This is a genomic window from Arenibacter flavimaris, from assembly GCF_030291335.1.
In the GTDB taxonomy this organism is placed as follows: domain Bacteria; phylum Bacteroidota; class Bacteroidia; order Flavobacteriales; family Flavobacteriaceae; genus Arenibacter.
The window spans coordinates 1-57671 of record NZ_JASWIM010000011.1; the positions used below are offsets into that span (position 1 = coordinate 1).

29 protein-coding genes (1 of these 29 running past the window's edge) are annotated in these 57671 nt (G+C 40.2%); 13 read left to right on the plus strand and 16 right to left on the minus strand.

Translation table 11 applies throughout. The features are described from left to right. Nucleotides 1–216 precede the first annotated feature (216 nt). Nucleotides 217–390 (minus strand): hypothetical protein, encoded by a 174-nt coding sequence (locus tag QSE00_RS10450; RefSeq protein WP_286105904.1) that lies wholly within the window; start codon nucleotides 388–390, stop codon nucleotides 217–219. Between the two features lie 82 nt (nucleotides 391–472). On the opposite strand from QSE00_RS10450, the gene QSE00_RS10455 reads away from it, so the two are divergent. From QSE00_RS10455 to QSE00_RS10465, 3 genes are all read left to right on the plus strand, one after another. Further along, nucleotides 473–772, plus strand: coding sequence for a hypothetical protein (locus tag QSE00_RS10455; RefSeq protein WP_110355461.1), 300 nt, complete (start codon nucleotides 473–475; stop codon nucleotides 770–772). Nucleotides 773–1177: 405 nt separating this feature from the next. After that, nucleotides 1178–1585 carry a response regulator gene (locus tag QSE00_RS10460; protein ID WP_286105905.1) on the plus strand — a complete coding sequence of 136 codons (408 nt, stop codon included), beginning with the start codon at nucleotides 1178–1180 and terminating at the stop codon, nucleotides 1583–1585. Nucleotides 1586–1770: 185 nt separating this feature from the next. Continuing rightward, nucleotides 1771–5961 (plus strand): PAS domain S-box protein, encoded by a 4191-nt coding sequence (locus QSE00_RS10465; protein WP_286105906.1) that lies wholly within the window; start codon nucleotides 1771–1773, stop codon nucleotides 5959–5961. 124 nt (nucleotides 5962–6085) lie between these two features. Here the strand turns inward: QSE00_RS10465 and QSE00_RS10470 are convergent, their stop codons facing one another. Beyond that, nucleotides 6086–6415, minus strand: a complete 330-nt coding sequence (locus tag QSE00_RS10470) for a YegP family protein (protein WP_110355464.1) — start codon at nucleotides 6413–6415, stop codon at nucleotides 6086–6088. Nucleotides 6416–6570: 155 nt separating this feature from the next. Next, a complete protein-coding gene (gene metE / locus QSE00_RS10475) occupies nucleotides 6571–8883 on the minus strand; it encodes a 5-methyltetrahydropteroyltriglutamate--homocysteine S-methyltransferase (protein WP_286105907.1) in 2313 nt (770 codons plus the stop codon). 156 nt (nucleotides 8884–9039) lie between these two features. On the opposite strand from metE, the gene QSE00_RS10480 reads away from it, so the two are divergent. Continuing rightward, on the plus strand, nucleotides 9040–9501 hold the full coding sequence (locus QSE00_RS10480; protein WP_110355466.1) for an Lrp/AsnC family transcriptional regulator: 462 nt from the start codon (nucleotides 9040–9042) through the stop codon (nucleotides 9499–9501). Nucleotides 9502–9807: 306 nt separating this feature from the next. On the opposite strand, the gene QSE00_RS10485 is transcribed toward QSE00_RS10480, so the two are convergent. Beyond that, the gene (locus QSE00_RS10485) at nucleotides 9808–11298 is read right to left on the minus strand and encodes a S10 family peptidase (protein ID WP_110355467.1); all 1491 of its coding nucleotides are present in this window, start codon (nucleotides 11296–11298) and stop codon (nucleotides 9808–9810) included. 448 nt (nucleotides 11299–11746) lie between these two features. Between QSE00_RS10485 and QSE00_RS10490 the strand changes: the two genes are divergently transcribed. Then, complete coding sequence (locus tag QSE00_RS10490) at nucleotides 11747–12439, plus strand: LytR/AlgR family response regulator transcription factor (RefSeq protein ID WP_286105908.1); 693 nt, start codon at nucleotides 11747–11749, stop codon at nucleotides 12437–12439. Between the two features lie 866 nt (nucleotides 12440–13305). Next, on the plus strand, nucleotides 13306–25659 hold the full coding sequence (locus QSE00_RS10495; RefSeq protein ID WP_286105909.1) for a T9SS type B sorting domain-containing protein: 12354 nt from the start codon (nucleotides 13306–13308) through the stop codon (nucleotides 25657–25659). A gap of 155 nt (nucleotides 25660–25814) precedes the next feature. Here QSE00_RS10495 and QSE00_RS10500 read toward each other — a convergent pair whose 3' ends face one another. Continuing rightward, on the minus strand, nucleotides 25815–26771 hold the full coding sequence (locus QSE00_RS10500; protein ID WP_286105963.1) for a helix-turn-helix transcriptional regulator: 957 nt from the start codon (nucleotides 26769–26771) through the stop codon (nucleotides 25815–25817). Between the two features lie 322 nt (nucleotides 26772–27093). Between QSE00_RS10500 and QSE00_RS10505 the strand changes: the two genes are divergently transcribed. Beyond that, nucleotides 27094–27582, plus strand: a complete 489-nt coding sequence (locus QSE00_RS10505) for a DinB family protein (protein ID WP_110355513.1) — start codon at nucleotides 27094–27096, stop codon at nucleotides 27580–27582. A gap of 11 nt (nucleotides 27583–27593) precedes the next feature. Beyond that, nucleotides 27594–27812, plus strand: a complete 219-nt coding sequence (locus QSE00_RS10510) for a hypothetical protein (RefSeq protein WP_110355469.1) — start codon at nucleotides 27594–27596, stop codon at nucleotides 27810–27812. Nucleotides 27813–27929: 117 nt separating this feature from the next. Here the strand turns inward: QSE00_RS10510 and QSE00_RS10515 are convergent, their stop codons facing one another. The 8 genes from QSE00_RS10515 to cobA form a co-directional block, all read right to left on the minus strand. Continuing rightward, nucleotides 27930–28928: a PorP/SprF family type IX secretion system membrane protein gene (locus QSE00_RS10515; protein WP_110355470.1), complete on the minus strand. Its 999-nt coding sequence runs from the start codon at nucleotides 28926–28928 to the stop codon at nucleotides 27930–27932. 2 nt (nucleotides 28929–28930) lie between these two features. Then, nucleotides 28931–36457, minus strand: a complete 7527-nt coding sequence (locus tag QSE00_RS10520) for a T9SS type B sorting domain-containing protein (protein ID WP_286105910.1) — start codon at nucleotides 36455–36457, stop codon at nucleotides 28931–28933. Between the two features lie 519 nt (nucleotides 36458–36976). Next, the gene (locus tag QSE00_RS10525) at nucleotides 36977–38413 is read right to left on the minus strand and encodes a rubredoxin (protein ID WP_286105911.1); all 1437 of its coding nucleotides are present in this window, start codon (nucleotides 38411–38413) and stop codon (nucleotides 36977–36979) included. 11 nt (nucleotides 38414–38424) lie between these two features. Further along, on the minus strand, nucleotides 38425–41958 hold the full coding sequence (locus QSE00_RS10530) for a nitrate reductase (RefSeq protein WP_286105912.1): 3534 nt from the start codon (nucleotides 41956–41958) through the stop codon (nucleotides 38425–38427). A 207-nt stretch (nucleotides 41959–42165) separates the two neighbouring features. Continuing rightward, nucleotides 42166–42837, minus strand: a complete 672-nt coding sequence (locus tag QSE00_RS10535) for a response regulator transcription factor (RefSeq protein ID WP_110355474.1) — start codon at nucleotides 42835–42837, stop codon at nucleotides 42166–42168. Nucleotides 42838–43110: 273 nt separating this feature from the next. Further along, entirely contained in the window at nucleotides 43111–44394 is a 1284-nt protein-coding gene (locus QSE00_RS10540) for an alginate export family protein (protein ID WP_110355475.1), read from the minus strand. A 217-nt stretch (nucleotides 44395–44611) separates the two neighbouring features. Further along, nucleotides 44612–46030, minus strand: coding sequence for an MFS transporter (locus tag QSE00_RS10545; RefSeq protein ID WP_110355476.1), 1419 nt, complete (start codon nucleotides 46028–46030; stop codon nucleotides 44612–44614). A gap of 196 nt (nucleotides 46031–46226) precedes the next feature. Further along, nucleotides 46227–46994, minus strand: a complete 768-nt coding sequence (cobA, locus tag QSE00_RS10550) for a uroporphyrinogen-III C-methyltransferase (RefSeq protein ID WP_286105913.1) — start codon at nucleotides 46992–46994, stop codon at nucleotides 46227–46229. 126 nt (nucleotides 46995–47120) lie between these two features. Between cobA and nirB the strand changes: the two genes are divergently transcribed. From nirB to QSE00_RS10575, 5 genes are all read left to right on the plus strand, one after another. Continuing rightward, a complete protein-coding gene (gene nirB, locus QSE00_RS10555) occupies nucleotides 47121–49637 on the plus strand; it encodes a nitrite reductase large subunit NirB (RefSeq protein WP_286105914.1) in 2517 nt (838 codons plus the stop codon). A gap of 91 nt (nucleotides 49638–49728) precedes the next feature. After that, the gene (gene nirD, locus QSE00_RS10560) at nucleotides 49729–50106 is read left to right on the plus strand and encodes a nitrite reductase small subunit NirD (protein WP_110355479.1); all 378 of its coding nucleotides are present in this window, start codon (nucleotides 49729–49731) and stop codon (nucleotides 50104–50106) included. Between the two features lie 24 nt (nucleotides 50107–50130). Then, on the plus strand, nucleotides 50131–50718 hold the full coding sequence (locus QSE00_RS10565; RefSeq protein WP_110355480.1) for a DUF4202 domain-containing protein: 588 nt from the start codon (nucleotides 50131–50133) through the stop codon (nucleotides 50716–50718). 30 nt (nucleotides 50719–50748) lie between these two features. Beyond that, nucleotides 50749–52596 carry a sensor histidine kinase gene (locus QSE00_RS10570; RefSeq protein WP_286105915.1) on the plus strand — a complete coding sequence of 616 codons (1848 nt, stop codon included), beginning with the start codon at nucleotides 50749–50751 and terminating at the stop codon, nucleotides 52594–52596. 104 nt (nucleotides 52597–52700) lie between these two features. Further along, nucleotides 52701–53075, plus strand: coding sequence for a DUF7009 family protein (locus tag QSE00_RS10575; protein ID WP_286105916.1), 375 nt, complete (start codon nucleotides 52701–52703; stop codon nucleotides 53073–53075). Between the two features lie 129 nt (nucleotides 53076–53204). On the opposite strand, the gene QSE00_RS10580 is transcribed toward QSE00_RS10575, so the two are convergent. From QSE00_RS10580 to QSE00_RS10590, 3 genes are all read right to left on the minus strand, one after another. Continuing rightward, nucleotides 53205–54323 carry an adenylate/guanylate cyclase domain-containing protein gene (locus tag QSE00_RS10580; RefSeq protein ID WP_286105917.1) on the minus strand — a complete coding sequence of 373 codons (1119 nt, stop codon included), beginning with the start codon at nucleotides 54321–54323 and terminating at the stop codon, nucleotides 53205–53207. Between the two features lie 483 nt (nucleotides 54324–54806). Next, complete coding sequence (locus QSE00_RS10585; RefSeq protein ID WP_286105918.1) at nucleotides 54807–56357, minus strand: Ig-like domain-containing protein; 1551 nt, start codon at nucleotides 56355–56357, stop codon at nucleotides 54807–54809. A 36-nt stretch (nucleotides 56358–56393) separates the two neighbouring features. Continuing rightward, nucleotides 56394–57671 carry the 3' portion of a SusD/RagB family nutrient-binding outer membrane lipoprotein gene (locus QSE00_RS10590; protein ID WP_286105919.1) on the minus strand. It continues 243 nt past the right edge of the window, so the window shows 1278 of its 1521 coding nt (coding positions 244–1521); its start codon lies beyond the right edge, outside the window — the gene reads right to left on this strand; the stop codon is at nucleotides 56394–56396.

Consider the following 57671-nt stretch of genomic DNA (forward strand, 5'->3'; position numbering starts at 1 on the left):
GAATCGCTTTGCCCCATTAAGCTAACCTCTAAAATTACCTGATCAACAAAGCAAGTTCAAAATAATATCAGAAAAACCGAAAAATAAAAGGTCGCCTAATTAGTTTTTAGACGACCTCTTTTTTTTACTGGATAATATTATTTTCAATATTGAATATACAGGTTGAATAAAAATTATACTTAATGAAATTGAAGTCCAAGGTTTAACACGACGCCATTATGTTTCACTTGTAAATGAATTATAACAGGGCCAATTATTTTTGGTGTTGGTGGATATAATCTTTAATTCATCATTAAATAAGATATCAATAGACAGTTGTTTTATGATGGTGATCCAATTCTGCCCCAATATGACCTTGGTATTGTAATTGGTCTTTTTAAAATGAAACATATCGAAAAAGTATTGATATCTAATGAATTAAGGCATTATTTGAATTTGCTTACTTAATATATCAATAGTAAATCATTTAATTGTGGAAAAAGAAAATTCCGGTTTTTTTGAATATACCAAACACTACAAAGCAATTTCTTTTAACGTAAAATATTACTTTAGGACCAATGATTTCCGGGAATTATTTTTTACGGCCCAACCCTTGGACAGAATGGAATCTACCGGAGATTTCCTGTATGGGAAGATCGATAGGGATTTTAAATTACAGATAGGGATAAAGGAATTCCAAATTATAATGTCCAAGGAATTGCATGAACGGATGGGGACGCTTTACGAGGAAATCCGAAATGAATATGTCCGATTTATCAATAAAAACCTATGAATTACTTGGATTATAACTAGCATAATCCAATAATGGATAGTCTTAATATAACCAATGTTTTCTTTTGGCATATGGCCATGACCGGGCTTCCACTGTATTTTTTTATCGAGCCTTTTTTACTTCCCTTTTGTTATTATGTTTGGATGCCCAATAACAAATGTCCACTTTAGCGTAGCATTCCCTTAAAAACTATGAGAATATGGGCTATAGAGCGGTGATTTCCAATATCTCAATTTTACTCCTTATTTGAAACTAACATACACACTTCCAGTGATTTGATGGTGCTATGCCATAAAGAATTAAAAATTTAACAGAATTTAACCTAAACTATTTCGAGTATTATAGAATAAAAAGGCGATTTCGTTGTTAAAGAATAATACCCAAATCCAATAGAATTTTAACCTTATGAAAATAAAAAATGTGCTGTTGATTGAAAACTGTGATATGGATGCCATTTTAATCAAAGAATCCCTACAGGAAAATGGTGAAATTTGTAACATTCACACATTGGAAGACGGATTTGAAGCTGTGCTCCAAATCCAAAGCCTTTTAGAACATAATAGTATTGAAGTACCCGATTTGATTATTGCCAATGAAGATCTGGTAATGATCAATGGGGAAAATATAATTTCCAAAATGAAGGGCTTGAGTAATTTTTATATCCCCGTAATTATTTTGACTTCCGGGGGCGATAATGACCCTCCCCAATTTAATGGACAAACTTGTTGCTTTATAAATAAACCCTTGGAGGTTCAAAAGTTTATAGGCACTTTCAGGGACATCAAAAATAATTGGTTGACCGTTATCAATTAGATCAATGTTGTTTAAACGAACCAACTAATTTCAGGCAAAGGATTTCTAATCCATTGCAATTCATTTAATTTTCTTATGCACCAGCTATTTAAAGCTTCGTTGAGTTCTGGGTTTATTGGGATTAAACCCAAAAAACAGAAAGAGGCTTAATTTAAAGTTGACTTGGAAATATATAGTATAGATTGATGTATTGTACCAGTGTTGAATTTCTTCCATCATATCCAAGCTTGGAACTAGGGGATAATATTTCCGAGGATATCTGCCATTTGGCTACCTTTATTTTCGATTCCCCTACGGCAAGTACAGCATTACTGAAATTACCCGACAACCTATCCGCCCATTCCAATTTAGATAGTGATGCCTGCAAAGTTGAAATACTAATTTGGGAACACATCCAATCTAGGTCCAATGAATTGCTCGTCTTGGATGATATTCCAAATGATCTGCATATTCGGACTGAAATTGAAACAATATCCCCAGAATTTCCGTCTATTTTGATCGTGGTCCCCATTCATGACAGGAATGGAGGTCTATTGGGTATCTTGTGTATTTATGATAACCATAATAAGGAATTAAGCAAGAAACAAAAAGCTGGACTCAAGGTGCTGGGCAAACAGGCAGGATTACTTGGTACAGCCTTAAACCCTTTGGTTAAAATTAAAAATCAAGGGACCTTTGTAGACAATAAAGATATTTCCATTGGAAACTTTTTGGAGACCAATGGCTCCGTTCTATGGAGGTTTAACAATATTACAGGCAATCTATGGTTTGGTAATGTTTTCTTCGATATTCTAGGATATAGCGAGGACGAAATCCATCTTGACACCCTTGCAAATTGGCTTGATATGGTGTATTTTTTTGATCAAGATAAAGTATATAGGAAATTCCAATCCTGGATTGAAAATGATTTGATGGATGACGAATTGGAATGTAGACTTGTCCATAAGTCCGGGGATATTGTTTTTATTAATATTAAAGTGCTTACTGTCAAATATGGGAAAACCGGTTCTGTTTGTGAATTGGAAGGTGATATACAGAACATAACATCACAAAAAAAAGTTTGGGAGCAAATAGAACTAATACACCCAAAATACACATCCGTAATCCAAGCGGGTTATGATTGGCTTTCCATCGTTGATTTGAATGGCGACTATACCTATTCAAATTCCTCTTGGGAATTTGGGCTGGGATATACATCGGACGAGTTGATCGGGAAGAATATATTTGGTAATGTACACGATTCCGATAAGAAAAAGGTAAAATATTATTTTTCCAAGTTTATCAAAAATGAACCCTTTGTTTCCAGGCCATTTCGGTTTCAACATAAAAGTGGTAGCTGGAAATGGTTGGAAATATTGATGGTCAATTTGAATGATGACCCAATGATTCAAGGTGTCGTCATCAACGCGAGGGACATTACGGATAGAGTGTTGATCAACAAGGAAATAAAGGCTTCCGAGGAAAAGCACCGTTTACTTTTCAATAGTAGTCCCTATCCCAAATATATTCTTGAACAGGAGAGCTGTAAAATTGTAGATGTAAACGATGCCATGGTGGAATTTTATGGATATTCCAGGGCCGAATTACTTCAAATGAACGCTAAGGATTTAAGGCCCAAGGAAGAAATCGGGGCATTAATGAAGGGGCTGGATGAGTTTCAATTGCAAAGGGGAAACCGCAACTACGGAATCTTTATCCACAAAAAGCGAAATGGGGAATTGGCAAAAATGGAAGTTGTAGGACAGCATATAAGTATAGACGGGGTACAGTGCATCCTGGCCACTTGTACGGACGTGACAGAGAAGGAAGAGTATTTAAATAGGCTAAGACATTCCGAACATAAGCTTAAGAAGGCCACGGCCATAGCCAAATTGGGTTATTGGTCAATCGATTTGGAGACTATGTCATTAAACTGTTCCGAAGAAGTTTATAGGATTTGGGAAAGAAAACCGGAATCCTTTAAGCTGAACCACAAATCCATTATGGAAACCATCCACCCAAATGATAGGGAACTATTTGCCAAGGCAAACGAAAAGGCCTTCACCCAACATAAAAAGTATGACCATGTTTATAGAATAATACTTCCCGATAATTCTATAAAGTGGGTTCGTCAATTGGGACAACCCGATTTGAAAATGGATGGGAAGCCATCCAAATTCGAGGGTACGATCCAAGACATTACACAACAAAAAAAGGAAGAGCATCAGTTAAGATTATTGGAGTCGGTAGTAACAAATACCAAGGATGCGGTTTTGATCACAGAAGCGGAGCCATTGGATGAGTCGGTTCCTAGGATATTGTATGTGAATGAAGCGTTTACAAAAATGACCGGATATTCGGCCGAAGAGATGATCGGTATTTCCCCGGAAATTCTAAGGGGCCCAAAAACCGATAAAAAGGAATTAAAAAAGTTAAGCACAGCCATACAGCGATGGGAGTCTTGTGAAGTAACTATCATCAACTATAAAAAAAGTGGAGAGGAATTTTGGGTCAACTTTTCAATAAGTCCGGTTGCGGACGAAAAAGGGCGGTTTACACATTGGATATCCATTGAACGGGATGTTACGGTTGAAAAAAATCAGGAAATATTAAATAACTTGATGATCGATATAAGCCTCATCTTCGGTCATGAAAAGTATTTAATGCAGAGTATAAAAAGTGTTCTGGATTATTTGGTTGATTTTGGAGCCTTCACGCTTGCAGAAATATGGTTGCCCAACTCCGAGAATAATCAATTAAAACCTTCCGGCGAATACAATATTGTTAGGGCCGATAAACAATTCCAAGACCCTTTTGGACATGAAGGGGCATTGGAATCCTTAGAAGAATTGGCCGATATTATTGGGGAGAATCAACGTATTGAAGTATGGGATTTAAAGAAACTGAAGGGTTCGGACAGGCAAAAAGCCATGTCTATTCCCGGAACGGAATGTGTTTTCGGAATCCCTTTGATTCACAATGAAAATTTTATAGGGGTACTTCTCTTGGGTACAGGACATGAATTGGATTCCCATTTGTATTGCAGTGAACCGTTTAAGGAAGTTGCCAGACATTTGGCAGCTGAGATTAAACGTAAGCACATTGAAACAGAATTGGAACATGTTTTTAATTTTGCCCCGGATATTCTATGTAAAGCCGGAAAGGATGGATACTTTAAAAAAATCAATCCGGCGGCCTCCAAGCTTTTGGGCTATTCTGAAGAGGAGTTGCTATCCAAAAAAATAATGGAATTTGTACACCCTGAGGATCGGAATAAAACCAGGGACAAACAATTGTTTTTATATGAAGGAAAATCCTATAAACATTTTGAGAATCGCTACATCAGTAAAAATGGGGAAACAAAATATTTAAGTTGGACAGCTAGGTCCAGTGAAGAGGAAGGGGCCGTGTTTGCCGTGGCAAAAGATATTACGGAGTTCAGGGAGCTTAAGAATATTTTGAAAGAGGTAACCGATTTGGCCCATATAGGCCCATGGGAATTGAATTTTAACAATTCAACTATTTACTGGTCCGATATGATTAAGAAAATTCACGAAGTGGATCGAAATTATACCCCTACCATAGATAGTATACTCGGATTTTGTAGAGATGGGGAAACAAGGGAGAGAATTTTACAGGATATCAATAACGCAATATATCACGGTAAACCATGGGATTTTGAATTTCCAATTATAACGGCCAAAGGAAACGAGCGCTGGGTAAGAATGATCGGGAAACCAGAATTTGCCTTTGACAAATGTTCTAGGATAATAGGAAGTATTCAAGATATAAATGACTTGAAAACTACCGAATTAAAAATGGAACAGGCCAACAGCGATAAAAATGACATCCTGGAAAGTATTGGGGATGCATTTATTTCATTGGACCACGAATGGACGGTTACCTACTGGAACGAAAAAGCAAAAGAGGTATTGGGAGTTGATAAAGGAAGTATTATAGGGAAAAATTTTTGGGACTGCAATTTAAAGAATATCAATCCTCGGGAATATATTAAATATTACAGAACCATTAGGGCGGGAAACACGGTATATTTCGAGGATTACATTTCTGGCCTGGATAAATGGCTTGAAGTTAGTGCCTATCCTTCTGAAAATACAATATCGTTATATATAAGGGATATTACGGAAAAAAGACAGATTCAAGGCGCCATTGAAAGGCAAAATGAAAAATTAAGGGAAATTGCCTGGACACAATCACACGTGGTGAGGGCCCCTTTATCTAGAATGATGGGGATTATTGATTTGTTCAATGAAAACCTGTTGGAAGAAAAGGAGAAGACACATATGCTGGGTCATATTTATTCCTCGGCCATTGAACTGGATACCATTATTAGGGAAATCGTATCGAAATCCCAATCGGTAATTTCACGTCAGTAAGGGTAAAAGGTTCACTTTTTATAGGGATGGTTCCCTGTACCTAAATGACAACGGACAGCCAAAATTAGGCTGCCCGCCGTTCAAGGTTCCGTTATTATAGGATATACAATACGAAATTTTACACTTAACTTAGATCTTCAATGGAGGCCTCAGTTGCATTGTTCTTTACAGATGCAATTCCATTCTCCATAGCCGAAGTACTGGAATACATTTCACTGGAGCCGATAACCTGACCATTTGTTGCCTTTAAGTTAAAGTAGGGATTGCCATTCTTGGCAGTCTTTCTTTCATATTTATTGTCGTCCGTGGAATTTGCCTTAACGGACGCTATCCCATTTTCGCATGAGGCTTTGGTCTTGTAGGCCTCACTGCTTAAAATTACCTGACCATTGGAGGCTTTTAAGTTAAATCTAAATTGGTCCGACTTATCTTTTTTAATTTCAAATTTACCCATTGTAAATGTTTGTTAAATTGAACTTTACTTAATTATCCAACAATTTAAATAATTTTTTTAACAAGGCTTCCAGAGATCGGCAAAAAAAACTCATTTTTTACTATCGCGGTATTTTAATCCCGGTCAAAAGGCGTTCAAAATAGTGGATGTTTTATTTAGGTATGGTATGCTGCCCGTATTTTTTTTGCCACTGCCACCATATTGGCCAAGGCCAATTCGGTCTCGGGCCATTCCCTTGTCTTTAAACCGCAGTCCGGATTTACCCATAAATTTTCTATCGGAAAAAGTTGGGTTGCTTTGAGCAGTAATTCTTCCATTTCCATTTTGTTGGGTACTCTGGAAGAATGGATATCGTATACCCCGGGTCCAATTTCGTTGGGATATTTGAATTGGACAAAGGCGTCCAATAATTCCATTTCCGATCTTGAGGTTTCTATGGTAATGACATCGGCATCCATATCCGAAATGTTTCGGATAATATCGTTAAATTCTGAATAGCACATATGGGTATGGATCTGTGTCCTGTCCTCTACTCCACTTGAAGCTACGCGAAAACATTGCACGGCCCAATTTAAGTAGGTGTTCCAATATTCTTGCCTTAGGGGAAGCCCTTCCCTTATGGCCGGTTCATCAATTTGAATAATTTTAATTCCAGCTTTTTCCAGATCCATGACTTCATCACTGATGGCCAAAGCAATTTGTTTACAGGTCATTGACCTAGGTTGGTCGTCCCTTACGAAGGACCATTGTAAAATGGTAACTGGCCCCGTGAGCATACCCTTTACCGGTCTCTTGGTTAAGGATTGTGCATAAGATGTCCATTTTACAGTCATCGGCGTATCCCTATGGACATCCCCGTAAATTATAGGGGGCTTTACACAGCGACTTCCGTAACTTTGTACCCATCCGTTACAGGAAAAAGCAAATCCATTAAGCCTCTCCCCGAAATACTCCACCATATCATTCCTCTCAAATTCGCCATGAACCAGGACGTCCAATCCAATATTTTCCTGAAATCGGATCGTGTTTTGAGTTTCTAGTTTGATAAATTCATCATACTCCTGTTGGGTAATCTCTTTTCTTTTGAGTTTGCTTCTCCAACCTCTTATCTCTTGTGTCTGGGGAAATGACCCAATAGTGGTTGTTGGAAATAATGGAAGGTTCAATTCTTGTTTTTGCTTCTTTTTGCGAGTATTAAAGTTGTTTTTACGTTGGCTGGCCCCATCGGTCAATGAACGGACCCTTTGTTTGGTATTTGTATGATGAATTAATTCCGAGGTCCTTTTTTCTATAAAAAGTCGCCTATTATTAACTAGTTCAATGGCAGCTTCTTCTGTGGGAACCTCTGATGCCAATTGCCTTAAGACCACTAGTTCCTTAAGCTTTTGTTTGGAGAATGCCATCCACTGTTTAATTGATGAAGGAAGGCTCTCCTCCTGATCCTCTAAGTCCAGATCGTAGGGAGTATGCAAAAAGGAGCAGGAACTGGCAACCCAAATCTTGTCCTTTCCAACACCTTGTTGGGCCTTTTCAATCAGGTTGAGGGAAGCATCAAAGTTGTTTCGCCAAATATTCCTGCCGTCCACGACCCCTAAGGAGAGTATCTGTTGCCCGGTGTACAATGCTGACTCCAAGATATCATCCAACTGCAGCGGACATCTAACTAAATCCAAGTGAAGTGCATGTACAGGAAGTTGCAATGCAGTTTCCAAATTGTCTCCAAGACAGTCAAAGTAATTGGTAAGAATTATTTTTAATTGAGGAAATTTTAATGCTATGCTATTATAAAGTTCCTTCACCTTCTTTCGATCATTGTCTGTAAGGTTTAAAGCCAAACAAGGTTCATCCATTTGAATGTACTCAGCTCCTGCCGAAGATAATTGCCCCAACAATTCATAAAATACGGGCAATAAAGATTCCAATAGGTCCAGCCTGTGGAATCCTTCTTCTTTTTCTTTCCCGAGATATAGAAAGGTAAAGGGTGATATAAGTACGGGTTTGGTCCTTATTCCGAGGGACATGGCCTCCTTGTATTCGTCTACCGCCTTTATGGAATTTAGTTGGAAGGATTGATTCTTAGTGAATTCCGGAACTATGTAATGATAATTGGTGTCGAACCACTTGGTCATTTCCATGGCCGTTACGTCGTAACCATCCTTTTGAAGACCTTTGGCCATCGCAAAATAAAGATCTATTTCCGATGTGTCCTTTTTAATTTCTGAATATCTCTCGGGAATGCAACCATAGGTAATGGAGGCATCCAATACTTGGTCGTAAAAGGAGAAATCATTGGAAGGAATAAAATCTATGCCGGACAATTGCTGTATTTCCCAGTTTTCCTGACGTATTTTCCTAGCGGTCAGTTTAAGTTCTTCTACATGGATTTTGCCATGCCAGTATTTTTCCAAGGACTTTTTTAATTCTCTGTTGGCTCCAATTCTGGGGAAACCCAAAAGGTTTGTCTTCATGTTTTTTAATTTTCACAATTCTCTGCAAAGTTTATAATTTTGTTTTAATATTCTATATTTGTATCTATAATTGAAATTTTACACTAATATATATTATTATAGTAGAAAATTATTCTGTAATAACAGTGGGTGTATTAATTAAAAGAAAAATATTCTATGACCGATTTGGATAAGATAGATATTCAGATTCTGAAATTATTACAGAACAATTCCAACCTTACCACTAAGGATTTGGCCAACAAGGTAAATTTGTCCACTACCCCAGTTTTTGAAAGGATCAAACGTTTGGAGAAAAATGGTTATATAAAAAAGTATGTAGCGGTTCTTGATGCCGAGCAATTGGACAAAGGTCTTACCGTATTTTGTAATATTACCCTGAAGCAGCACACGCGGGAAATCGGCAACAAGTTTGTTAAGGATATAATCGCTATCAAAGAGGTTACGGAATGCTATAATGTATCAGGGGATTATGATTTCTTACTCAAGGTAATGGTCAAGGATATGAAACATTATCAGGATTTTGTGTTGAACCAACTAGGGGGAATAAAAAATATTGGCAGTGCCCACAGTACATTTGTTATGGGGGAAATAAAAAATACCCATTCCGTCCCAATTTAATGAGGGCATATGATTATGGCGATATCAAATCCAAGTCCTTGGAAGGTACTTTAAAAATATATTAAAGGTATTTGATTCATTGGGTGTTAGGGCTTTCTAAATTTGTAAGTAATGGATAGTGAGGTCCCTAAACCTAAGTAACAGTTTCTCTTCCCCACATAGGGAAACCCATGGCAAGCACGGCCTGTTAAGGTTTCCATGCTTGCCCAGGGTTACATTGGTGGGATGAAATTGTTCTTGAACAGACCAAGCGTTCATGTTGTTAGGACCAATTCCTGCCTCCTATAATATATTTAAAAAAAGAAATTAGTATTTAGCCGATTTCCCATTTGGTAGACTTGCTTTGATAAACTCCCTTATGTCATCATTGGCAGTTTTTAGATCGGCCTTACGCAAATACATCATATGGCCACTTCTATATCCTTTAAAACTCAAACGATCTTTCATTTTACCACTTGGATCCAGTTGCCACATGGTATATTTAGAAGTGAAATAGGTGGTAGCACCGTCATAATAACCTGTCTGGAACATCACATTAAGATATGGGTTTACGGCCATGGCTTTTCTTAGGTTTTCTCTGGTATTATTGTTTTTATCATTCCAGGGGTGTACCGCTCCAAACATATTGTATTTAATATCCGTTTTAAATTTTAAGTGCTCCCGAATGTAAAAATTGATGGCAGGTGTAAAGGAGTGCAACCATGAGGTAAGTTCCGCATTGTAATCGGGCTGTGTCCCCGCCTCTACCCTATCCAGCCCTAAATAGCGTGAGTCCAGTCTACCGACGGTATTGCCGGTTTTATCCCGTAACAATTCTTTCCAGAAAAAATTTGTTGGGACATCAAGATTATGCTGCATTATGGATTTTTCCGATAAACTTGAGTAGTAGGCCATTTTTGCCGCTATTTTTTGTTTTTCTGCTATGGAAAGGGATCCCCCCCTGGCCAATGCGGGCATTAAGGTGTTTAAAGTAAATTCTTCGGCTTCGGGCAATATATCCAAAAGATCCTTTTGTTGTAGGGTTTCAGGGAGTGCTTTATGATACCATGCAGCCGCAGTAAAATAGGGCAGATTGAAGGACGACGAAATTGGGCTGTCAGATTTAAATACCTTATAATCCGCAGGAGAAACCATAATTACCCCGTTGAGATACATCCATTGCTTTTCCTGTAATTCCAAAGCCAGGCCAGCTACTCTTGTACCACCGTAACTTTCTCCTATTAGATATTTTGGTGAAGTCCATCGCCCATTTCGGGTGATGAAGGTGTTTAACCATTCAGCCAAATAGTTAATGTCTGCATTTATACCAAAAAACTTATCTCTTTTCACTCCTTCCCCGCTGGCTGGTATTGTTCTGGAATACCCAGTGTTTACAGGGTTAACATAGACTATGTCCGCCACATCCAAAATGGAATGGGGGTTTTCACGGACCCCGTAGGGCTGAACGGGGTATCCTTCGTCATCGATATTCAATACTTTAGGTCCAGTATAGGCAATATGCATCCAAACCGAGGCTGAACCAGGACCTCCATTGAACGAAATTAATAGGGGTCTATTAGCTGTATTTTCATTGGTGGTTTTTTTATAATAGGTATAAAAAAGCGTAGCGATAGGTTTTCCTGATTCATCCCAAACTGGCTGCATACCTGTTGTTGCTGTATAAGCTATTTTTTCGCCATTAATAGTGGCTGTGTGGGTGGTTACAACCGTTGTGTCCACCGCAATTTCTCTATTCTGTGCATTTACTATTAATGTAAAATGCAATAATCCAACAATTAATAAAGTGACATTTTTCATATTAATATATCCTTTTTCTATTTAGGTTAACAGTGTTTTGACCATGGTTGACGCCAAAGGCTTATATAAGGCTGGCTACGTTTTCTTTATAGTAAACTTTCCGATCAATGACCGTCCGTAAATATAAAAAAGTGACCTCAATAAAGGCCCAAGACCACTTCTTTTTTATGAAATGTTATAAGTTGGCGCTTCTAGTCATAGTTAGCTACTTGTCTGTATGGGGGAAAGAGGGGGGACATTATCCCTCATTAAAAAGGGAATTACCATAAGATCCCTATCATTTCAGCTGTATGTAAAAACCAATTTTTGAAAAATCTGCTTCATAAAATCCTTACACCACGCATATCTTCATTTACACAACACATATGGTGTAGTTCACATCATTTTTGAGGGATTGGGAGACCATTTAAGTAATTTCAACATGATTTAATCCCACGAGACACACATTATGAAATTAAGAAGTATAATAGTAGACGATTCGGCTATGCAGCGCATGGCCGTAGCCAAATTGGTCAACAAACATCCAAACCTTGCTTTGGTAGCTGAGTACAGCAATGCCATTGAGGCAAAAAATGGTATCAAGAACAACGAGATCGATCTTATTTTTCTCGATGTGGAAATGCCCATTATCAATGGTTTCGATCTATTGGAATCCTTGGAAAATCCACCACAAGTAATTTTGATTACCGGTAAACCTGATTATGCCCTAAAGGCATTTGATTACGATGTAACCGATTATTTGTACAAGCCCATTACCCAACATCGTTTTGAAGCCTCCATAAAGAGGGCTTTGACCCGATTTGAACAAATGCAAAATGTAAACGAGGAAGAAGAGTATATCTTCGTGAAAAGCAACCTAAAAAAGCGCAAGGTTGTATTGAACGACATAAAATGGATAGAAGCTCTTGGCGATTACATTAAGTTGGTGACGAACGAGGGTAATGTGGTGATTCTTTCTACAATGAAATCTTTTGAACAAAAGTTACCGAAGGAAAAATTTCTTAGGATTCATAAATCCTATATTGTGAATTTGGAAAAAGTTGAAAAGTTCAATAGTAAAAATATTGAAGTGGAAGGAAGACAGGTGCCATTGAGCAGAAACAAAAAAAATGAATTGATGGAGGCCCTTTATAACGTATAGGGTTTATTGTCGGCCTAACATCACCATGTCTGTTATCGGAGGTTTTATTCAAGCTTATTGCATCTATGAAAACATTATGCGGTGATTGGAAATAAAATATTTTATTTTTTTGTAGTCATCCAGTAAAGGTTTTACCCAACATCTAATGGTAATTTATTTTATCAAAAGCGTGCGCAGGCACATAAAAGTGTGCGATTTGTTCACTTTTTTCAATTGTGAAATTGGAAATCCAACCAATGCCATAAATACGGGTTGTTTTATTCCACGTTTCCTTTTAGAGGCTTATATCTTCTAAAATTACGCCCTTCTTCACATTGGCTTTTTTACCCCCTACACTTAGTTTCCTTATGGGGAGGCCATAAATCCACCGGTTTTATAGGCTTATTTCTAGGGTGTTTTATTACCCCTTTTGAGTTTTCTTATAAATACGGTCAACATTTCATTAGGACAACCACATTTTAACAGCCCAAATATCTGGGTTCCTATATTAGCTTTATACGATACCAAAAACATTTTCCCTAAGTATCCAATCTAGAGGAGGGGTCTCAACAACCAGGGAAATTTGGCTTAAAGCTGCTACCGGTTTTATCTACAACAACATATTTTTATGCCAACCTTGTTCTAGGCTTGGATACGGCCGGCTCTTATTGCCACCACTCCATTCTATTCGTTTTTTCATTATCAATTGAATAAATAAAAAAGAGGAACCTATGAAAATCAATTTTCTTGTAAACCCAAATATATATGATTATCATAATTTCCAACATATTCAAAGTGTTTCACAACATTTTATTGGCTTGTAGCTAGGGTTGTTGTTGTTTTGATTTCAAGTATATATTGACAGAACCAAAATAACTGCACCCCGAATGATACGAAAATTACTTTTATTCACTTTTTTCTTTGGTTTTATTTTATCCGTAAAAGGTCAGTTAAGTGATCTTCACTATCTGCCACCCTTGAAACAGGGCAAAAATAATCAGGCTGTAAAAGAACAGGCAGTGTACCTTTCTACACCAGAACCAACCACATTCACTGTAAATGCGTATAGGGGTACCAATACAACCCCTATTGCCACATTTTCCATTTCCAATGTAAATCCGGCGGTATACACTTTAGCCGATGGGGACAATAACATTACCTTGGTGGACAACGCTAAAACCGGAGTAGTTTTATCAAATAGTGGACTCAGGTTTGAGTCCCCCAGTGGAAATAAATTTTATGTAAATTACCGAGGTTACTCCTCGGCACAGGCAACATCCCTGACGTCCAAAGGTAGGGTTGCCATGGGAAAACGGTTTAAGTGGGGAGGTGTTCCCAATCTAGGGGCTGAAGTGTCCAAATCAAATACCTTGGGAATTATGGCTACCGAGGACAATACTACTGTTAATCTTTTTGGGTACGATCCTGGTTGCGAGTTCAGGGTTGGTAATAACAGGGCGGGGATTACCGCAGATACTTATCAAATTACCTTGGATAAAAATGAATCTTTTGTTTTTGAAACATATATAGGAACCGCACCAACAGCGGCCCACCGTGATGGATGGATCGGAGCTTCGATTGTTTCCGATAAGGACATTGTAATCAGTAATGGCTCAATGAATTTTGGTAGGGAAGAGAATTCGTCCAACCGTGATGCCGGTATTGATCAACCAGTACCGGAAAACCGATTGGGTAAAGAGTATATATTTGTTCGTGGCAACGGAAATGTGGATGGTTCAACTGAATTTCCACTACTTATAGGAATAGCCGACAATACGCAAATTTTTGTAAATGGTTCTTCTACCCCTATTGCCACCATCAATAATGGGGAATATTTTGAGGTGCCCAGCAGTTATTATTCCTCAAACACCGTTGGCGCCAATATGTTGGTGCAAACTTCCAAAGATGCCTACGCCTATCAATGTATGGCAGGGGCCAGTGCGGTTTATACCCAAGGTCTTAACTTTGTGGCCCCTGTTAATTGTCTATTACCGGATGTTATGGATAATATTCCGGATATCCGGAATATGGCCGGATCACTGGTTACTGGTGGGGTAACCATTGTTGCTGCAGTCAATACCCCAGATTCAAATATTGTGGTCAGTGATGACAATGGTATCGTTACTTTACCTCCTTCTGTTCCCGTGGCGGGATCATCGGATTGGAAGACTTTTTTTATCCCCAATTTAAGCGGCAATGTTAGTGTCCAGTCTACCGGACCCATGGCGATTGGATTTTTTGGCTATAATGGAGCTAGAGGTGTTGCAGGCTATTTTTCAGGTTTTGATACGGTTCCTGTTGTTACTTTGGAAATTGTAGGTGGCGAAGGGTGTCTGCCCAATGCTAATATTCTTGAAGCTACTGGGAATTTTGATGCTTATCAGTGGTTCGAGGATGGCGTCCTGGTGGATGGTGCCAATGAATCCACCTTTAGTCCGTCCAAAGCGGGAGATTATTACTGTAGGGGAACCAAAGGTCCCTGTACCTATGATTCCCAATCTATTACGGCTTTCTATTGTGAGGAAGATGTGGCATTATACAAAACAGTGGATAAGGCTGAAATTTTGGAAGGAGAAACTGCAACCTTCTCGATTGAGGTTAGAAATAACAGTTCCGATCCTTTGACGAATCTTCAAATCACGGATAATATACCTACAGGACTCACTTTTGTATCCAGTTATACCACAACGGGTACTTGGTCTGGAAATACATGGAACATTGGAACTTTAAACGGGGGAGCCACTGCCGTGCTGGAGCTACAGGTTAGAGCCGATGAAATTGTAGGGATAGAACCCTTGATAAACCTGGTCAATACAGCTACGAACAGCCAGGATCAAATTGATAATAATATAACAGAAGATATCCCCTCGGCACGTATCACCGTGCATAACGATTTTGACAAGGATGGTGTTAGGGATATTACAGATTTGGATGATGATAACGATGGTATTTACGATGAAGTTGAATGTGCTACTACCATATGTTTTGAGCCTATCCTGAATGAAAGTTTTGAAAACCCCTCAATTCCAAATACTTCTTATAGACAACTAAATGAAAATAGTGTTGAAGGATGGTCTACTACCTCAACCGATGGACGGATAGAAATTTGGTCCAGTGGGTTTCTTAGTGTTCCAGCATTTGATGGCAACCAATTTGCCGAACTCAATGCTACACAAAACTCTGCATTGTACCAAAATTTATGTTTAACCCCAGGTACCGTAATGAATTGGTCATTGAGGCATAGGGGGCGTGCAGGGGTCGATGTAATGCAGGTGAGGATCGGTGCAGACCTTGCCACGGCTACTGTACAACAGACCATGAGCGATGGTACTTCTGCATGGGGTTATTACTCCGGAACGTATACAGTACCTGACGATCAGACCAATACCGTGTTTGTATTTGAGGCTGTTTCCACGGCCACCGGTAGTTTATCCGTTGGGAATTTTATAGATGATATACAAATAAACGTCGTCTCTGTACAGTCATGTAGTGATAACGACAATGATGGATTTCCTGATAATTTAGATTTGGATAGTGATGGTGATGGTTGTAGTGATGCCAACGAATATTATAGGGATGACAATGCCGATGGTGGAGATGGCGGCGAATATGGAGCAGGAACACCAGTTGTAGACCCAATAGACGGTACAGTGGACGCTGCCTCATATACAAAGACAATGGCTCCCGAAATTTATTTGGGCAATACCACCGAAAATTTGAATGGAACGGACATCAATGGAGAAGAAATAGGCCTAGGGCAATCTCTTGAATATGTGCTCAGGTTTCAAAATACAGGTGATGATAACGCGGTAAATTATACAATTAGGGATGTTCTTCCGAAAAATGTAACCTTCGACAATGTAGATATAACGGATGCCCCGGGGGTAACCTATTCGCACGATATAATTGATAATGTCCTAACCTTTACCATACCTAATAATTTGGTTGAAGTTGGTGACCCCGAATATAGTATTAGAATTGGTTTTACTACGGATGCCAACTGTTCCGAGTTTCTGGACGCCTGTTCATCATTATTGGAAAACAAGGCATATTCCACCTATCAAGGGGCAACAAATACAAAGGTCTTTACGGACGAGAACGGTTCCGCTTCAATTTCTGGATGTCCAAGTACGTTGGAAGTGGCAAGCAATTCCATTTTTAATTCCTTGACCAATTGTAACGAAGCCAGAACCGTACAACTTTGTGGGGAAAACGTACTTTTGCGTGCAGGACAAGGGTTTAGTTCCTATAACTGGGTGTTGGACAACAACGGTAATGGACAGGTGGATGCAGGTGATACTGTATTGAACGATAATGATCCGGACAATGACCCGAGTACCCTTTTGGTGACGGTTGTTGGAGAATACATAGTAGGGAAATCCTCAGGAGGTAGCTGTCCTGATAGGGAGGAGCGGATCATTGTAGAACGATTTGGCTCCACACAGACCAATCCAATAGTAAATTACTTTAATCAGGTGAATACCGACAATAACCCCGATAATGATATGCAGGGGGAAATCGTTACCTGCTCCATAGATGGTAGTGTACTGCCCAAGATCTTTTTATGTGGGGCAAATGACGAGGCTACTATCCAATTGGGCATAACTGATGCCGAAAGTATTGTTTGGCAAAAATTGGACGAAACCAGTTGTGATGAAACCGGCGACGATTGCGCCAATAAAAATGGCACATGTACATGGAACACAATAGTAGAGCAAAATAACTTTACCCTTACGGAAAGTGGAGAATACAGAGTGGTCATCAATTACCAATACGGTTGTTTTAGTCGCTTTTATTTCAATGTTTTTAAAAATAATATAGATCTTACCTATAAGACTTCCGATATACTATGTACTACCCCTGGTAACATTAGAATTACCAATGTAGCTTCCGGTTATGGATTTCAATTGGTGGATAGCGCTACGGATAATATTATAATTCCTTTTTCGGATCAAAATGGTCCCAACTTCAACATTGCCGACAGTGGTACCTATAAGGTGCAAATAACACCGTTGGACCCCAGTGATAATACCCCAATAGAAGGTAGTTGTATTTTTGAAACCGAAGATATAGGTATACAGGAACGCGACTTTACTGTAACGCTTAGTGCCGCACCGGCAGACTGTAATGATTTGGGTAGCATTGGCGTTCAAGTCTTAAATGCCTTGCCCAATTATTCTTATGAACTGCGTTTGGACGATGGCAGTAATGGTGGGCTGGGCTCTTTGGTGAGTTCCATACCCAGTATTGACGATAATACCCATACCTTCAACAATATAAATCCCGAGAATTATATTGTAGTGACCCGAACTCAGGATGGATGTTATGATCAACAAAAAATTACCGTTGGAGAAACCCCTGAATTAAAATTGACCGGTGTTACTTCTCAAAATATAAGTTGTACTGCAGGTATGGCTACATTAACCCCCAGTGGAGGTAGTCCCAGTCCTGATTACAAAATGGCCATTTGGAGTAAAGATGGGGTTGATTATTATGCAGACTCGTCCGATGTGCCTTCTTCGGCCCTTCAAACTACTACCAGTTTTTTATTCCGTACCAGTAGTGAAGCAGGTGACTACGAGTTTATAGTCTTTGACGATAACGGATGTTTTGCCATTTCCAACATAGTCAAAATTGAAGATTTGGGTACCCCATCATTGTCGGCTTCGCATTCTGAAATTGTTTGTGCCGATTCCTCAACGTCTACGCTGAGCGTAACGGTTACAGGAGGTACTGCTCCCTACCGCTATAGTTTGGACAATGGTAACACTTACCAGACAAACAATTCATTTTATAACCTATCCGCCGGTTTATATACAATAACGGTTATGGATTCCAGTAACAATGGTGGAATTGGTTGTATAGAAACCTTAAATTATGAAATAGACCAACCTTTCAGGTTAACGGCATCTGCCACTATAGTGGAAGATGCTTCCTGTAACCCTGCAGGGGCCTTGGTTAAAATATTGAATCCAAATGGCGGTAAATTACCGTATACCTATAGTTTTGATGGAGGTTCAACTTTTAGCGGTACAGACAATAAAAATCTTGCCCCAGGAGATTATCAATTGGTTGTAAAGGATGCGTTGGGATGTTCCTTCAATATGGATATATCCGTACCCGTGGCTACAACGGATCCAAGTTTTACAAGCGCAGTGGATTATTCTTGTGATGGATCCGGGACAGTCACCATAAATACATCCAATACAACCGATCTTACATATTCCTATAAATTAAATGGTGTGGATAACACTCCTGGGGACAATAATGTATTTACCGGTGTATCCGACGGTACGCATACCATTAGCGTAGGCTACGCAGGTACATTGTTGCCAGGCCAAAGTACGCTCTTCGAAGAAAATTTCGGGGCTGGACCCACTACACAGATTGGTGAAATTGGACCAGGTTATTGTTATGAACCGCAAGATGGTAGTACTACAGACTGTAACCTAGGTCCCGCCGGGATTCTTGTGAATGGGGAATATTCGGTTACCAATTTTATAACCAATCCAGTCATTTCTAGAAATCCGAATGATCATAGTGGACTTGTAAATGGTAGATTTTTAGCCATAGATGTTAGTACCGCTGCTGGAGATAAAGGCATACTTTGGGCAAGACGTGGCATTGAGGTATTGCCAAATCGTGATATAACCTTGTCCTTATGGGCATTCAATTTATTACAACCTAGTAGTAGTGGAAATAACCCTGAAATATTAATGGAATTGGTAGATGGCTCCGGGACTGTAATTCATAGTATCCCTACCGCGGAAATCCCAAAAAATACCAGTGCAGATGATTGGCACAACCGTTCGGTAACCTTTAACCCGGGAGCGAATACAACGGTAGACATTGTACTGCGCAGCAACCTAAATAGTGATTATGGCAATGATCTTGTAATTGATGATATACAAGCCTTCCAAAATCCGGAATTATGTGAAAAAACTAAAGAAATCATAGTAGTTGTTGAGGACAACAAGGAATTTAAAGCCAACTTATTGGGAATTACAGATCCGCAGTGTAATGCCGGAAATGATGGTGCTATCCGTTTTGAAGTATTAAATTACGATAACGCAACAGGTTTTGAATATTCTGTTGATAACGGCGGAAATTGGACAACTTCTTTGACCTCTCCTATTACAACTCCTGCAACCCTATCGGACGGTACCTATAACATTTTGGTTAGAAAGGTTGGCGATGCAAGTTGTACGGCAAATTTTAACGCAACATTAAAGGAACCGTCTATAATTGTTCCTACTCTAAGTAAGACTGCAGATTATACCTGTATCAATACGGGTGGAACTCTAAAGGCTTCGGCCACAGGAGGTTCTCCGGGCTATACCTATCAGCTGGAAGAAGCGGGAGGGGTGGTTGTCAGGGCATATCAAACCAATTCTAGCTTTTCAAATGTTACCGAAGGCGATTATTTTGTTCGTGTGAAAGATGCAAAAGGTTGCGAAGTAGTAACGGCTACTGCCGTAACCATAGATCGCTACCAAGATATTGACTTTGATCTTTCCCCAACAGCTTGTTATGATGGTTTAAATAATGCAACTATAGCCGTTTCAGTTACCTCAGGGAACGGGAATTACAAGTTTAGGTTGAATAGTGGTGCTTGGATATCCCCTACTCCTACTACGGCTTCTACACATACCTTTTCCGGGTTGTCCAATGGAAGTTATGATATTGAGGTTACAGATGCTTTTGGATGTATATCGGCATTAAAGACCATTGAGGTGCAGCCAAATTTAACGGCTAAGGTAGATGTGGTACATGTTAGTTCTTGTGCCGATGGAAGTATTACCGTGAATGCAACTGGTGGCGATGGTAATTGGGCATATGCCTTTGTACCCACCGGGACAGGGGTTACAGCAACCGATTTTAACGGAACCAATGTATTGACCGTGGCAACGGTCGATGCCGGAACCTATGATGTATATGTTTGGGATAACGGAGCAGTGGATCCCCATTGTGCGTATATGGAAACGGTTACGGTGAACCCACCAACACCCTTAACGTATACGGCAACCCCAACAGATCCTAATTGCCATGATGGATCAGGTAACATTGCAATTACGGTTACCTCCGGCATTGCCCCCTATACTTATGAAATTATAGATTTGGACAATGCAGGCGCTTCCAATGGCACAACAGCCAAGATTACAAACACCACTAAAACTTTCTATAATTTAGCGGCTGGCAATTATACCATTAATGTTACGGATGCCTCTGGATGTACGGTCCCAACAACTCCGATTGCCATATCAAATCCTGATGAGCTTACCGCCGATTTGGAATCATTATTATCCGGGGATTGTAATCCGGCAACGGGATTTAGATTTATTAATTATCCTTTAACGTTAAATGGAACCATGCAGTTTAGTCATGATGGTGGTGCATCTTGGCAAGCGTCGGATACTTTTGATACACCTACTTATACTCTGACCTCTGGAAATGCGGTTGAACCTTCAATACGTACGGTAGATGGTTCGGGGAACACACTATGTAGGGTAGATTTGGATAAGTATATTATTAGTTACCCACTGGATGATTTAAATATTACGGTTTCTACTGTAATTAAAAATTGTAATGAACTGGAAGTTTCCGTTCAAGGTAATTTAGGTACGGCCCCATACCAATATACATATACCGATGATCCTGCCAATTTTAATGCCCTGGCACCGGAAAACGGTTGGACAGCGGCTAAGGGCTTGGCCGACCCGGAAGTGTTTACTGGATTAATACCAGGTAGAACTTATGTGTTCTACGTAAAGGATGCCAGTGGATGTATTAGGCAAAGTGATAAAAACGTGGCAACCTTAAAACCCAATCCAATAGGTATAGAAGTTACGTACAAGCCTTCCTGCTCAACAAAGGATAATGGAAAATTAATCTATACGCTTACGGATAACCAAGCTCCAACCGAGGATGATATGAGGTGGGAATTGTATAATCTAAGTGGCACTATTGTACGTTCTAGTGATAACGGAATTAATTCAGGTATACCTGGAGCCATAATTCCTTATGATTCAAAAATCACTATTGATGACTTGCCAGCAGATGAATATTATATTGTAGTAACGGAAGTGAATGGAGGTTCGGATACTTGTATCTCCGCCTCGGAAAACCTTATTTTGGAAGAATTGGATCCCATAACGGCAACTTTAAACAAACTAGAGGATATCTCCTGTGCCAACCCGGGACTAATTGCCATAAATGGCATAAATGGAGGTGGTGGCACCTATAACTTTACGGTGACAGATGATTCGGCAAATATAATTATTACAGGTACTACGGATAACCCTGTAGAAATACCTGCCAACTCACCCTCCGGTGATTACTTTGTAGAGATTAGTGATCAGTATGGTTGTGCATATCCCTTAGGCTCAATAACGATGACCTTACCGGCAAATCCCACATTTACTACCGCAGTGGATAATTGTAGTACGAGTACAACACTTACCATATCTGCCAATAGTAGTTCTGCTACCATATTATATTCTATTGATGGCGGTGTTACTTATTTGGATAATGCTGGCGTATTTACGAATGTTACGCCAGGAAATTACACTGTATTTATAAAGGATGGCAATGGTTGTACTGCTTCCGATTCTGTAGATGTTTACCCTGTGTTGCAAGCTACGGCCACCTTGGAAAGAAGTCTAGGGTGCGGTGTTGGCGGGGAAGCGCAAATTCTGATCAAGGCAACGTCCGGTTCTGGTAGCTATGATTATCAGATAACCAATACATCGGGTACCGTTGTTGCGAGACAGGTATTGACTACACCCGTAACGGAACTGGTTAGTGTAGCGGACACCTATACCATAACGGTATTTGATAACAATACTTCCGGTCCTGAATGTTCCAGGGTATTTACTGTGGAGGTACCTGCCCCTGTACAGCCCAACTTTACTGTAACCCCAACAGATGTGAGTTGTAATAATGCGGCAGATGGTACTATAGCCATTTCAGAAGTAAATAACGGGAACAACCCATTAATATATAGTTTAGTGCCAAATAACGGCATTTATAATCCATTGACCCATACGTATGAAAACCTTCCGGCCGATACGTATGAAATCACCGCAACATCGCCTAACGGTTGTGTTACCACTATAAGCACTATTGTGGTAGGTGAACCCAACAGTATATCTTTTGACCTGCCAGTGGTAAATCCGTTCGGTTGTACAAGCAATAATACGACCAACAATGCTAGCATTGTAGTCAATATGGCCAGCATTGCCGGCGGGACCAACAATTTTGTCCGTTTCGAGTTTGAGGATGCTTCCACAGGAACCATGTTGCAAAATGGCGCGGCTAGCAGTTATACCTATACGGATTATGCCGGAGGGGATGTTATAGTAAGGGTTTTTGACGACAAAGGTTGTAAAGGGGAAGCAACGGTTACCGTTCTTCCGTACGATCAACTATTATCTGCCACGACAAATGTACTGGACCCTATAAGTTGTGCCAATACTGGAGAACACATTAGTATAGATGTTACAGGCAGTATATCCAGCTATGCAACCAAACCTGGGGATTACCAGTTTACATTATTGCCAGCGGGTACTCCTCAAGCATCGAATCTGTTTCCTAATCTGGAGGCTGGGACACATACTATTTTAGTGGAAAATGTGGTTACTGGTTGTGAAATTACGGTTAACCATATTGTAAAGGAACCAAATACCTTTGATGTGTCTGTGGAAGTGTTGTCCAATGTGATCTGCTTTGGTGATAATGGTCAAATTCGTCTTACCATGAACGATGCCGTTTATTCCAGTGGTTTCAGCTATTATATTTATGAGACCAAGGGTACTGTAGACACAGCAGATGATGGTGCAGCTATTATAAATGGTACTTCACCCGATTTTGGACCTACCCTACCCATTAATGTACCGGCAGGAAACTATAGAGTTGAGGTGGTACAGGACGATTTTCCCAATTGTAGTCAGAATAGAGTATTTAGTATTACAACACCAGAGGAAGCCCTAGGGCTAAACCCAATTGATTTGGAAGAGGTGGGTTGTAGTAATGACCAAGGGTCTGCAAGTATTGAGCCCATTGGTGGATCGGCGCCCTATAACATTACTATTGTTAATAATACAACTGGAATGTCTACTAGTGCTTACAATGTTAATTCCAAACTTTTCCAAGGATTGGCAGCCGGTCAGTATACTGTAACGGTAGAAGACGCCTTGGGTTGTATACAACCTTTTGTGAATGAATTTGAACTATTGTTGCCAGATCCTATTAATGGGACAATTTCAACAACTGGTTTAGTGTGTTCCGGGGATAAGGACGCTACACTGTCTATTAGTTTAACCCCTAGGAATGTAATTTCCACCTATAGGTATAGATTAAACACCTATAAGGATGCCGCAGGTACAACCTTAGTGCAAACTACTGCCTCCCAAACGTCACTAAGCTTTATTAACCTAGGAGCAGGCTATTATAGCATTAGTGTTTTGGACGCTATGGGCTGTACATTTGAGTCTTCCCCCATAGAAATTGTAGCACCTGAAGAACCTAATGGTATGTTGTTGACAACTGCTATTTTAAGCTGTTCCAATGGAGCCGAACTGGAATTAACGGCAAGCGGAGGTACCGGCCCTTATACATGGAGTACGGATGGTATGGTCTTTAATGCCATGAATCAACTTAATGGCCCCAATACCCAGGTATTCCAAAATGTTGTTGATGGGAAGTACCAATATTATGTGCGGGACAGTTTTAATTGTACCTCAATTGTTTCTAATGAGATAAGCATTAATCCAATAGAAGCCCTGTCCCTAACGTTGGATACCTCAGCTGCTGTAATAAACTGTAGTGGAGAAAGTTCAGCCTTGATCGAAGCCAAAGCTGATGGCGGGCTGGGCAATTATCAATATGGTTTATTCTCGGATGCGGGCTTGTTGAATGAAATAAGACCCTACCAGGCAACCGGACTGTTCGATAATCTTCCTCAAGGAACATATTTTGTAAGCGTTCTGAGTGAGGACTGTCAGGAAACATCGGAAGAGATACTTATTTCAGAACCTGATTCCCTGCTGGTTGTCCCAACTATTATGGACGTTCAGTGTGCGGGAGAGGAAAATGGTAGCATTGTTCTGGATGTGGACGGAGGAACAGGCATTTATCAATATGCTATTTCCCCTAATTTAAACCAGTTTGATGATAGCAATACCTTTGATGAACTGGCTCCTGGCGATTATAGGGTCATTGTACAGGATAGCAATGGTTGTTTCGAGTTGATAGAATTTAGTATTATGGAGCCTACCCAACTGGAAATGGAACTGACAACTACTCCCGAAGTTTGTGTTGGTGCTACGGACGGAACTATTTCAGTGAATATTTCTGGGGGAACCGCCCCTTACAGCACAGCATTAAATTCTAACAATGATGCCGATTTTACGGTAGGAAAAACGGTCTATGGGAATTTGTCTGGAGGCACCTACCTCCTATTTGTCAAGGATGCCAATGGATGTGTTAGTAGTGAGGCCATTACGGTTGAAGGCGGAGCCAATCTTAATGCCGCAGTAGAAGTGATTTATGAATGTACTGGGGATACTCCCAATAATTATATAGAACTAATTTTAGAGGACGATTCTGTTGCTGCGGATGTTATGTATGCCTTGGATTCAACAGACCCCAACGATTTAGTGTTGGAGGCCAACTTCAATGATTTGACACCTGGTAGTCATTATATTACCTTGGCCCACATAAACGGATGTATCAATACCCTAAGCTTTGAGGTAGAAGGGTTTGAACCTTTGGAACTCGTTTTGGAACAAAGTAACCTGAATGAAATTAGTGCCTTGGGAATTGGAGGAAAAGAAGGCTATACGTACTATTTTGATGGTCAGAACAATGGTGAAGACAACGTCTTTAATATACGTAGAACCGATACCTATTCTGTACGGGTCGTGGATGCCAATGGTTGTGAAGCAACAGGATCTATATTTATGGAATTCATTGATATTGAAATACCAAATTTCTTTACCCCCGATGGTGACGGACAAAATGATTTTTGGATCCCGAGGAATATTGAGCAATTTCCAGACATCTTTATCAAAATCTTTGATCGCTACGGTAGACAGATTTACGTCATTCAAGATAATGAACAAGGTTGGAACGGTCTTTATGACCAGGTAGATTTACCAAGCGGGGACTATTGGTACATTATTAAATTGAATGGAGAGGAAGACAAGAGGGAATTTGTAGGGCATTTTACCTTGTACAGATAGATTATTTACAAAAAATAAAAGCCCTTCCAAAGTGAAGGGTTTTTTTATGTCAGCCGCACTTACCGTTAAACCTTATAGAACCTGCGGTTCGCTTCAATGAAAATTAATTGAAGGGACCAAATATCTTAAAGGGGTGCCCATGTAATAAAAAACACTCAAAGATTGGCAACCGTTTTTTCTAAAATGGCCCTAACGCGATGCTTTAGTACCTCGGGCTCAATAATCTCGGCATAATCCCCAAACATGAGATACCATCTTGGAAACCCATGTTCTACATCCGATGTCATAAATGTCATTTCTACTTTTTTGCCCCTCACCTTTTCAGATATGAAGCCGTAATGTTTCCTATTGCCATTAATAAACCGAGCTATGTTTTTATCTACCCTTATTCTTACCCTGGTTTTTGTAATATTAACATTTTTGCTCAAATGCGCATCCAAACTTCCATGTTCCGCGGTAAAGGCAAGCGAGGTTCTTGCAATATCCAACATCCTGTCTGTTCTAAATTGTCTATAATCATGTCTATAATGACAATATCCCAGAACATACCAAAAATTGTTTTCATGAAACAAACCTACCGGTTCAATATGCCGGTCTGAAGGATGTTCGCTTTTCAGTGAGTGATATTTTAAGAAAACCTGTTTTTTTTCGGCTATACTTTCAAAAAGAATTTCAAGAGCGTTGGGCAGGCCTTCATTGAACAACTGTTGTGAGGGGTCTACTGATATTTGGGACTCCAAGGCAGATATCCAATCCTTTTCACTGCCCCTCAATACCGATTTCAGCTTGAACATGGCGGAATGATGATAGCTGCCAAGCGATTTGTCCACAAACTTTTGCATTAGTTTTTCGGCGGCCACAAAGCTCCCAACTTCTTCACGGGTAAACATAACCGGAGGAAGCCTATAGCCTTCCATGATGGAATATCCAACTCCTGCTTCACTAATAATGGGCACACCAGAGGCTTCAAGGGTTCTAATATCCCTATATATTGTACGTAAACTCACTTCAAATCGGTCCGCCAACTCCTGCGCTTTCACAATACGTTTGGATTGTAGCTGTACTAAGATCGCTACAATACGGTCAAAACGATTAATTGTTTCCATACCCATAATTACATTACATATTTCCCAAAGATAGGATTTCAAATCATTGAATAATCCGAATTTGGGGTTTGATCTTTTCATGGCAATCTATAATTTATAAATATTGACTATCCAAAAACCAACACTCTAAAGTTTAGATACAAATTAAAGCTGTGTTGGTGACAACCCATTGTCAATAGCCCTAGAAATATTATTTGAATAGATATATCCCTTGGAAAACCATAAAATTCTTGGGAACTTTTATTTTTTTGTTTGCTGCTGACATAGGGCTGTCACCTCCCCTATTTAATTTTGGTCTAGAAATATGAATCAATTAAATAATAGAACTATGCACACTACATTGAACAAGACTCAACAGCTTATTACATCACAAGAATTGCTGGATCATTGGCAAGGACATAGGGCGTTGACGAGGAGGGCCATGGAAGTATTTCCCGAAGAGGCATTTTTCACCCATACCATTGGGGGTATGCGCACATTTGCCGATATGGTCATGGAGCTGTTGGCAATTGCAGGGCCCGGTATAAAGGAAATCGCCACGGGTAAAACAGCTCCTTTCAACGAACACCTGGAGCACGGTAATAAAAAGGAGGGATTACTGGAACTCTGGGATATTGCTACCGATGAAATCAATTCTTTTTGGGCCCAGATCAGGGAGGAACAATTCCAACAAAAAATTAAAATTTTTGGTCAGTACGAAGGTACGGTGTGGTCTTCCATCTTCTATTTTATAGACAATGAAATTCACCATCGGGGACAGGCCTATGTATATCTACGCTCGTTGGGTATAGAACCACCAGCCTTTTACGAACGCTAATTGAATTAAACATGAAAGAAGTATTGGTATTTAAGACCTCAATTAACCACAATCGGGAAATCCAGATCTTGAAACCAGATTTGAACAGGTTGGTCACCAAAAAGGGCTACTGGAATTTTGATCTGGAGGATTGCGACAATATCCTCCGGGTCGAAACCCATATGGTCAAGGCAAATTCCATAACGAATCTTTTGAACAATCATGGATTTTTTTGTGAGGAGTTGTGTTGATTAGCTATGGTGACTTTGTACAGAAAGAGGTTAAGGGAATTTTGTGGTAACTTATTTTCTCTAAAAAAACAAACCCCCAATAAAGGTTGGGGGTTTTGTAATATTTTGGGGCAATTGTTAATAGAACCTACTGTAGTCAGATCTTCTACGCTCCTTAAATCTAGAGATATCAAAGACTAAAAACAATTCCAGTGAATTGGGGATATATTGTTTGGCATCACCACCGAAGGGCAATCTATAGTTAAGTCCAAATTCAAAAGTTTCCAGGGCAAGGCTGGTGGCAAAACCTATTTCGGAAAAGGAGGCATTTTCCAAATAGCTTAGATGTTCATTTATACCAATACTAAAGTTCCCAAGGGTAACATCCTGATAAAAATCCAATCTGGTATTTGGGCCTTGTAAAGACACTGCATTAAATAAGTATAAATACGAATGCTCCGGTAATTTGGCCTGTCCATATTTATTGATATCCATTTCATATCCAAACTGCCCGGAAATAAGCATATTTAAATTTACATTATTTTCGCTTTGTTTGGAAGATATTCGTGGCTGGTTCAAATGCTTAAGGGAAAGCCCAAAAAGTGTATTTATATCGTTATGTATCAATACCGATGCCCCCATATCCAGATAGCCAATATTCTCAGAAGCGGTAATGGGATCAATGGTATTGGCACTAATTTGCCCGGTAAATATGTTTATTTGATCCTGAAAGGTAAGGTTGTTAAAATCGTACCTGTAATTGCTGTACGCTGCAGTTATTCCGGGGTATACGATCCAATCGTTCTTCAAGACCAATTTGTACATATAGCTCAAAGCGGCGGAAGTGTAATTATATCCTGAATTGTTCAGGTTGTTATTGAACAAGTCCACGCCCAATTGGAAATTGTATTCTTCAAATGCGGTAGAACCAAAGGCATATTTATGTTGTGACTCCGTACCCTGGCTCTGACTGGCGAATTCGGCCAATACCCCTATCCTGGTTTTGTCCTTAAAAGCATGAAAACTGGGATTTAAGGATGCCGGTAACTTGCTCAGGTTGTGCACAAATTTCTCTTGGGCCTTGGCCCCCAACGAAACTAAAATTAGTAGGAGGATTATTATATTAAGTTTTTTCATCTCTATCTTAAAATTGAGGCTTCGCCGGTTTTGGTTATTTGGTTATTGTCTTTAGTGGTACCTACAAAGAGATATCTGAACGAGGTATTTTTATAGGGTTTTCCTGAACTATAATTTCCATTCCAACCCCAGTTTACGGGCATGGACTCGTAGTCATGGGCCACGCTATAGACCAAGGAACCCCACATATCATAAATTTGAAAGGTAAACGAGGCTATTCCTGTAAATTCACCTTGGAAGTAGTCGTTTATTCCATCCGCATTGGCAGAGAATACATTAGGGAACATTACGTCATAGCCGTTACCGACCTGTATGTCCTGTTCCACAGTTTTACTACAACCTTCTGCGTTAAAAAGAGTTAGTGTGGTGGTAAAAATACCTGGGTAACTATATTTATGAGTGGTCATAATACCATCTACCTCCGGATCCACATTTACTATGGGACTACCATCGCCAAAGTCCCATGAAGCATTGCCATATCCAGCCTCACTGGTAATGCTGAACCGTATATCCTCCTTGGCCATCAAAAGACCTGTAATTTCATATTCGTCCGAGCTATAGGTAAACGAAGGATCTGTTACTCCAGAACTTATTGGCATGGTTAACCCACACCCTTGGTCATTAACTACATTAAGGGTAGCGTTATCGGACGGATTACCGATTTGAACGGAATAAGTATTGGCAGCTGTTTTTACTGATGGCACTAGAGCCCCATCATAGTAAAAACTAAGGTCACCAGGTTGACTATTGAAAACCGATACCGAAATACTTCCGGGATTCCCCAAGCAAAGTGACTCGTCCAAATAAGGTCCGTCTATCAGTTGAAGGGATTCTGCCTTATTGATGGTAATGATTTCCTGGTAATAATAGGCAGGATCGGCATTGGTGCAGCCATTAATATTGCTTGTTACCGTAAGTCTCAACCGTCCTTCTTCCAATCCACTCAATTGGGTTATGTTTTCACCGTAAGGAGTAAAAACTGGATCTGGGTTATTTGCCGTACCGGCCGTTTCTTTTTCCCATCTAATGTTATACGGTCTTAAACCACCGCTTACTGTAATGGAAATGGCCCCATCATCGCTGGCACCACAGCTTACAGGAGTTATTGTTTTGTTTACAACTATTGGGGTATAGGTAGTAGTAAAGATAAACTCTATTTCTTCTGAAGAACAGTCATTACTATCGGTTATGGTTAACCAATAGGAACCTGGCACCGCAACAAAACTGGTAATATCCTGGGCTACAAAATTGTCGGGACCCCGCCAATCATAAAAGTAGTATGGGTTGTTACCTCCGTCTAAAAATGGTTTTCCTCCAGTAATTAAATTGGTATTCAGGCTAAAGGCATAATCGGTTTCACAGGGTGGAATGGTGTAAGTTTTGGCACCCGTATAATCCATTGCCTCATAACTATCCATGGTAAATGTCTGAACAACACATTGGTTGGTATCGGTTACCTCAATAACATGGCTGTCATTGGAAAGCGCACTTATGGTGGTTTGGGTATTGCTAAAGATTACAGGTGTTCCCCCGTCAACGGAGTATTGAAAAGGCGATGTTCCTCCTTGGACCCTAAAGGTAAAATCCCGTCCGGTACTGGCATCCACACAACTGGTATTACCATCGGTTACCTCTGTAGCACTAAACACGGTGGGGGCTGAAATGATAAATGTTTGTCTAACGGTACAGGGTGTATTTGCATCACTGTTGGTATCTATGATTACCACTTCGTAGCTGCCACCACCCAAATTGGTAAGGCTGGTGTTGTTGGTAGAATAACTTGTTCCGTTTTTATACCAGTTTATTTGTAATTGGCTGCTAGGATCAGAACTTATTTGTATGCTAATTTCAGCATTGGCATCACCGGCACATTGTAATTGCTGATTGATAACCTGAACACTACTTATTTCCAATTGGGCTTTTGAAGCCACATTTGCAGTATAGGTTGTTGAACAACCAAGTTGATCCGTTACGGATAGTACATAAACTCCTGGAGCCAAGTTGGTGATATTTTCTGTGGTAAAATTGGCATTATTGGGTCCTGTCCAACTGAAGTTATATGGAGGATATCCTCCTGTTACAGTTGTAGCTCCTATGTTTAAACTAATACTACCATCATTTTGCCCATAACAAGTGGCGTTTTCAACCACTACGGAAGTCTGATCAAATTGCAGCCCCATTGGCAAGGTAACCGATTGCGATTCCTGTATTCCGCAAGAGGCATCCTGTACACTTATGTTATAAGTGGCCCCACCTATTAAATTGGTATAGGTAATATTAGGATTGTTCGATGTCTGCACCGTGGTGGTGCCATTTGGCCGTGTAAGCGTATAGGTGAAAGGTGCAATACCCCCAGTACTATAGGCCGTAATAGCAGTATTACAGGTATCTCCAATATTCAATGTCAATACCTCGGGTTCCGATACTATAAACGGAGAGGAAGTAGTTCCACAGAATTCATTGTAAACCGTTAATTGGTAAGCACCGGCCGTAAGATTGTTAATACTCAAGGTAGAGGCCGTAAAGCTGTTATCCCCTATTTTGGACCATACGTAGGTATTGGCTACGGAATTGGGTTGCGTAATTACAACGGAAGCACTAACATTGGGGTCGGCTCCAGTACTAGCATAGGCCGTAAATCCAATCCCTTCAACTTTGGCAGTCAGAATAATTTCATGGAAATTGGTCGTTGCTATTACAGAGCTCAGGTCAGATCCTGTTGCGGAATTAATTTTTTGGGCCAGCGCGGCAGCAACTTCGTTGTTGTCCTCTGGTTGATTAATGCCGTTCAAGGTAACCTGATGATCATAGACCTTGTTATCGATAATTATACTGTAAGTATTATTTAATTGAGGTGTACCGAAAAGTGAAATTGTATTTATTTGCTTTTGGGCCGTATTCCCTCCAGTGATTCTTCCATTGGGGATTACAATACTACCGTCATTTCCTCCATTGCAACTTACATTGGTTATGTCATTGGCAATGATGGCATCATTGTTTATAATGGCATAGGGTATTACAGTGACAATTTTGGGCGAAGTTTCATCCTCACAGGCCACACCGTTCAACGTACTGGTAACCACTCTTTTAAAATAGGTAGAGGTAGTAAGGGTACTTGGAGGGGTATAATTTGGCTGCGTGGCACCAGCCACGGCAGTGTAGGTTTGATTGTCAGGGGAAGACCACCACTGATAGGTCAGTACCCCGGCACCTGTTGCCGATTCCTGTTCCACTATGGCCAAAGGCTGACTCCCTTCACAAACGGATTGATTATCCGTTATTTTACCGGCATAAACATCATTGAGGGTAACTTTTATAGGGTTGGTTTCCACAACACAGGTCTTATCCACCAAACTGGTTCTGGTTATAGTTCTCTTATAATACATGGTAGTGGTCGGGACCGGAGGGGTATAGGACGCCGAATGCACGGAAAGATCTGTCCATACGCTACCATTAGTGGAAGCATACCAATCGTAAGTTTGATCTACATAGGTACTACCACCGGTTACGGTCAATGCTCCTGGTACAAACCCTTCGCATATAGTTTGATCGTTCACTAAGGTTCCAGGCAATAACTCCTCTGCAACCTCTACTACTATCGTATTACTATCTTCCGTACAAACTACATTGTTCAGTGTAGAAGAAGCTGTCCTCTTAAAATAGGTTGTGGGATAGCTACCGGCAATGGGGTCATAGGTACTGTTTACAGCTCCATTGATCATACCCCAATTAGTGTTATCCGTTGAGGAGTACCATTGATACTTCAATACTCCTTCGGCAGTTCCGTCTACGGTATTTCCCAAGAGGGAAGGATCATCCCCGTAACATATTTTTTGATCTCCTGAAATAGTACCTCCGTCCACATCATTGACAAAAATTCGGATCACATTACTTGGAGTATAGGAGGGATCGCAGATAACAGCATCCACTGTAGCTTGGTAATCCCTGCGGTACCATTTATCTGCGGTCAAAGCAGATGGAGGTGTATATGTAGCGTTCGTTGCTCCGGGTATGGAATTAAAAGTACTGCCATCGTTGGATTCATACCATTGAAAAGCCAAATAAGGAAGCCCTTCAATTGCACTAGGGTTGCCCAAGGTTGGGGCCATGCTATTATAACAGATGGTGATATTGTTTCCAATATTATCCGCTTGGGGTACCAAGACCGTTACAGGGTTACTGTCAACATTACATTCCACTCCCGAAATATCCGTGCTGGTGGTGGTTCTAATATAGGTTGTTGTAGAAGTTATATTGGACGGGTCATAACTTGTTCCCGTGGCACCTGGGATCATTGCTCCATTGGCATACCATTGATAGGTCAATGTCTGGCCTGTGGAAGGTGTTAATTCCTCAATTAAGCTAGGATCGTCCCCCTTACAAATTACTTCTTCATTGGTTCCATTACTACCATTCGCATGGGTTGTACCAATCTCACCCCCTGTGGCATTTCCACCATTTATGATTGTCAGAGTATTACTGGTTACACTACATGATAGTCCATTGAGGGTTGAAGTGGTAATTCTTCTGTAGTAGTTGTCCTGTGTTACGGCAGGAGGATCGTAAGTTACCGAAGTGGCTCCGGGGATATCCGAAAATGAAATATTATCACCGGAAACCTGCCATTGGTAACTTACCGTTCCAGAGGCAATTAACGGAAAATTAGCACTAAAGGCTTGTGGATCCCCACCGTTACATACTTCCGTAGTTCCGGTTGCCCCGGATGAAAAAGTTATATTATGGCCTGCTGCATTGTCAAATTTGTTCACATAAACTAGAACCGGTGTGGTTATGGCCTCGCAAGTGATGCCTTGCAATGTAGCATTTGCCTTTCTTCTGTAATAGGTCTGTAAGTCCCCAGTATTTATAGGAGTGTAGGTAGCTTGATTGGTATTGGCAATATCGGACCAGGTATTTCCATCTGGAGAACTCTGCCATACATAGCTAATAGTTCCGTTGGAAGTGGCATTGGCCGTACTGGTAATTGGAGCTACATTTCCATCGCCACAAACTGTTTGGGTTTGGGAAATGGATCCTTCAGATAAGTTTATTAGGGTAACCAAGGTTGGGAGACTGGATGCCTCACAAGTATTTCCATTGTTGGAGTTGGTAACATTTCGCCTAAAATAGGTCGATGTTGGCAAACCTGTGGAGAAACTCAGGCTTTCCCCTGTTTCGCCGCTCATCAATGTGTAATTTACGTTGTCGGTAGATGAATACCATTGAAAATTGATTCCTACCCCGGCTGGTGTACCATTGGAAACAGTAATTGTTGCTGGGGCTTCGCCTTCACAAACGGCTTGGTCCGCAGATCCTTCCCCTCCTGAAATGGCACCGGCTACAATTATGGAAACTTCATTGGTGTAGGCCGTACATACCTTTCCGTTTAAGGTGGTAGTATCCAGCCTTCTATATTTGGTAGACGTTGCAAGTATCCCAGGGGTATAGGTTGAACCCGTAGCGGAAGCTATAGGGTTCCAGCTTACCCCATTATCGTCAGAGGCTTCCCAAGCATAGGTTAGGTTACCAGTGGCAATAGCATTTCCAACAGTTATAATGGTGCTGGGAGCCTGTCCTGCGCAAACATTTTGATCATTCCCTATACTTCCCACACTAAGGCTGTTTACAAAAACAGTACTTACTGTAGAATATTGGGAACAGACCTTGCTGTTATTGGAAATTATTGTTTGCCTTCTATATCTTGTTGTAACGGCAGGTGACCCGGAAAAATTAAAAACAGCATTGGTCTCACCACTAATATTTGTAAAACTACCAGTAGTTGCAGATTGCCATTGATAGGTTATATTGGGGCCAGCAGCTGTACCGCCGCTCACAGATATGGAATTGGGAATTTCCCCAGCACAGATTGTTTGGTCAGCGCTGGCATTTCCCCCATTAATTTGATCAAGGACAGTGATCTCTATTTCATTCGTATAATCCGAACAGCTAAACCCATTTAATAGTATGTTATCCTGTCTTCTAAAAGAAGTTGTTTGAGTTAGGGCACTTGGTTGATAGTCTGCGTTATTTGCTCCAGTAATTGCAGCCCATGTACTTCCGTTAAAGCGTTCCCATTGATATGAAATAGTACCTGTTCCCGAAGCGTTGGTATCCGATGTTATGGCAGCAGGAGCTTCATTATAACATACAGTTTCAGCACCGGTAATACTACCTACGGCAAAATTGGTATAGGTTATGGTGGCCACTGTACTAACACCTTGGCAACTTGCACCTGATACTGTGGTAACCCTTCTAAATTCCTCTGTTCCAGGATTGAGATTGGTACTGGCATTGTAATTGCTTTGCGTAGCACCACTTATGTCTACCCAGTTGGCCCCACTGCGTTTTTGCCATTGATAGGTACCATTGTTTTCCCCATTATTTATGGTCAACAATTGTAAGTCGCTTAACGAACAAATATTTTGATTGGTGGCAGTACCTCCCAATACGGCAGAATTTACAATTATGGAAACCGCCGGTGTTTCCTTATAACAACTAAAACCGTTTAAAACGTTGGTTACCCTTCTTTTGAAAGAAGTTGTTTTGGTTAAGGCAGTTGGTTGATAAAAATTGTCCGTTGCTCCTGAAATTAGTTCCCAAGGGCCGGAATCGTTTTTATACCATTGATAGGTTGTTGTACCGGCAGGAGTTACGGCTACATCGCCTGAGGTACTCAATTGTGCGGGTATTTGGGTGGCGCAAACATTTTGGCCGGTTCCGTCTGTAATAGTTCCAGCGTATATTTCATTAACGGTAATGGTAGCAGTAGTACTGATCTGGGTACATGTTTCCCCGTTGACCATAAAGGTGGTTAAACGACGATATCTACTTATTCCATTAGGGAAAGAAGGTTTATCAACAACCAATATTTCCGTGTTGGAATTGGCAATGGCCGTCCAGGTACCATTCACATCCTTTTCCCACTCAAAAGTTCTGTTCTGGGTTATATTGGAACCGGTAATACTAATGTTTTGAACATCGTTGATGGTACAAACCTGCTGGTTAACCCCTGTTCCACCAGTAAGGGCAGTGAAAGAAACGTTGGCAAGGGTCTGATTATCGGTAAGCGCATTTATCTTATTGGTGTTACCTGCCAATACATATTTTAAAGTGCCGTTCGTGGTCGTGGAGCTTGGAATAAGTTGAATTCTAACATTTTCGATCGTAAATACATCCAAAGAACCTTGGGCGTTAGTGGTTATGGTAACTTCCAATCTGGAGGCATTACCAGGATCTTGCGCTACGGAGGCACTGCTAATATCGGTACCTGTTTCAGTAAATGAAGTTGCTCTAATTTCAAAATTAGAGGGTGCTTCAATGTAAAAGGTAAAGGTCCCCGTACCGAAATCCGTGGCCAGGGTTTCCGTTAGTACCAAGTTTCCAAGATTGAGTTCCGTCTGTGGAAGGTTATTGCCACAGGAATCGAAATCGGTATTCTGTAGACTGGTAGATACCTGCGCGGTGCCATACCAAGCGTTAAGACTAAACAATAAGATGAATAGTAGTAGCTTTTCGGTTGATTTTATCATGATTATGCCCCTTTATTTAAAATCGAAGTGAATTAATACACTTTGTAGGAAAGACCCTATAACGAGCGAGTAGTTGTATATATTGCGGGTATTAATAACCTTTAAAGTCCTGAATTATGGTTTTGTTGTGAAACCGCATTTTATTGTGGTGTAATGTAGGTCTAGACTTCGATTGGTATTGAAATTCAACTCGGAAACTACCATTTAAAAAGTAGCTTTAATATTTACTGATTCAGGTAGTACAATTCCAAAATCAGGATATTGGAAGGGTGCAACACATGTTAGTTCCGTTATGGGCAATTTACTAGGGTCGCATAAGGGTTTACATTCAACTTCACTCAGGGAATGATTGATTTCATTAAATATATTGATCCATGGGAAAATCCTATCGTTTTAATTTTGGATTACAACGCTGCATAATGGGAAACGCAGTTTCAAAAGAATATGAAAATGTAGATTAAAAATAGTATTTTAAACCTTGCTATATTGGCCTTTCGTTTGGATTCACACAGGTGTAGACTACAGTATTTGTAGTTTCAATTTTTCAAACCCCGATTTTGGGGCAGAGCAAACGGAACAACAGTAATCTTCTGCAAGGTCCGTAAATGGGGTTCCGGCAGCAATCTGTGATTTTTCATCACCGTAGGTTTGATCGTAAACGGTAAAACAGGAGCTGCATTGATATACTTCCTTCAAAATATCAACATTGGTAGTCTTAGGAGGTTCCGGTTTGGTCAATGCCCTACCCAATTGATCAAAATAATGTTTACTCAATTCCATTAATAGACCTGGCAACTCTATCTTATCCACATCTTGGGCGTATACCTTGTATACTTGGGTATTGGGATCAAAATATTTAAAATGCAAAACGTTGTAGGTAGGCCTTATGGAAAAATCCTTAACTATGGAGGGCGGGGTGTTTTTTTCAATTATCACCGAGGAGAAATGGGTACGTTTCCCCGTTTCATTACTTATACCAAAGGTTAGGCCATATGTGCTTATATCGTTCTGGTCAAAACTTAGGACTAAGAATTTTTTTAATTCCAGTGCGTCAGTATCATCCACCGGTAGGTGCCAGTTCATTTCCAATTGTGAATGGCGTATATTGATTCCTTTCTGTCCTAGAAAACGCTCCAGTTCTGGCCTACTGGAGCTTTTTATTCCCTTTATGATGAAGGACTTCCATGGTGTTATACATATTTTTCCAATGCTATTATCAAGACAAAAACCACATAATTTTTTTAGAAAATCAAGATCGTATCTATTGTTGCGCCAATAAAGTCCCAGCCAATATTGATCCAGGCCCATCCTATTCATTCCTTCGTAATAGGGAAATTTAATGTAGGGTACCACCAGCTCTTTTTCTATGGTTCTGTTATTGGAGTCCAATCTTTTATTGAGAATAAAAAATAGTTCATCTATATCGGCTATGTCCTGATATATTTCCTCAATAGCCTTTGCCACGACATGGATGTCCCAACTGTAAATTAAGACAGGATAGTAAACCGATTTGGACCAGTGCGGAAGTTTTATGTTCAGGTACCAATAATCCTCACTTTCCGAAGCAATAAAGTTAAGGTTACCATTAAAAATGGGGACTAAGCGCTGCTTGGGATCCGTGATGTTAATTTTTAGTTTGGGTAGGTAATCAAAACCTTCCAAAATGTAGAGATAGGTGGACCCCTTGAGCCAATTGGTCATATCAAAAATATCGGCGGACACGTACGATGTTACGATATTTTGGTAACTTCTATCGCTAACGATATCGGTGTTGAATTTTGAGATTTGCTCCAATTGTTCCTCCTTGGCATTTTGCAAAGGGAACAATAGATCTTGGCGTGACCCAAAAAATACCTCTTTCAAGCCCCCTGCCTCCAACATGGCTATGATATCCTTTAATTCTCCGGGGGAGGTTACCCCTCCTTTAATCAAAATTCGCTGTAAATCATCATTCATAACGTTCTGTTTTAGGAAGCCACTGTTTGTAATTGTTTTCGCAAAATATCCTGTATTTCAGGTTTGCAACTTCCACAACCAAGCCCCGCTCCAGTTTCTGAGCATATTTTTGAGAAGTCTTCACATCCGCTATTAATAGTTTCTATTAGATTGCCCTCCCCCACCTGGCTGCACGAGCAAACCAATTTTCCTTTCAATGGGACAGAGTTTGACTGTCCCCTAAGCAGCTCGTTGCGCTTTTCCGACAGCTCAATTTCCTCTTCTATTAGCCTTTTAAATTCGGCAAACTCATTTTTATCACCCATCAGGATAGCACCTTTTAGGGTATCATCCTTTACAATGCATTTTTTGTAGTATTTCTTGCTGACGTCCATAAGGATAATTTCCTCATAACTATTGTCATCCAAGGGGGCATTCACCATACCCAGACTGCAGAGGTCCAAGTTTTCGAATTTTAAAATATTCATGAGGATAGACCCATTGTAGATACTGCTAAAATCGCCCAAAATATATTTGGCCGCCGTATCGGCCTGTTGCTCGGCAGCCGAGGTTATACCAAACAGGGCATTTCTAAATTCAGCAATTTCCCCAAGGGCAAAAATATTGGGATCACTAGTCTGCAAATATTCATTGACCACCACTCCCCTGCCAGTCTTTAGTTCGGAATACTTTGCCAATTCAATATTCGGACGGGTACCAATAGCATAAACAATGGCATTGCATTTTACCTTCCTTCCAGTTTTTAAGGTAATTGAAAGGGAGTTTTTGTCATCCCTTTCCTCAAATACGGTACTTACCTCATTATCAAAATAAACCTTAATTCCCCGATCATTGACATCCTCGGCCAAGAGTCGACTCGCAATTCTATCCAACTGTCTTTCCATTAATCTAGGGGCACGTTGAATGATGCTGATATTGACATTTCTGTTCTTAAGGGCTGCTGCCAACTCCAATCCCAATAGTCCACCACCAACAATAACTACATGTTGTTCGTCCGAGGGTAAGCCTGTCTCCTCTAAATATTTGCGCAATTTATCGGCATCCCCACGCGCTCTCATTGTAAAACGGCCTGGCATGTTTATTTGAACTTCACTTGGTACGAAGGCCCTGCTCCCTGTGGCCATTACTAATATGTCGTAGGCATGTTCAAAACCATTATCATCCATGATGGTTTTATTTTTCCTATCTATTTGGGTTACCCCCAAACCTGAAAGTAGGGTTATATCCAATTTTTCGAGCTCCCCTTTTTTTAGTTTTTCCAAGGCTTCCCATGAGAGTTCCTCACTTACATATTCGGGGAGTAACACCCTATTGTAGAAGGGATCCTTTTCTTTGGAGAAAACAAGAAGCTCATCGGTTTCATTCTTTTCTCTATATGTCTGGATAAATCTATAAGCTGCTGCTCCTGCCCCGATAATCACAATTCGCTGTTTGGGTTTTACATATTTTGCCACCTCTACCGCACAATATTTAAAGTCGGGTTCCTTGGATACTGGATCAACCAAGTCATTGGTCAAGTTATTGGCCCTTCCAAAATCATTATTGAGCACCTTGCCCCAATGCATTGGGAGGAAAACAACTTTTTCCCGTATATCAAAATTCACCTTCACTTTTACCCGGACCGTTCCTCTTCTACTTTTTACCACCGCAATATCCCCATCCTTTATTTTTCGCAAATAGGCATCCACTTTATTCATTTCCAAATATGGATCCGGAATATGGGTAAGCAGTCGCTTTACCTTTCCTGTTTTGGTTCTGGTATGCCATTGGTCCCTTACCCTACCTGTATTTAGAATTAAGGGAAACTCAGGATTTGTCAATTCCGATTTATTGTAGAGTGTATAGGGCGCATTAAAGTGCGATTTCTTATCGTTGGTAAAGAATTGATAGTCTGTAAACAGTCTTGGGGTGCCTTTATGAGTAGCATGGGGTACAGGCCATTGAAAGCTTCCTTCGTTCTTTAGTCGTTCATGGGACAAACCGGATATATCTATTTTGGTACCTTTTGTTAAAAGGCAATGTTCGTCATATACTTCACTGGTGTTTTGGTAATCGAATCCATGATAGCCCATTTTTTGCGCGAACTTCCATACAATTTCAGCGTCGGGTAAAGCCTCTCCCGGCGCATCGATGACTTTGGGAAGATAACTTATGCGCCTTTCGGAATTGGTCATGGTCCCTTCCTTTTCCAGCCAGCCTGCAGCAGGCAGTAGAAGATCGGCAAACTTAGTGGTCTCAGAATTATGGGAAATATCCTGAACTACTACAAAATTGGCATTTTTTAATGCCTTTTCCGCCTTGTGAACATTGGGCATGCTCACGATTGGGTTGGTACAGATAATCCATACCGCCTTCATTTTTCCACTTTCCAATGCGTCGAACATTTCTGTGGCGGTATAACCTGGTTCGGATTTAATTTCTTTTCCTCCCCAAAAATCCGATACTTCCTTGCGGTGTTTGGGATTGCCCAATTCCCTATGGGCAGCCAGTAAACTGGCCATCCCTCCTACTTCCCTGCCCCCCATGGCGTTGGGTTGTCCGGTAAGTGAAAATGGTCCCGCACCAGGTTTCCCTATTTGTCCAGTAAGTAATGATAGGTTCATTAATGCCACATTCTTGGAAACACCAATGACACTTTGGTTTAGCCCCATGGTCCACATACTAATAAAAGCATTGGCATTGCCTATATACATGGCAGCCTTCTTGATATCCTCTACAGGAATTCCGCAAAGCTCAGCGGCCTTCTTCATGGAAAGTTGAAAGGCACTCTCTTTAACCGCATCAAAATTCACGGTATGCTTTTTAATGAAGTTTTTATCTATTTTTTTCTTTTCAATTAACCAGCGGGCCATGGCATTGAATAGAATAACATCCGTCCCGGGTAATATTTGCAGATGAAGATCGGCGACAGCGCAGGTCTGGGTTTTCCTAGGGTCTACTACTATTATTTTTACATTCGGATTGTTTTCTTTGTGATTTTCTATTCTTCTAAAGAGAATGGGATGGCACCAGGCAGGATTTGCACCTGCGATAAGAAAACAATCTGATAACTCAATGTCATCATAAGAAATAGGCACAGAATCCTCCCCCAGCATTTTTTTATACCCTACAACTGCAGAACTCATACAGAGCCTGGAATTGGTATCAATATTATTGGTACCAATAAATCCTTTGGTCAATTTATTTACCAAATAATATTCTTCTGTAAGACACTGGCCAGAAACATAGAACCCTACGCTATCCGGACCATGTTTTTCAATAATGCTTTTGAACACGGCAGCGGCCCTATCAAAGGCCATATCCCAGGAAACCCTTTGTAAAGGATGATTTCTGCTCCATCTCATTTCTGGATATAAAATTCGGTCACTGGTATCTTGGGCCACATAGTTCAGGTTCTTACCTTTGGAACAAAGCATGCCTTTGTTTACTGGATAATCTTGGTCTCCTTCAACGCTAATATTGCCCTTGGAGTCCTGTTCCACCACAATGCCGCACCCAACCCCACAATAGGAGCAAATAGTTTTATGTTCGTTCTTTTTCTGCATAAAATCCTAGTATTAAAAGAAGCCGATTAATAATGATCTAAAATTACCAAATTAAGTATAAATACGTAGTATTTTATTGATAATAGTTAAGCAGAATATTGACGAAAAGACAATAAAAACGGACATTCATTGGCTATTACAGAATATAGCATGGATCAAAAACATGATAAACTGCTGTAATTCAATAAAAAAAAGCGTAATGATGGATTAAATTAGTTTGTATTCCTGTGCCTTTCGGGCTAAGTCCATAAGATTATTAACGCCCATTTTTCGCATTAGATTAAAGCGATGTGTTTCAATGGTCCGTTTGCTTTTTTGAAGTTTTTCAGAAATTTGTTTGTTGGTAAGCCCTGAAAGGACGAGTTCCAGAATTTGTAGTTCTTTGCTTGTAATACCAAAAGAGTTACTTCCATTTTTTGTTTTTGGTTTACTTTCCTGCTTTGTCTGTCCCTGACTCAATAGATTGTTTACCAAAACATTGGAAATATCACCGCTGAAATATTTTCCGCCTTGTTCTACTGTGGAAATGGCTTTAAGAAATTCCATTTTTCCGGTATCTTTTAAGAGATAACCACTGGCTCCGGCATTTACCGATTTTAGGATGTATTCCTCGGAATCGTGCATGGAAAGTATGATACATTTGGTTGGAGAAGAATGTTTCTTGAGTTCCTCTACGGTCTCAATGCCATTCATTTCGGGCATTCGGATATCAATGATCAACAGATCGGGTTTTTTGTCCAATACCATTTGAACCGCCTCCTTGCCATTGGAGACCTCGCCGATTACCACATAATTATCATCTTCTTCCAATAATGCCCTAATACCATCCCTTACTAGGGAATGGTCATCGGCCAATACAATACGAGTTGTTTTATCCACAATAGTCTATTCTTTTTTAACAAATATAGGATAAAATTAAAACTAAGTATTCATACGGTAAAAATAGCTGCTGTATTTTTGATTATTGACCTTATGTGCAAGGGCGGAATGGTTATAGTTTTGGTACGGAACGGGGTTTTATGCACAAGGTTTTTGAATAAATTTGCGAAGTAGGGGCTCAAACTAATTGCCCCTGGGCAAGCGTCAGAGCTTGCCAATCTCATTTAATGAGTAAAAAGCCCCGATAATTTTGGGGCTTTAATGATCATTGGATTATTTGGTGGTATTCAGAAATTTAGGTTTTATGACCAACATGGCCCATGCCCAGTTTTGGTTACTGGCCGAGGCATCTTCTGAGATGCCTTTTAGTTCGTACATACCGTCATTGGCAAACATCTGGGAATAACCCAATTGTAAGGAATAACCGTTGAATGCCTGTGAAAATACAAGATCCAATTCTGTGCCCAACGATTTTTCCCCACTTGGCAATGCCTGTTCCCCACTAAAGTTAAGTGCCTTGACCATTAAACTTGATTTTTCCCCAAGCTTGAAATTGGCACTCACATGAATATCGAACAGTCCAACGGAATTGGCATGATTGCCTACGTAGAAATAATCCATAAATCCATTGAATTTATGATTGGTACCATAAAGGGGGAAAAAAGCCTCTGTTTTATCGCTGGTACTGGCGTCATTACCACTAATGATTTCCATACCTACTCCAAGGCCTACTTTGGCAGATGCCTTGTAGTTAATATCCAGTCCCAACAAATAAGCGCCTCCTACATCAATGGTGCCCTGTCTTTCCCCGGTTTGAAGATAAGCGTTCAATGCAGCCCCGAAACTTCCTTTTTTAAAGTCGATATGTGTTCCTAGGGTTTGCAGAATACTTATCCCATCTGGTGTGGTCCCATCCAATTCAAAATTCTGGAAGCCATTGTTCAAAAGCAAAAGGCTTCCGTTTAAGTTTTTCCATTTTTCCTTTAAATAAAGGTATTGCATGGTTTTGTAGGAGAAGAAGCCGGTAGTGTTATAAGCATTACCTACTGATTGAAAACCACTGGGATTATCATAATCCTGGCTGTATGCCAATCCAAAATCCATTTGAAAATTCTCTTTGGCGTATTTTAAAATGGCGGCGTCATGATTACGTGCCTGTTGTGTCCATCCAACACTGCCCATTATACGTTGGTCGTCGTATTCCAGGGTCTGTCTTCCCAATTTGGTAGAAAAACCACTACCAAGGTTTATATCGGCCCAGGCCTCAAAGACAGCAAAAGAATTATTTTCGTCATCAGGCAGAAGCTGTCTGTTTTCTCCCCAAACCATAACGTCTTGAAGGCTTACATAAAATTGATAGGCATCGTTGGTGTATCCTGCATTTAACCGCAAACGGGTGGATACACCAAAACCGGCATCTACATCATCGGCGATTAGACTGCCAAAACCGTGACGCAGTTCGGTACGAGGTCTAAATTCCCCATCCAGTGTAAATTGTGCATAGGCCAGTGATCCATAAAGGGCTAAAACGTTAAATAAAAGAGTTATTCTTTTCATCTTTTGATAGGTATTTATTTTTTAGGATTGTAACTCGAAAATATAGAAAGTAATTTGCCTTTAATCCATCAGGTGCCCTAGAGGAATTAATATGGCTTACCTCATATTTGGTTTAGAATTACGGAATGATATAATAGTTGTTATCCTTTCCGTATTGAAATCCAGCATTTGGGTTTGGGTAAAAGTGCCACAAGGGGCTATCAGTTAACTTCCTCATTTATTGATCTACACCCGACAACAAAAGTTCCGCCTTGGTTTCCTCAACAACAGCCTTTTCCTCGGCAGTTGCGAACCTAATGGCCAAAGATAGTATGGCAGCACTTACAATAAATCCTCCGATAACAAAAAATCCACCGGAAACTGCAGAAGCTGCAGCGGTAGTCTGGGCAGCCTTTACGGCCTGTTCACCCAATTCGCTGTTAGCAGCAATGGCAGCACTTTCGGCCACGGCCGATTTGGATTTTAATAACATTGCAGCCAAGAAAGCCCCTACATTTCCTCCTGCCCCTACTATACCAGAGATGGATCCTATGGCTTTCTTATTAATAAACGGCACCACAGAGAAAGTGGCTCCTTCCGCCATTTGTACGGTAAGGCTAAAAGCGATTAAAAATATCATACCAAATACCAAACTAGTGGTCACTGAAAAGATGGAAAGCATCAGTCCTTCGGTCGCCAGTATCAGGGCAAGAAAAATTACCCTGCCGCGCAAGCCACGGAACTTGCCGAACAGGTCTCCGAAATAGCCCCCTAAAGTCCTGGCAAAAATATTCATTAGGGCAAACGACAGCACCAAATTTCCTGCGGTGGATCTATCCAGGCCAAATCTATTCTGAAGATAATCGTCCATAGTACCATAAACCGTTAATTCTATTCCAAAACAAGCTGCGTAAACTAAGAACAATATCCAGACCCTATAATCCTTTAATGTACTCAAAAAGGATACTTCATCTTTCTTTAAATTCGGCATTTTGCCTGCTAACTTTAATTCTTTAAAATTGCCTTCTGGGGTATCCTTGGTAAAGAAATAATATACAAGTCCCATAGAGAAGCAAATGACCCCTGCAATGACCATAGAATACCTCCAGGCTAATTCATCGGCAATTCCAAAACTAACAACTCCGGCAGCGATCAATGGCATGCCCAAGCGGTTGGCCCCTCCTCCCAGGTTTCCCCAACCTGCAGATGTAGCGTTGGCTGTACCTACTATATTGGGAGCAAACATTATGGAGGTATGGAATTGGGTTATTACGAAGGAAGCGCCTATAAAACCAATAAACAATCTACATATCAGAAATTGTAGCGGGGTTTGTACAAAACCTAGAAGTATAACAGGGATGGCCCCTAGAATCAATAAATAAGTATAACACAGTCTGGGTCCGTACTTGTCACATAACTTTCCAATTAGCAATCTGGCAAATACTGTACCGGAAACCGCCAATATAATGGAGTTCCATTTTTGCGTGGGCGTCAACCCCAGGTCTTTAACCACGTCGGGCATAAAAGGTACAATACCGAACCAGGCAAAGAAACAAATGAAAAAGGCAATGGAGGTAATCCAAAATGTACGTATTGGCAGACTCCTTAAGTTTAAAAGTTCTAATTTCGTAGCTTTAGCAGAGACAAATTCTTTCATAACTGAATTGTTTATAGGATTAGTTATTTTGATCAACAATTCAAAAATACGTATTTATACGTATTAGTACTTATAAAAATTACGTAATATTGAAAATAAGTAGTGTTTTTATGAAGATGAGAATATATTAAGCCTACGATTGTGATATCACAATTATTGGCCTGCTCTTATTGCAATATTGAAAATGTTTGGTTGTTTAATGGTTAAGTGCCCTTTGAATTTCCTCTTCAAAAAAGGACGGATGCTCTGCTACTACTTCCCCAACAACTATTATGCCTGGTTGTGTAATGTCTATTTGGTCTACAAGTAAGCTTGCGTCTTTAAGAAGACCTGTTATACAAGATTCATTCTCTATAGTTCCATTCTGTATAATTGCAAATGGGGTTAGTCCATTTCTATGTTGAACAATTTTATCCGCTATTTCCAAAAATCTACGTACCCCCATTAATATGACCATTGTGGCAGATGACTTGGCTGCCAGTTCCAGGTCCTCGGAAAAGGAACCATCACGTTTAGTGGCCGTCATCACCCAAAAGCTGCTGCTTATTCCCCGTCTGGTTACCGGAATACCCTGACCGGCCGGAACGGCTATAGCACTTGTCACCCCCGGTACCACGGTAACAGGTATTCCGAAAGATTCCACGTACTCCAATTCTTCGCTGGCTCTACCGAACACATATGGATCACCTCCCTTTAAACGTACCACATGCCCGTAATTAAAAGCCTCTTCCACTATTAATTTATTAATATCTTCCTGGGTTAGGGAATGCTCGTCACATCTTTTTCCTACATAAATCTTTGGAATATCGGGATTTAGATCCTTGAGCAAATCCGTGCTTAACAAGGCATCATATAAAATGATATCGGCATCTTCCAGTGTTCTGTATCCTCTAAGGGTTATAAGATCGCTACTTCCTGGACCGGCACCTACTAAACTAACTCTTGGGTCTTTGGTTATACTCATAATTTCTACTTTTTAAGGTGTACAATTAAGAAATTCGCAACAAAAATACGTATTTATTTTCATAAAAACATACAATTATTACGTAATTATACGTAATATTGCTACGTAACATTTAATAGTATACGTATGAAGACCGTAATTGTAGTTGGAAATGGAATGGTTGGTTATAAATTCTGTGAGAAATTTGTCGCCAAAGTAGACCAAGGCTCCTTTAAACTTATTGTTTTCGGAGAAGAACCAAGAGTTGCCTATGATAGGGTGCATTTAAGCGAGTATTTTGAAAATGGTGATTCAGAACGTTTATCCATGGCTCCAAGGGAATGGTATCAGGAAAATAACATTGAATTGTATACCAATGAGAGAGTAACGGATATTCATAGAAACTCAAAAACGATAACCACTCTTAGTGAAAAGACCTATAATTATGATTATTTGGTATTGGCAACGGGCTCTAGTCCGTTCGTACCACAAATAAATGGCGTGGATAAGGACGGAGTGTTTGTGTATAGGACCATAGAGGACTTGGAAGAGATGTTGGCTTATGCGGACAAAATAAAGAAAACTGTCAAAAAACCAAAAGCCGCCATATTGGGAGGTGGACTATTGGGGCTGGAAGCGGCCAAGGCGGTCATGGACATGGGTATGGAACCCCATGTGGTAGAATTTGCCCCTAAATTAATGCCCAGACAGTTGGACACCAGAAGTAGCAAGGTGCTTCAGGTAAAACTGGAATCTATGGGAATCAATATCCACTTGAGCAAAGCTACCAATCAAATTTTGGGCAACGGTCATGTAATAGGAATGGAATTTGGGGAGGACGATGTCCTAAATGTGGACATGTTGGTTATTTCGGCAGGGATACGACCTAGGGATGAACTGGGAAAAAGTTGCGGCCTTAAAATGGGTACCCGAGGAGGCATAGCCGTGGACAATAAAATGAGAACTTCGGATTCAAGTATTTTTGCCATTGGTGAAATAGCCCTTTACAACCAAATGATCTATGGTTTGGTTGCCCCTGGATATGAAATGGCGGGTGTTGCCGTGGATCAAATTCTTGGCATGGAGCAAACTGTGATGGCCGCGGAAATAGATATGTCTACCAAGCTTAAATTGATAGGTGTGGATGTGGCCAGTTTTGGAACTCCGTTTATGCCGGCCGAAAAAGGTCACTCTATCATTTTTGAAAACAAAACGGAAAGTCTTTATAAAAGAATTAATGTAAGCCATGACGGCAAAAGGCTTCTGGGCGGAATCTTAGTAGGTGATGCCAAAGATTACAACATGCTCCTGCAGATGTATCTCAATGAAATGCCCTTGCCCAAAAATCCTGAAAATCTTATTTTGGGAAGTCGCGGTGGGGAGGATGTGTCATTCGGCAGTGCCATGGACCTACCTGATACCGCTATAGTATGTTCCTGTGAAGCGGTCACCAAAGGACAAATATGTTGTTCTGTAAAAGAGAATGGGAACGAAAGCGTAAAAGCAATTTCCAAAGCCACCAAGGCTACCACTGGTTGTGGCGGGTGCAAACCAATGGTAGACGATTTGGTAAAGGAAACGCTTAAATCCCTTGGAAAAGTGGTTAAGGAGTCCATTTGTGAGCATTTTGAATATTCCAGACAGGAACTTTACGATCTTGTAAAGCTTAGGAAAATTGAGGACTACGATTCGCTTTTGGACGAAGTGGGAAAAGGACATGGATGTGAAGTTTGTAAACCTGCAGTAGCCTCCATTTTCGCCAGTATATATAATGAAACCGCCAATAGGCAAGCAACCATACAGGATACTAATGACCGATATTTGGCCAATATTCAAAGAAACGGGACCTATTCGGTAGTTCCAAGGGTGGCAGCTGGAGAAATTACCCCAAAACAGCTTTTGGCCATAGGTAGAATAGCACAGAAATACGATCTGTATACCAAAATTACGGGCGGACAGCGCATTGATATGTTTGGAGCCCAATTGCACGAATTACCTCCTATTTGGGAGGAATTGATTGCGGAGGGCTTTGAAACCGGTCAGGCCTACGGCAAATCGCTACGAACGGTTAAAAGTTGTGTTGGTTCTACCTGGTGTAGATATGGAATGGATGAAAGCGTCACTTTTGCCATTGATATAGAGAATAGATATAAGGGAATCCGCTCCCCTCATAAAATTAAGGGAGGTGTTTCTGGATGTATCAGGGAATGTGCTGAGGCCAGAAATAAGGATTTTGGTTTTATAGCCGTTGAAGGTGGATGGAACGTTTATATATGTGGTAATGGTGGGGCCAACCCGCAACATGCTCAATTGCTAGCCGAAAAGGTGGACAGGGAAATAGCTACCAAATATGTAGACCGATTTTTAATGTACTACATACAAACCGCTCCCCCCCTAACCCGTACAGCTGCTTGGTTGGATAAATTAGAAGGGGGTATAGATTATGTGAAAGATGTAGTTATAAATGATTGTCTAGGTATTGCGGAACAGTTGGACAGCGAAATGCAATATTTGGTAGATACCTATAAATGCGAATGGAAAGAGGCTGTAGAAAATCCGGAAATAAGGGCAAGGTACACTCATTTTGTAAATGCCGAAGAAACTGATGACAACATTGAATTTGTTTCCTTAAGGGAACAAAAAATGCCCAAAGCATGGGTTTAGTTATTAAAGATTGGATCTAAATGAAATTGACCGGTTCAAAAATATAACCACTATTGGATCCAATAGTATTTCAACCTTAAAAAATAGATAGATGATTTTAACTTTAAACACTTACGAAGCCGTAGAGCCAGAAAAAGTGAGTAGATGGTTCAAGGCGGCCCCTGTGGAAAAGTTTCCAAAAAACGGTGGTGCCTGTGTAAAATATAAGGGGATGCAAATTGCTGTTTTTAATTTTACACGGGAAGGCACTTGGTATGCATGCCAGAATTTGTGTCCCCATAAAATGGAAATGGTACTTTCGCGCGGAATGATAGGAGAAGACCAAGGCGAACCTAAGGTAGCCTGTCCGTTGCATAAAAATTCTTTTTCATTAAAAACGGGAAAGCATCTCAATGGGGATTTGAACCGCATAGCAACATATCCGGTTAAAATAGAGGGCGACTTTGTTTATATTGGTTTTTCTGAATAGCTTTGGGAAAAACCAACGATAATTATGGCCTCAGAAAAATTAAAAAGAGCCTTCCAGTTATTTGACGAAGCAAATGCGAATGATCCCAATGTGGAAGTTTGGAAGGGCAAAGAGTATCCCAAGGAGCTGTTGTATGCCATGAGAATGACAGAGAAGTTAAATACATTCGATCCTGAGGCTCCGGAAGCCCTGCGGCTAACGGCTCGATGTCAACATATATGTAGGTGGGAAATTCCTAGGGAATCCTATGAAATGAACAGGACGGGCTATTTAAAATGGAGGCAGGATCTTAAAAAATTTCATGCAAAGAAGGCCGGTGCCATTCTAAGGGAGGTGGGCTATGATCAAGAAATGATAGATATGGTAGCCTTTTTGCTCGAAAAGAAACAACTTAAAAAAAAGGCAGAGACACAGACCTTGGAAGATGTAATTTGTCTAGTATTCCTCGAATTCTATTTTGAGCCATTTTCCCATAAATACCCCGAGGAAAAATTGATTGATATCCTTCAAAAAACATGGCGAAAAATGTCCAAAAAAGGTCATGAGGCAGCATTGAAACTACCCTTGTCCAAGGAATCCCTGGATTTGATAGGCAAAGCCCTCAAGGGATAGGGGCTAATATAGAGCAACACCATTTAGGAAATGAACGACGATAAATACCTTGCACCCCTGGATACCGCCATCTTTCAAAGGATCCGGAAGTGGTATTTATTGGCATTGGCCGCTATTGCCTTAAGTATCATTGTAGCCCAAATTCTTATCCAAAATCATTTAAATTCCCAATTGGATGATTCCAAAGTAATCAACATAGCGGGGAGACAAAGGGCTTACAGTCAAAAATTAACCAAAGAAGTACTTCTGCTAAAGGAAAGTACGGAGGCTTCACAGCGGGCACAGGTCATTTCTGAACTGGGTGAAACCCTATCTGTATGGAAGAACGCCCATCACACATTGCAATTTGGTGATATGGCCATGGGGATTTCGCAGGCAGAAAAAGAGGAGGTAAATGTTCTTTTTGAAAATATAGACCCGCACTACAATGCTATGGTTAGTGCGGTAGAGCATATTTTGAGTGATTATAAGGAAAATGGAAATTCCATTCCAAATCAGTCGGATATTGATGCCGTCCTAAAAAACGAAAGTGCCTTTTTGGCGATGATGGATACCATCGTCAATAAATATGATGCCCTTAGCAAAACACATCTACAAAATTTAAAATTCAAGGAGTATCTCTTATTGGCTTTATCACTAACAATATTGTTGCTGGAGATATTTTTTATCTTTAAACCTCTTTCCGTACAAATTAGAAATACCATCAAAAATTTGATGATTACACAAAAGAAATCTGAGGAAAGTGCCCATGAAATAAAGAAACTTTTCAAGGAAAAGGAAAAATCGCTACAGGAATTGCAGGAGCTTAATTTTGTGATTGACAATGCCGCTCTTTTTGCAAGTGCCAAGCAAGATGGCCATGTTGTCTTTATCAGTAAAAAATTCAAGGAACTTCTTGGACGTAACGATCAAGATCTTAATAAGCCATTGTACGAAATGTTGACCACTGATGAAGGGCAGCAACAATACCTGATGGAAGTATTAAAAAGTAATAGAAAGAGTATAAGGACCGAGGAAATAAAAATAAAAACAACAAATGGTGAATCGCTCTGGTTGGATATGTCCATTATTCCCATGCACCAATCAAGTGCCCAACAGTCTATTTTAATATTGTGTTCCGATATTACCGAAAGAAAAAAGAATCAATTGAAAGTTGCCCAATTGACCAAAGATAATTACGAGGAGACTATGAGGCAAAAGCAATTACAGGCCAGCCAGATTGTTGAAGGTCAGGAAGAGGAACGCAAAAGAATTGCCAAGGATATCCACGATGGTATTGGACAAATGTTAACAGCATTAAAGTTTAATATAGAATCTATTAATTTAAGAAATAAGGAAAAAACTGCCGAGAAAATAGAATACATTAAAAGTCTGGCCAGAGATTTGATCAAAGGAGTGCGTACAGCTACCTTTAACCTTACCCCTCCTGAACTTAGTGATCACGGTATATTTCCGGCATTACACAAAATGACGCATGAACTCTCCAAGCTTACAGGAAAAAATATATTGTTCGAAAATAAAATAGATGGGAACCTTAGGTTCAATTCCTTGGCAGAAACCAATATCTATAGGGTGGTACAAGAAGCGGTGAATAATGCCATTAAATATGCCGAGGCCAACTACATTTTGGTAACCCTTAATCATAATGACAATATTTTAAGCGTTGTTATTGACGATGATGGTAAAGGCTTTGATGATTCCATATTGGAAAAGACACCCAAAAATAATAGCGACGGAGGAATGGGACTATTCTTTATGAAAGAGAGAATGAATTATATCAACGGGCGACTTTTTATTAATTCCATTCCTGAAAAGGGTACTAGGGTAACCATTAACTATAAAACGGATGACAGGGAATTAATAGATACAGATAAATAATATCTTTTCCATACCAACCGGTTTCATGGATAGTATTGACTTCACAACTAAGACATAGCAATGGAATTTATGGATGGGGGCTAGTGACTTAAAACAAATTTAGTATGAAAATAAGGATTAAAGGAAACTCAATACGCTATAGATTAACCAAGACAGAGGTGACAAAATTTTGTAATGTTGGGTTTTATGAAGAGATGACGGAATTTAAGGACGGCATCTTTAAATATGTATTGCAGAGCAAGGTAAACATTTCGCATCTAGAAGCCGATTTTAGAAACGGCTCCATCGTAATGTTTCTACCTGAAAGGGATAAATTGGTCTGGAAAAATACCGATCTTGTTGGATTTCGACATACCATGGCAATGGAAAATGGGAAAGAACTATTTCTACTTTTGGAAAAAGATTTTGTCTGTTTGGATGAAACCATGGAAGATCAATCTGATAATTATCCCAATCCCTTAATTGAAAATAAATTGTAGCATAAGTGTTGCTAATAAGCATTGGTTTTATACCTTTTGAACTATTCTATATTTGAGGATACTGTCTGCCATGACAATAATTTTGTGAGGCGAAGAAGCATATTTCCCGCATTTGGTCTCAATAACGGCTTATAATTGTGCAATTGTACTTAGTGCTATTTTATTTTCCTTACCCCTTAGACTAATTTCCCCAATGGGTATATTGATATATTTACCCCTAATTTGCAACAATTGTAACAAGGTGTTTGAAATTAAAATCTTAACATCGAAATAATTGCATAGATCTTGCACTCGTGAGGTGGTATTAAGGACATCCCCAGAATAAACAATTTCTTTTTTGATTACCCCAATTTCGCCTACCGTGGCCTTACCTAGGTGTATTCCTGCCTTAAAACTTGGCACTACGCCATACTTTTTAAGATATTTTAATTTTTTTTCCTGAATCTTCTTTTCAATTCTAAAAAAACTCATCAAACAGTTGTTGTTTTTTAGTCCTTTTTCAATAGGCCAAGTAATTATTACTTCATCCCCCACATATTGATAAATTTCTCCATCACTTTCAAGAATTGGGGTCGAAATGTCATAATACACTTCCTTGAGCATTTCAAAAAATAATTTGCTCTCCATTTTTTCTGCTATAGTGGTTGCTCCTTTTAAATCTAGGAACATAAATATGCGTTCCTCTTCCTTGGGGCTGTTAAAGTGTCCTAAAATAAATCTCCAAAGTATTCCTTTCCCTAGTATTTCATTTATATTGAACATAAACTGAGTTACGGATACAAGTATGCCCCATAGAATTATTGAAACAAAAAAGGAGGGTGCCATTATTTTATGGCTTAATGTATTTAGGGTCTGGAAGAAGGCTTTGTCAATATCCCACAGAAATAAATTATAGGTATTGAGAATTATAAAAATTAAAGAAAACAGGATTAGGTATGAAATTACAAATAGTAGTCCGTATCCCAAAACTCCATACTTCAACAGTCTTTGTTTGTTTTTATAGGGCATATCGGTAACTAGGATAATGCCACCGACTATGCCGCTAAGGGTATGGATGTGCAGAGAATTATAAAATCCGGGCCAAAATTTATAGGTTCCGGAGAGTTTTTTTAATTCGATCAGGTTGCTAACATTGGAATATTCGTTTACATAAAGGAGAAATTGAACAAGTATCCAACAAACCGCAATAGCCATAATCTTATGCATATTTATTAAACTTGGTCTGTGGGACTTATGTTGCTTATTCATTTTAGGCCCTTTTTAGTTATTATTACCCATTTCAAATTATTTTACTAGATTCCTACTAGATCTATTAAACTCTGCAATTCCCAATTAAGACTATATGGACTTTTAATGTTTTAACGGAGTACTACGTGTATATTCCATTTATATCCAATAAAGTATCTGTGTTCATGTTTATTAATGAAAAGCTTTTGGGCTGGTGTATGGAAGCTATACATAGGTTATACACTACTGTATTTAGGTGCAAAGTACGGGTGGAAATTCTTTGGTGGCAATCACATATTTATGTGAAAAATATATCGCAAGGTTTTTTCAATGTTCAAGAGTAGAAAGGTATCAGATAATATGAAGAGCCAACAGATTTAATCTACCGCATTAAGATCTGCAAATCTAAAATAAAGAGCCCCGTCAACTGACAGGGCCCTTCTCAAAAGACAAAACTAACTATAAAGTCAAACTTTCATTATTTAATGTAATTCCGCTTCATAATTATTCGTTGAGCAGCGCTGTAATTTCTGTAGCGGAGAGTGCTTTATTAAAAATCTTCAATTCATCCATTAGTCCGGTCATGGCTGCCCTCCTGTCATCACCTGCATTATAGGCTCCGGTGGCATCTTCCCAAATTGTAATTGGATAGTCGTTAGCTGTATCATATAATGGTCCAGGTACGGCATTGAGGTCAAACGAAGTTGGTATAGTAGTATTACTAAACTCTACCCCATCAATGTATACGGATAGTTCCCCATTGGTCCTATCGAACACCATAGTTGCCATATGCCAGATGTCATCTGATAAGGCGGGCGCCTGTGGGTTCATGGCAGCGGCCCTCCAGTCCATTCTATTACCTCCTTTTGGATCATCGGCAATATTCACAATCCAACCGTGATCTGTACCATTTCCTGGAGCATACTCATGACCGTCATCTGTACATAACAACCACCCGGGGTTGCCACCACTACCCCAGTCTTTATTACCTATAATAGCCGGATCAGAATCAGTTCCTGCCAATTTTATCCAAAAGTTAACACTAAAATCATCTGTTGCCGTAACCGATCTTAATAGGGGGTGTACAGGCAATTGTGCATAGGAACCTGCATTAAATCTTGCGACCGGACCTCTGGTGGCGTCATTTTCAAAGGTAACCTCGGCACTGGCGGTCGGGCCTAATTTGGCATCAAATTTATTGCCACTTATATCGGTAAGGTCCGTGTCAAAAGGAATATGCACTGCCAGTTCTGTTCCGCTGCCAGCTACCGTAGTAAAGTTATAGGTACTATCATCGGTTATTCCTGTAAATGAATTACCGGCTATATCCTTAACTACCCCCGATTCAAATTGAACGTAATAACTTTTTCCAAAGGCCAATGGAAAAGGATACGTAACCGTTATTACTTCTTCATTTATGGATATTGCCTCTCCCTCAGCATCTAAGGTATGGACGGCTGCATCTGTATCACCATCATAGATGACAAAACTACCAGTTGCCGTTTTAACACCTTCGTTGAAGGTTAATTCGATACCAAAAACGGAAGCCTCCGTATCATCGTCCGCAGGTGATAGGGATACCAATTCAGGGGCATCCAAATCTCCGGCATTTCCGCCCGATTTAAATGTCCAAGCTTCGTTGTCCGGCATTCCAAAATATCTGTTGCCTACACTGTCTACCACAATACCGGCATCCAACACAACTTGATAATCCCTTCCAGATAAAAAATCCTGAGGGTTAATGGTCATTACCCTGTTCACATTGCTCAAGGTTACATTGGCATCATTTACATCTATTACTTGTTTAGCCGATTCAACATCGGTGGTAATGGTAATTTTACCTTGTCCTTTATAGACTATATCGTCAAAGGTAATGACGAGATTACTATTAAGTGCAACACCGTCTACCCCGGAAACTGGATTATAGCTAATTACATAGGGATTAATGATATCCATGTCATCATCAAGGTTGTTATCATCGCAAGACAATAAAAACGTAAATAGTATAAGGAGTCCGGCAAAAAGGGAGCTATATTTTAATTCAATATTTTTCATGATTTATTTTTTAAGGTTGTAATAGTAATTTAAAAATTAGTCGATGTCCCACCAGAGGTTGGTGGTAAGCTCATCCGGCCCGCCAAGCAAACCAATGGCCGACGCATAATTTTCTTCATTCAATCGCTGTTCATCAGCCGGATATACATATCTTACAGGGATATAGCCAACGCTATTGGGTGCCGGAGTAATTGTTGGCACTCCTGTTCTTCTCCAGTGCGACCAAGCTTCTCCACCATTTAGAAATAGGGCTAGCCATTTTTGTATATATATTTTATGAAGTTTCTCTTCTTGGGATCCGGAATAAGCCACGCTTTCCTGTGTATAGTATGTGGAAGGCGGAATTACTTGTGCAGCCGTGGGCAAAGTAAAGGAATCTGGAATACGTGAAGAATAATAGACAAATTGATTCTGAATTCCATTGAGATAATAAGTCTCGGCATTTCCTGTAGTGATATAGCCCTTTTCCCTTGCTTCGGCTAAAATAAATTGCAATTCCGAATAGGACATTAGTACACTTTGTGCAGCATTCTCGGATGCCAAATCAGGGGCAAATTGTCTAGGGGCCCATAGTAGACCAATGGCAGAATGGTTTTGTGAGCCTCCGTTCCACTGTTCTACATCATTTATACCATTGGGAACGCCTTCGTATTCCGGCGACTCTGTATTGGCCGTGACAGGGGTAGGCATGGCAAATACGGCCAAACGGGGATCATTCATATCCTTAAGGACGGTAGCCATAGTATTGGAAATTCGTGAAGAAGAAACCCAATCACTGATATTTCCCCTAAACGCAGGGTGTTCATTGCCCAAATCTGTCAAATATTGAAGGGCTGCTTGGTCCTTGTCCGAGGTAAAAAGCGGGTATGTTGCGGCATTGCCCAAAATACTTTGCATTTCAGCAGATGGATCCTTTCTCCCCGATTGTCTCATTAAGATTCTTAAACGAAGTCCGTTGGCAAACTTTTTCCAACCTGTTACATCTCCATTGTACAAAATATCTCCAATGATGGTTTCTTTGGAACTGCTCAACAATTCATTGGCCAATTTAAGTTCTTCCAAGATGCCGGCGTATACCGCTTCTTGAGCGTCATATTTAGGGAAGTTAACCGCATCTTGGGCCTTTCCAGCTTCGGTATAGGGTATAGGTCCAAAACTATCGGTAATTCCTTGAAAGATCCATGCTCTTAATACCAAGGCTATGCCCTTATAATTGTCCAGCCCATCTGCTTCGGCGGCAGCGATTAGTTTATCCAAATCCTTTATCTGATCGAAATTGCTCCAAAAGAAACGATCGGCATCGGCTCTGGTCCA

What these genes read in the sequence shown, in the direction of transcription:
- QSE00_RS10450 (WP_286105904.1), bottom strand. Translation starts at nt 390, where the DNA reads ATGTTTCATTTTAAAAAGACCAATTACAATACCAAGGTCATATTGGGG.
- QSE00_RS10460 (WP_286105905.1), top strand. Translation starts at nt 1,178, where the DNA reads ATGAAAATAAAAAATGTGCTGTTGATTGAAAACTGTGATATGGATGCC.
- QSE00_RS10465 (WP_286105906.1), top strand. Translation starts at nt 1,771, where the DNA reads ATGTATTGTACCAGTGTTGAATTTCTTCCATCATATCCAAGCTTGGAA.
- QSE00_RS10470 (WP_110355464.1), bottom strand. Translation starts at nt 6,415, where the DNA reads ATGGGTAAATTTGAAATTAAAAAAGATAAGTCGGACCAATTTAGATTT.
- metE (WP_286105907.1), bottom strand. Translation starts at nt 8,883, where the DNA reads ATGAAGACAAACCTTTTGGGTTTCCCCAGAATTGGAGCCAACAGAGAA.
- QSE00_RS10480 (WP_110355466.1), top strand. Translation starts at nt 9,040, where the DNA reads ATGACCGATTTGGATAAGATAGATATTCAGATTCTGAAATTATTACAG.
- QSE00_RS10485 (WP_110355467.1), bottom strand. Translation starts at nt 11,298, where the DNA reads ATGAAAAATGTCACTTTATTAATTGTTGGATTATTGCATTTTACATTA.
- QSE00_RS10490 (WP_286105908.1), top strand. Translation starts at nt 11,747, where the DNA reads ATGAAATTAAGAAGTATAATAGTAGACGATTCGGCTATGCAGCGCATG.
- QSE00_RS10495 (WP_286105909.1), top strand. Translation starts at nt 13,306, where the DNA reads ATGATACGAAAATTACTTTTATTCACTTTTTTCTTTGGTTTTATTTTA.
- QSE00_RS10500 (WP_286105963.1), bottom strand. Translation starts at nt 26,771, where the DNA reads ATGGGTATGGAAACAATTAATCGTTTTGACCGTATTGTAGCGATCTTA.
- QSE00_RS10505 (WP_110355513.1), top strand. Translation starts at nt 27,094, where the DNA reads ATGCACACTACATTGAACAAGACTCAACAGCTTATTACATCACAAGAA.
- QSE00_RS10510 (WP_110355469.1), top strand. Translation starts at nt 27,594, where the DNA reads ATGAAAGAAGTATTGGTATTTAAGACCTCAATTAACCACAATCGGGAA.
- QSE00_RS10515 (WP_110355470.1), bottom strand. Translation starts at nt 28,928, where the DNA reads ATGAAAAAACTTAATATAATAATCCTCCTACTAATTTTAGTTTCGTTG.
- QSE00_RS10520 (WP_286105910.1), bottom strand. Translation starts at nt 36,457, where the DNA reads ATGATAAAATCAACCGAAAAGCTACTACTATTCATCTTATTGTTTAGT.
- QSE00_RS10525 (WP_286105911.1), bottom strand. Translation starts at nt 38,413, where the DNA reads ATGAATGATGATTTACAGCGAATTTTGATTAAAGGAGGGGTAACCTCC.
- QSE00_RS10530 (WP_286105912.1), bottom strand. Translation starts at nt 41,958, where the DNA reads ATGCAGAAAAAGAACGAACATAAAACTATTTGCTCCTATTGTGGGGTT.
- QSE00_RS10540 (WP_110355475.1), bottom strand. Translation starts at nt 44,394, where the DNA reads ATGAAAAGAATAACTCTTTTATTTAACGTTTTAGCCCTTTATGGATCA.
- QSE00_RS10545 (WP_110355476.1), bottom strand. Translation starts at nt 46,030, where the DNA reads ATGAAAGAATTTGTCTCTGCTAAAGCTACGAAATTAGAACTTTTAAAC.
- cobA (WP_286105913.1), bottom strand. Translation starts at nt 46,994, where the DNA reads ATGAGTATAACCAAAGACCCAAGAGTTAGTTTAGTAGGTGCCGGTCCA.
- nirB (WP_286105914.1), top strand. Translation starts at nt 47,121, where the DNA reads ATGAAGACCGTAATTGTAGTTGGAAATGGAATGGTTGGTTATAAATTC.
- nirD (WP_110355479.1), top strand. Translation starts at nt 49,729, where the DNA reads ATGATTTTAACTTTAAACACTTACGAAGCCGTAGAGCCAGAAAAAGTG.
- QSE00_RS10565 (WP_110355480.1), top strand. Translation starts at nt 50,131, where the DNA reads ATGGCCTCAGAAAAATTAAAAAGAGCCTTCCAGTTATTTGACGAAGCA.
- QSE00_RS10570 (WP_286105915.1), top strand. Translation starts at nt 50,749, where the DNA reads ATGAACGACGATAAATACCTTGCACCCCTGGATACCGCCATCTTTCAA.
- QSE00_RS10575 (WP_286105916.1), top strand. Translation starts at nt 52,701, where the DNA reads ATGAAAATAAGGATTAAAGGAAACTCAATACGCTATAGATTAACCAAG.
- QSE00_RS10580 (WP_286105917.1), bottom strand. Translation starts at nt 54,323, where the DNA reads ATGAATAAGCAACATAAGTCCCACAGACCAAGTTTAATAAATATGCAT.
- QSE00_RS10585 (WP_286105918.1), bottom strand. Translation starts at nt 56,357, where the DNA reads ATGAAAAATATTGAATTAAAATATAGCTCCCTTTTTGCCGGACTCCTT.